The following is a 54,039-nucleotide window of genomic DNA, read 5'->3' on the forward strand; positions in this document are numbered from 1 at the left end:
AGAGGAGGACGCACAGATGTATGGGAATATGTATGAACGGGAACGAGCACGAGCCCGAGGAGAGGCTTCAGGGGACTATACCTATCAGGCGAGCGTCTTAAGAGAACGACTCAAAAGCAAGGAGTTAACCCCGAGTGAACGAATTCGTTTAAGACATGCGGAACGAGACCTGATCAAGCAGGCACAAAAAGTCGAGTTAAAATCTGCGGTCAATCAAGAAGCCAATCGTATAGAAGCTCACTTGACGCACAAAATGAGAAACATTCAGAAGAAATATGCCGAAGTACAAGAAGAATTACATATCCTACAGAGACAATTAAAGGATGCCTTTGACTCTGTGACAGGCGATGCCCGTGCAAGAGTGGTTAGTGACCACACATGCGCGGGATATCGAGCAGAGCCAAGAGGAGCTATATGTAGCATGGTAAGCGATGATGGGCTTAAAAAAACAGATAAATAGAGAATCCTTTCCCTTCATTCATTAATATCATCAGAAAAAATTCGATTTTTTACATATTACAACTAGAATGAAAACATTCAAAAAAAGAGCAGTTCCTAACAAAATTAGGAGCTGCTTTTTTTCATGAGTTGGGGATGTGACTACTTTTCTCTAGCGACATAATTTTTAAACCGGCCGATAAGATATTATTTTGTAGATGATAATTCAGCTCGACATTCGGATAGCGCTTAGCAATGCGAGTGAGGGTGGTAAGCCCGAGCCCCTTATGTTCAGCTTTCGAGGAATAGCCGCGCTTAAAGATATGCCCTAACGATAAGCCGAGATTCGTCGGATTTTTTACGGTGAAAAAGGTCGTTTGCTTATGATCTTCCGAGATGATCAATTCGATGAAGTACGAACTGCCTTGAAAATTTGTTCTTGCTTCATATGCATTGTTCAAAATGATTGAAATGGCACGGATGAAGTCAAGTAAGTCAGTCTCGATGTTTGCTAAGTCGTTGGTGATACTGACTTTGCAGGGAATGTCAGTTGTGATGCAATTCGAAATAAATTGGTGCAGCAGCGCTTTGATTGGCAAATTTGCAACGAATTCAATTTGTGAATAATATTGGTTTTTGTAGACCGGCATGGTTTGACCTTCGAGATTTTCAAGAAAAGTCAAGGATTCTTCTATCTTTTGTTCGTGTAGCAAACCCTTCATTGAAATTAGCAAGGCGTTTAAATCATGTTGAAATTCTCTTGAAAATTCATACATATTTTGCTCAGCGGAAAGTGTTTTTCGAAGCAGTTCATTGTCGGTTTCCAGTTTTTTATATTGAGCGACAAGGTACATGCCGAACAAGATGATCACGATGGCAAAAGCAATGAAAAAGATGATGTAAGCGACGGGGATGAGATTTTTACTGTCAATGATTTTATGATGAACCGCTAAAGTAAGAAAGAAAAGCAGAACGAGAAATGGATCAATGATAGAAACGAATCTGCCGGACGGAAGGTAAATGCGATTCCATAGGTTGTATTTTTTTGAAAGATATTGAAGTAGCCAAGCAATGCCGATTACAAAGGCAGCTTGTGTTGTAAATAAAAGAACGATGAGCTGGGCATGTCCTTCGTGTGACGCTGCAATTTGTTCTGGAAGGTCGAAAGATAGATACCAAATGAATGTGGAAATCCCATACTGAACCCAAAGGTATAAAGAGGAAAGGTATTTCCTGTTTAAATGGATGCTACTTGCGGCCCACTGAATGATAAAGAAAATAATGATCAGCAAGAATAAAACTTCTGTTTTCGCTATCAATAAAATGGTTTCAATCACGATAAGTAAAGCAGACAGAATGACGATCTGCTTCTTAGAAAAAAATATTTCCCGATGAACAGCATGATCAAAAAGTAATGCATTGATAGAAAAAGTGTCGTGAGATTATAGGCCAATTTAACGGTTCCCCCCTTCTTTAAAATGCTGCAGCACTTTTCGAATGCTCGGCGTATTCAGTTCAAGTGTATTCTCTCCCTCAAACTGGATAAGTCCTCTGGCAGAATCAATTCCTTTTACTTTCCTCAAATGGATCACATGCGATTTCAGCTCGGTATAAAAATGAGCCGCATCGAGTTTCGCTTTAATATCTTTAATTTTACCGTCAATAAATGATTCTCCAAAAATGGTCACGAGCAGTAAAGCATTCCGCATGCCGGGAACGGTTGATAAATATAAGATGTCGTCAAGCGGAACTGAGATGGTTTCGGTTTGGTTTTTAAAAATGATTTTTTTACTATTTTTTTTGTTTCGTTTGAATGTCTCTTTGGATGCTCGTAAGGCTGGCTAACAATTCTGATGCCAATATGTCTTTGTTCGGGGTTTTAAGTAGATAGGCAGCCGGATAGATATTTGCATTGATCATGTTGCGGCCAAAATTGGCAAACGAGGTTAGATAAATGATATAGCATTTGCTGTTCCGCTTCCTAATTTCCATCCCAATGTCGATCCCCGTGATGGAACTCTTCAAATCAATATCTAAAAAGAATAGGGTATCATCTTTTATTTCAAGTTCTTCAATGGAAAAAATTCTCGTAACGGCTTGAATATTCCATTTCGGAAATAAAAATGGATCGTGGATTGTGTGCAGCAAATCCATGAAATATGACCGAAATTGCAAGTCATCTTCAATAACAAAAATGTCCATCTCAATTAACCTCCTTTTTCTTCCTATAGGGTACGGGATAAAAATTGTCTTGTCTATATAGGAAATGTAAAATAAGTTTCGAAACAAAAGGAAAGCGCTTTCAAAAATAAATAAAGCTGTATTATATGTGCTAGAATGCATATAAGCTAAAGGAAAGACAGTGAGGAACGGGAAAAAAAGTGGTCGACAAAAGGAGGCGAAGCGATGGAGGGACATAGAGAAAAAATTAACACGATGAGTTGGGGCATTATTATTGAAGAACTGAGATTGAACCAATATCAGAAAGGTCTCGTGAAAACTGTTTCCTATGAGGAAGGGGAGCGAATTCCAGAAAATATGCAGCAGCATATCGGAATTGTTAAATCAGGCAGTGTATTTTCATTTTTTTCAGATCATAATTCAAATGTTGTGAACTTTTGTTTATCAAACAATCTAATTGGTCTCAGCAACCTTTTTCCAGATGATCGTTTAGAGGTTAAACCACTTATGCATCTAGCTCTCAGCAAAGTGGAAATTACCTTGATCAATCAAGAGTATATGCTCAATTACTTTTCAATCCGACCAGCATTCATGGAATACTTGATCAAGTGCATTAATAGTTTTTATAAATCGAATATTGAGAATTATATATGTTTGCAAGATGACGTTCATGAACGTGTTTACCAAGTCATTGAAAAACTGCTGCCGACCCATTACTACGATGGGACAGAGAAAGCGAAGAAAAGTATCAATATATTAAATTTTTTACTTGACCTTTGTCAAGTACGCTATCAAGAACGTCCTGCACTGGTCGGCTATTTTGTCAGATTCGGTATTTTACACATGGAAGGCGACAGCGTGATTTTTGATTTTCAGGCTATTAAATATTCCAAATTGAGAATAACGTAATTTGGAAGTGAAGGAGCATGATGAATTTCGTTTTTAAAGGAGGTGGTGCGGTGACTTAGCTTAGCACAATTAAATTCGGTTATTTTAAGCAAATTAATAAATATTGGGGGACGGTCATGAAGAGAAAAATGATGAAGAAAATATTTCTATCTACGCTCGCTGCTTCTGTTGTTATGACTAGTTTTGGTTCATTCAAAGCTAAACCAGTTTCGGCTGAAAATGGTGCAACTGTAAAAGCTCAACGACCAATTTCGGCAAGCGAACGTAATTTAGCCAAGTATTTAGAGAAAATGGGAATCAAAGTAACCAATTATAACCAAGGATTAACTGATGCGGAAGCAAAGCAAATGGTCGATTATTTGCAAAAGAATCCCCTTAAGCGGTCAAAACAAATGCGTCCGCGTCAAAGAGAAACTCGAGCAGGTGGTTTGGATACGTCCATTACACGTCTAACCGTGAAAATGAAAAGTTCGAGTAAAGGAAGCTTTATTTCAAAGTTCACACCGTACAATAGTGAAAACAAGCCATATGTCGGAGAAATGGTTTCTGTGGTAAAACTTCCAATGGAAGGGTCTATTCCTTTTGGCATAGATATCGGAGGAGAAAGAGCCATTCAAGATTATCGCAAGGGAAACTATGGCGTGCGTTTAATAATGCGTCTCCCGAAAGGTATGGATGCAAAGGAAGCATACAAAATTATAGATTGGGAGAAATCCATCTTAAAAACCAATTTATATGTCAGGGTTATCGGAGTTCCTCTTCCGCTTGAAATGAGTTTCCCGCTAAAATTTGATCGCTCAAGTATTCAGTTTTCTCCCAAAACGCCAAATGAGCTGAGTATCGTTGTGCGAGGAATGGATAAAAATACGACAAGTAAAGCAGAATGGGAATCTTATCCGCAATTCGCTAATGAGTCCTTGATGCGCTTAGCTGCAACAACAAATATTGGATCGCTTAGCGGGAGTGCTGAAGGGAATATTTACATGAATTTCAGCAAGTATGCTGGTAATGAAGATGATAGTTCGCCAGATAAAGTGCTCACAAAAGGCAAGCTTACACCAGCTGAAAACAAAAAATTTGAGATGCAGATGTTTGTTGTTGATCGATCAGGATTAACGGCGGGGAAGGCTGGTAAAGGAAATATCTCAAATGCGGAAGTCATTCCTGGAAAAGAGTACGCTTATCAAACAACGAATAATCAAATTCCGACTTGGCGTGAATATATTTCGCTCTGGGACAACCAGCAAGAATTTAATACGGTTCCGGCAAATGATCAGGAAGTGATCGGCGAACTTTATGATTTACCCGGTAAGAATATTTTTGAGAGAGAATTAAACTTGAATCTATTGCGAAATGGTGATTTTAACAAATTCGATCCGAAACGGTTTGACCGAATTGTCGATTACTATACGAAAGAAGAAGTTACTACAGAAAAAAAATAAAAAATATTGCAGAAATCAAAATCAATCATACGCCAAAAAGGCATCCCTTATAACAAAACAATAGATATTGAATATTCAGGTTCTGTAAAAACGTATGATGGAGTTGAAACACCACTAAGTAAAGCCGTACTGAAGACAACCATTGAAACAGAAGTTCCAAAAATTAAATTTGATCCTGTCCCGCCTAAACGTATTCAAACGGGAACAGAGTTGAATCTTGCAGGAACATTTGACGGCTTAACATCGAAAAGCTTTATTTTGGAATACAAGATTGATGACGGAAATTGGGTGGCTTACAAAAAATACAGTACTTCACCTGGTAATGAAGTGAAATGGTCAGCTCCAATTTCTAATCTTGCATCCGGAGATCATACCATTCAAGTGAGAGCGACTGACGATTATGGTAAAGAATCCAATTTGCTGAATCAAAAAATAAGTGTATCTGATTTACCGATTACAAAAGGAAACATTAAACCGAATGTGTATAATATCGGAGACACAAATGTGACTGGAACTTATCAAGGAGATGTTGCACGGCTTCGCTTATACATCAATGGTGTTTCAGCAGCATGGGGCGGTAGCGTTGAAAAAGGCAAGTTTGTCTTTTATGTAGGAAATCAAAAAATTTCGCAAAAAGATAAAATAACATTCAATGCTTACGATAAAGAAAATAACTTGCTTGAAGAAAATGTGCCAGTTCAAGTGAGCGAAAAGCAAGTATCCGGAACTATAACGCCGGATGTTTACAATCCCGGAAATAAAAACACGACCGGGAAATATACAGGAGAAGTGACAAAGGCTAGCCTGTATGTTAATGGAAAATATATTTCAACTGGCGGAACTTTTGCGAACGGTAATTTTAGTTACTATGTCGGCAATAAAATAAAAGCTCAAGATAGTGCTTATTTAATTGCAAAAGACAAGAGCGGAAAAGAATTGGATAGAAAGAACGTTGAAATCAAATCGGTAAATGCAGTCGGAACCATTAGACCTGATTACTATATTGAAGGCAAATCAACAATTGTTGGTAGTTACACAGGAGACGTATCAAAAGCCCGCCTGATCGTCAATGGAAAAACAATTTCATGGGGCGGTTCTTTTGCAAAAGGACGATTCTCTTATTATGTGAAATCGAACCTGATCAAGCAAGGAGCAAGTGTAACGATGGAAGCTTACGATAAAAACGACAAAAAATTAGACAGCAACAATGTACTGGTCAGTGCGACAGAAAAGGGTTCCTTTACTTCTGCTACCCATATCGTTGGTAGTTCAACAGTCAAAGGAACTTTTACAGGTGATATCAAAATTGCAAAAGTTTACATTAACGGTGTCGCTAAAGCTTGGGGTGGAGATTTTGGCGGCGGAGCATTTAGCTATTACGTCGGTAAAAATAAAATAAAAACAACCGATATCGTAACCATTGAAGGATACACCAAAGATATGAAACTACTTGATACAAAACAAGTAGAATTGAAAAAATAAACAACACCCAAGCACTTTATATCAAATAAAGTGCTTGGGAAATTTTAAAAAATTGATGGAGTGAAATGATGCGAAAAATAGGATTAATCTTACTTAGTGCAGCGCTTTTAGTCATTCTTGGAGCTTGCTCAAGCGGAAATTCCGCTAAAGAAAAGAAGCGTCCAGTTACAAGAACTGCAACAGAAAAAATGAATAAGCCAATTGTTGTGAACGGGATGGAACTTACAGTTTCACAAGAAAAAACGAGATCGGTCAAAGCAGGAAAGCAAATTAAAGATTTATATGGTTTTAAAATCCGCGGAGAAAATATTAGTAACGCCAAGGTTGGACTTGGCTCAATTGATTTCGTCTTGTTGACAAGTGACGGCAAAGAAGTAAGTATTGATGACAGCTTGGAAACCTTTGGAAATGAAATCGAAAAAAAATAAAATTATTCAAGGAAAAGCCTACTTTGCAGTAGATAAACGAGCTAAAGCAGAAAAAATTGCTTATAAACCAGAAAACAAAGTACTGATGACTTGGAAAGTCAAGTAAGGATGAGAAGAATGAAAATAAATACAATCGGGTTAGGGTATATCGGGTTGCCTACTTCGCTCATGTTTGCTAAACACGGAGTGAACGTAGTCGGCGTGGATATTTCCGAAACGTTGGTGGATGAACTTAATCAAGGCCAAGTTTCAATAAAAGAACCGGGTGTGGCAGATTATTTAACAAAAGCGTTGGAGGAAAAAAGGTTCCGTGCGAGCCTTAAGCCAGAGTCTGGGGATGCGTTTATTATCGCAGTGCCGACTCCAAATTCAGCTGATCAATTTGAAAGTTGTGATATTCGCTACCTTGTACAAGCGCTCCAAGCAGTATTACCAGTTGTGCGAGCTGGAAACACCATTATTATCGAATCTACCATTGCTCCGCGAACAATGGAAGATGTCATTCAGCCTTTCTTTGAAACAGCGGGATTTACAATCGGAAGAGACCTTTTTTTTGGCGCATTGTCCAGAAAGAGTATTGCCAGGAAAAATACTAGAAGAACTTGTTCAAAATAATCGTATCATTGGCGGAATTACAGAAACTTGTGCAGCAAAAGGCAAAGCACTGTATTCACTTTTTGTTGAAGGGACGATCATCGAGACAAAAGCAAGTATCGCCGAACTCGCTAAGCTGATGGAAAATACCTATCGCGATGTCAATATCGCACTGTCAAATGAACTTGTTCAAGTGGGGGAAAAGCTTAATATCAATGCACTCGAAGTGATTAAAATTGCCAATCAGCATCCTCGCGTGAACTTGCACCAACCTGGTCCGGGCGTTGGCGGACACTGCCTTGCGGTCGACCCGTATTTCATTGTGGCAGAAGCTCCGCGAGAAACGAAGCTCATCCAAGCGGCGAGACACGTCAACCGCGAAATGCCGGACTTTATCGTGCAACAGCTACTGGATATGCTGGATCTACATCAAGGCAAGGTTATAACCCTACTTGGATTAAGCTATAAAGGCAATACAGAAGATGTACGAGAAAGCCCAGCTGTTAATGTCCTTAATCGGCTCCGAAAAATAACACAGCTTGACATTCGTATTTTTGATCCGCATTTGCCGGAAATCAGTACATCCAACCTTGAACAAGCCTTAACAGATAGCGATTTAGCAGTTATTCTCACAGACCATAGCGATTTCAAGTCTTTTTCGTCTGAAGTTGTTCAGTTGATGAAAAATCGTGTCTTATTTGATACGCGAAATATTTTAACAGATACATCTGACTTTGATGAAATTTATACACTCGGCAGCCTTTCTAAAAAAAGGCAAACAATAACCGAAACGGTAAAAATCAGGAGAGAAAAGCATGACAGAGCAAATTGATTTGCAAAAAATATTTACCACTGCAAAACGTAATTTTGGCTGGTCTTGTCTCATCATCGCTGTTTCTGTTTTCTTCATGTTTGTCTATCTTACTTTTGTGGCGCATCCGAGTTACCAGAAAAGCACCCAAATTATCGTCAATCAGTATGAAAGCAAGACGCGAAACGGCATCGAAGCACAAAGTGTTCAAGCAGATTTACAGCTAGTGAACACTTACAGCACAATCGTGATGAGTCCGCGTATTTTAGGCGAAGTGAACAAGAAACTCGGAATGCAGTACAGCACTCAAGCCTTAGCCAATATGATTCAAGTGAAAAATACAACGAACTCACAAATTATAGAGATTAGCGTGGAAAGTTCAAAGCCGAAACAAGCCGCGCAAATTGCGAATCTTGTTGCCGCTACGTTTGTCAAGGAAACACCGAAGATTATGAAAATTGATAATGTCAAAGTTCTTTCAAATGCTGAATACACTGGTGATGAATCGCCAGTAAAACCGCGAAAAGCTCTAATGCTCGTGTTAGCCTTTTTCCTTGGCTTATTTCTAGCTTTTGGATTTATTGTAATTAAACTCTTTGCAGATCGTACTTTCACATCGGCAGAAGAAATTGAAGAATTATTAGAAGTCCATGTATTAGGCGAAGTGAGTGAGATTTCTGCGCAAGCAGATAATTTTATCCAAACAAGAAAGGAGTCGGGTGAATGATACGAAGTTCCAAATATAAGCGAAAAGATCGTTTTTCACCAATTGATGAACAGTTTAAACTCATTCGGACGGGAATCGATTATGCTGCAATTGATGAGAAGAAGCAAGTTATCTTGATCACCTCGCCAGAAAGCGGTTCAGGAAAATCTACAGTAGCCTCGCGACTTGCGATGGCTTATGCACAAAAAGGCGAAAAGACGCTGTTAATTGATGCGGATATGCGAAGACCAGTTTTGCATAAGAATTTTGCCAAGTTAGCTCAACCTGGATTGTCAAATGTGATGCTAAGCGAAAGCATTCTTGAAGACAGTTTACAAAAAATAGCTGTCACAAAAGACAGCCTTATGCTTTTAACAAGCGGAGCGATTCCGCCTAGCCCGAATGACCTGCTTTCCACAAAGCGTATGAGTGAAATTCTGACAGAACTTCGAGCGGCGTTTGACCGAATAATAATTGATACACCGCCCGTTACAATTGTCTCTGATGCACTTGTTTTGGCAGAACTTGCAGATGGAGCGGTTCTCGTCTGCCGCTATCATAAAACACGAAAAGACAAAGCGAAGCAGGCAGTTAATCAATTACGGCTCGCCAAAGCTTCCCTTATCGGCGTAGTTTTTAACGGAGTAAAAAATGCGGAGAGCTATTATTACTAGGGGAGGAAGCATGAAATGGAACCTACTAAAATGGATCTGAGCGAAATTATCGAGCAAGAAAGATATACCAAGCGAAAACAAAAACTCGGACTTTGTCTAAGTCTGTTTGGCCTTATTTTACTAGCCCCGCTGTTACTGCTTATTGCACTCAGCATCAAGCTTGAAAATCCACGAGCACAAGTGCTTTTTAAGCAAAAACGTGTAGGGAAAGCTGGCAAAGAATTTTGGATGTACAAATTCCGTACGATGCAGGAAGATGCAGAAAAACAGCTGCAGCATTATCTTTTAGAAAATGAAATCGAAGGTGCGATGTTCAAAATGAAAAACGATCCACGTATCACTCAAGTCGGTCGGTTTCTACGGAAAACAAGCTTGATGAACTTCCGCAGCTTTGGAATGTTGTAAGAGGCGAGATGGCTCTTGTCGGTCCGAGACCACCGCTTCCGCGTGAAGTTGCTGAATACACTTCTTACGAAAAATTGCGACTTGCAGTAACCCCTGGATGCACAGGACTTTGGCAGGTAAGCGGCCGAAACGAACTCAGCTTTCAAGAAATGGTGGAACTCGATTTGAAATACATTCGCAACAGCTCTTTCAAATTAGATGTTCAAATTCTATGCCGAACCGTTTTTGTAATACTTATTCCAAAGGGGGCATATTAACCATGCCGAATCAGCGCATACATTTGCTTGGCGCGAATTTGGATGCTCTTTCGATGCAGGAAACCTTAGCAAAGATCGAGGAACTTATTCGTTTAGGGAAGCCCAGCCAGCATATTTCAATTAATGCCGGAAAAATCAATTTGATGGTACGTAATCCAAGGCTCGCGGAAATTATTAATGCAGCGCCGCTCGTCAGTGCGGATGGACAATCGGTTGTTTTAGCCGCTCGCTATTTGGGGAGACATCTTCCAGAACGCGTCGCGGGTATTGATTTATTTCAAGAACTGGTCAAGCTCTCTGCCGAGAAGGGCTGGAAACCGTATTATTTCGGCGCCGAAGAAGAAGTTGTGGAGCGTGTCGTAAAGCTCGATCAAGAGCGTTATCCCGAGCTCGAAATTGCCGGATATCGCAATGGATATTTTGAAGAGGCGGAAAGTGAACAAATTGCTAAGGAAATTCGCGAAAGCGGAGCGGATATCTTGTTTGTTGCTTTTTCCAGCCCCAAAAAAGAATTTTGGATTCACGAATACCAAGAAACGCTCCAAGTTCCCTTCATGATGGGGGTAGGCGGCAGTTTTGATGTACTTTCCGGCAAGACAAAGCGTGCACCGGCGTGGATGCAAAAAGCTGGTTTAGAGTGGTTTTACCGTTTTCAGCAAGAACCGCGAAGATTATTTTCCCGCTACATCATCGGCAATCTTGAATTTTTGTTCCGCGTATGGCGTGAAAAAAGAAAGGAAGACAAGCAGTAATGGATAAGCACGTTTTAGACAGCCGCATGTTTATTGGATTCATCGTTATTTTTCCACTTATTGATTTTCTCAATGGTTTTTTCCTCTCAGCGAGTATCCCCATCCCCGTCGGCGTGCTTTACCGCTTGTTGTTTTTCCTTTTTCTCATTGCGGCCATTTTTTTCGGGAAACTGCCCAAAACCAAGTTTACACTTCTTGCCGCGATGTTCATCCTTGGAAATTTGATCCTCTTCATGCTTCAAAGCCTGCTGCTTGAAAACCCGCTTAGTTGGATTACGAAAGACCTTTCCGTATTTATCAAATATTTCTTATGGGTACTGATTCCGTATTACATATACGAGCGAAGAGCATTCTTCACAACCATATCCTATGAAAAAATCTTCCTTACACTTAGTTTTTTCTTTACTATCTGCCTGCTTATTCCTTATCTGCTAGGTGTCGGCAATCAGACCTATGATAATTCAGGTGCGGGCTACAAAGGCTTCTTTTTCGCTAACAATGATACGAGCTTTGCGTTCATGATTTCAATCACATTCACCGCGCAGTCGCTCCTATCGTCGCTCCGCCAAAAATGGAATTTCAAACCGCTTCTTTTACTAATGCTCTTTTTCGGCAATATCATCTGCCTGCTTCTCGTCGGCACCAAAACCGGTATCCTCTACGGCGCCGCAGTCAGCTTTATCTGCTGTTTCAGCTCTTCTTCAAAGTCCGCTACCGCTCGATCAACCATAAAATCACGATCTGGTTTCTCAGCAGCTTTTTGATCGGCTGGGTGGTGTTTAAAGGAATCGGCTATGCCGCACAAATGGTCGTTGGCACTTACGAACGAATCACGTATTTCTACTATCTTTACGAAGGAAACCTTGTACGACTTCTTTCCAGTTCGCGCAGCGACTATCTTTCAGGCGGAATGACCTCCTTTTTAAACGATCCAAAAGCCGGTTTCACCTTTTTTTTTCGGCCAAGGTTTTCAGTATCGGCTTGAAAATTTCGGCCGAGTGGGGCTGATCGAAATGGATTTTTTTGATGCTTTTTTTTGGACTTGGCCTCACTGGACTTCTGCTCTTATTATTTCTCTTAAGCTATTTCGTGCAGCTTTCTCTGCGTCATTCCGTCCGTTCGATTTACAGCTGGATGCTCCTTGTCGCGCTTTGCTACAGCTTTTTCGCCGGGCACATCTTATTTTCCGCATTGTCATCCACATTTTTCGGCTTAATCTGCGGCGGAATTATCCTTAAAAATGAAAGAAGGAAGCTCATTTGAAAGCACTACTCATTCGCTTCGGCCAGTTTTCGATCGGCTCGCTTGGTGCGGCGCTGCTTAACCTGATACTCATCCCGATCACGACTTATTTTCTAACCCCCGCTGAATACGGCAAGACCGGCATGTTTCTACTGGCACAAACAATGTTGATTTATTGTATTTACCTAGGATTCGATCAAGCTTTTACCCGTGAATTCCATGATTATCCGAATAAAAAATCCCTATTCAAGCAAGCGATGCTCATTCCATTTTCCTTTGCCCTTATCCTCATTCTTATCCTAGCGGGATTTGCCCCGATGTTTTCGAGCTTGCTTTTCGCGGATCAAAACTATGTTGGCATCATTTATTTACTTGCCTTGTCGATTGTTCTTTTGATTTTTGAACGGTTCATTCTGCTTTTTATTCGCATGGAAAATCGTGCTTTCAGCTTTTCCTTTTCCAATATTCTGGTCAAATTGACTATCCTCATTGGAGCACTTGCAGCGCTACTCTTTAGTTCAAAGACATTTAGTTCCGTTGTCTACGGTATGTTGATAGGGCAAATGGCAGGCGATTTTCTTTTAATCATTATTCATCGGCGCTTGTTTCAGGGAGAAAGCGCCAATCTCAACAAGATGCTCATTAAGAAATTAGCGCGTTTCGGATTCCCAGTTGCGGTTGGAACAGTATTTTACAGCATGCTAATTGTGATGGACAAGTTGTTTTTGCGCTACATGGCTGATTTTTCTGAACTAGGTATCTATACCGCAGCCTTTAAAGTGGCAAGTGCGCTGATGGTGCTTCAAATCAGCTTTGCGAATTTTTGGATTCCAACTGCTTATGAATGGAACAAACAAGCCAAACCGCTGATTTATTATGAAAAAGTAAGTCAGATGATCATGTTCGTGATTGCGCTCTTTTTCTTACTGATGCTATTTATGAAAGAACAAATTATCTGGATACTCTCGCCGGCCTACATGGAAGCACAATATATCTTCCCGTTGCTATGTTTTTATCCGCTTATGATGACGGTAAGCGAAACAACGAACCTTGGAATCGTATTTTCAAGAAAAAGTGTATTGAATATTTATGTGTCCATTATTGCGATGCTAGCGGCACTTGCGTTAAACCTTACTTTGATTCCGCTTTACGGGGCAAAAGGAGCGGCGGTAGCAACCGGTTCAGGCTACGTAATTTTTTTTCTTTGCAAGAACATATTTCTCAATGCGGGTTTGGGAAGGATTTTCGGTAAAACGTCATGTTTTCATCACGATGCTGCTTTTCATTTTGAGCCTATCAAGTGCTTTTTTACGGCAAGAATTGTGGGAAAAAGTGTGGATACTTGCCGCTATAGTTTTGCTTTTCTTGATGTACCGAACGGAATTAAAACAAATGTATGTTTTCATGCGGCGTAGAAAAGAGGAAAGAATATGAACATTTTAATGGTAGGACCAGATCCGGAGGCCAAGGGTGGAATGGCAACCGTGATTTCCAATTTCAAAAAATACTATGCCCATCCCAACCAGAAGCTGTATTTTTTTACGACTTGGTCGGAAACACAGAAAAAGCGCACGCAGTGGCGTGCGCTTACAAAGATTCGCAAGGAGGTTAAGCGAAATAAAATTGATGTGGTACATTTTCATGTAGCCCAAAAAGGCAGTTTTATTCGTAAAGCGCTTCTCAAACGATTACTCCCAAAAAGATGCAAGACGATTTTTCACATGCATGCTTCGCAGTTCGAGGTCTTTTATCAAACAAGCGGAAAATGGATGAAAGCATGGATTCGAAGTGAACTAAATGATGTGGATCAACTTGTTGTTTTAAGTGAAGGCTGGGCAGCATTTTATCGCTCGCTTACGGATACGGATATAGCGGTGTCGCGTAACGCTGTTCAAGTGCCGGAAGAATCGCTTTACCACGCGGAAGCTAAAACAATTGTAACTTTTGGGAGAATCGGGCAGCGTAAGGGGAGCTATGATCTTTTGGCGGTTGCGAAGCGAATTCGGGTCAAGGTTCCGGAAGTACGCTTTGTTTTGTACGGGGACGGCGAGACTGGGAAGGTGGCGGAGCAAATTGAGGCGGAACAAATCGACAATGTTTTATTAGGGGGATGGATTTCCAAGGTGGAACAAGCGGAAGTCATGCAACATGCGGCACTTCACTTTCTCCCTTCCTATCATGAAGGTCTTCCAATGGCTATTCTTGAAACAATGGCGGCAGGAGTTCCTAATCTTGCGACGAATGTTGGGGGGATTTCAGAGGCGGTGCAGCATGGCGAAAACGGGATGATCGTTGAACCAGGTAATATTGAAGCGATGGTGCTAGAGTTGGAGCGATTTTTGCTTGATGAGAAAATGCGAAAACGCTACAGTAAAAATGCTCGTTTGATGATTGAAAATGAATTTTCTTTTGAGCGGTATTTTAAGAGCTGGGCGGATTTTTATCCAGAGCTTTGAGTGCTAAAAAAGCTTTTTGTGTGAGAACTGAGATTGATATGCGAAACGGTGGGCATATGAATAGCCTTTCATCAGTAACGATGAAAGGCTATTTATATATTGTACAGGAATTTAAAAAGGCTGTTTCTTTGTAGAGGCGATTTAATGTTTATCCATTTGTATATGGACGGCTTTCGGTTCTTTCATAGATGCTTTTCTAGAGTTGAGTTGTGCCAAGAGGTATTAGGCATCAGAAAGAACGAGCGCACTTAATCTTCTTTTACCCATTCAGTCGACAAAGTCATTGCCGCTCGTGTTGCATGTGCTTGATCTAAGCTGTTCAGCATGACAAAATCATGAATCATACCTTGAAAACGAACTTGTGTAACTGGGACTCCAGCATCTCGCAAACGGCGTGCATAGGCCTCACCTTCATCTCGTAAAACATCGGCTTCTCCGGTTAAAATCATTGCGGGTGGCAAATCTTTCAAGTCGTCTTTCGTTGCTTGAAGTGGGGAGATCGTTTTGATCTGAGCATTTTGATCTTTTGGCAGATAGTTTCCCCAAAACCATTTCATAGCTTCTTTTGTTAAATAGTAATCCGTTTCAAATTCATCATAGGATTCTGTATCAAAGGCATGATTGGTTACTGGATAATATAAGAGTTGTTTCGCGATTTTAGGCCCTTTTCTATCTTTGGCGAGCATGGTTAAAATAGTCGCCATATTCCCTCCAACACTATCGCCGGCAATGACAATTCTTTCAGTATTCCAAGCTTCCTTGCTGCTATTTTCAGCAATTTTCAGCAAGACTGCATAACATTGTTCGATTGCTGTCGGATATTTTGCTTCTGGCGAACGGTCGTATTCAGGCACAAAGACAACTGAATTAGTTCGAACAGCTAGTTCGCGGACAAGTTTGTCATGTGTGTCTGCACTTCCTAACACCCAACCTGCTCCGTGAACGTAGAGTATAATCGGCAATACTCCAGTACTGTTTTCTGGTTTAACAATACGTACATTAATTTGACCATGTTCGCCCAAATCCATGGAACGATTTTCAATATTTGCCGCTTGTTTTACCACGGGCTGTTTTTGCAAGTCTTCTAACGCTTCTCTTGCTTGATCAACAGGTAGTTGATACAAAAACGGCGGTTTTTCGGTTGCTTTACATACATCTAGTGCTTCTTTTTCTAAGGAAATTCGGTTTGTCACTTTACATCCATCCCATCTCTTAAAATTTAAGCAAGATATTCGTCTTGCTAAGTAAACCTATCGGAATAGATTTACTTAGTTAAGAATACCCAAATATTTATTTTTGAAATCTAAATTTGACACCGAAATAGCAATTTATAAATAACGTTTTTTTGTTTTTTTTGTGGGGAATATAAAAGTGACTTAAGGAAAGAAGGCGGGGTAGAGCTATTTTCGTGTAGTCAGCGGAAAAGCTAGCGTCTAGAAGTCTAAAAAAGAACAGAAATCAAGAAATTGGACCATTTGCGAAATGGCTTCTCTTGGATTCTGTTCTTTTTGCTTGGGACTTTATAGTTTAGCTAAATACTTTTCAGTTTGGATAATGGTTAGGAAAATAAGCAGAATTACGATTAATAAATAAATGCTACTGCGAAAAATAAATGAGAGCGGGATGAACAGCATGACTAAGTACAGCAAAATCGAAAAAGCACCAAGCGCGATCCACAGCAAGCCGAGATACTGATGCGCAGCTTTGAAATGGCGCTCGCTTTTTAAGCTCGCTTTCGTTCGGTAAGTGAACGTTTTAGATGTGTCTTGCGGCGTAAAAAAAACGGAAATAAATGCCGCATCCGATTAATAGAAACGGAATAAGGATATCAATCATCTACAGCCACTCCACAATTTTTTTGATGCCAGGTTCCCAAAAGTTGAAGTTATGTTCACCAGCTGCTTCATAATAATTCACAGGAACGCCTTCATCAAGTAGAAATTGATGGAAATCGACGTTTTCTTTGTAAAGGTAATCTTCCGTACCGCAACTTTGATAAAGTTCAGGTAAGCGACGATTTTCACGTTTGTTTTTGCGAATCAATTCATAAAGGTCGCTCTCGCTGCCGCGAAGTGTTTTTTTTGCCGCCGGTGATCGCTTCTGTACTGAAATTAGCAAACGGTTTTCGGATGATGTAGTCAATATCCATTACGCCGGACATGCTCGCTACTTTCGCAAAACGTTCGGGATTTGTCAGCGCAATTTTGAACGCGCCGTAACCGCCCATGGAATGACCGGCAATAAAGGTGTCCTCCCGTTTTTTAGAAAGAGGGAAAAGGGTCGGAAGAACTTCTGGCAGCTCATAAGCCACATAGTCGAAATAGCGGTGCCCGTAAGCCATGTTTGCGTAAAAACTATGATCGGCTGACGGCATCACGACAGCAATGCCTTTTTCCGCCGCATAACGCTCAATGTTCGTGTTTCGGACGTATGTCGAATGATCATTTGAAAGACCATGCAATAGATATAATGTGGGATACTTTGTGAGTGTTTCTTCGCTGAACCAACTCGGCTGTTCGGGCAAAATTAATGAAACGTCAGTCGCCATCGCAAGGGCGTTTGAACGAAACTTGAAGTGCAGTAAAGCCATGGATCGTAATCCTCCTTTTAGTAAATGAAAACAATTCTCAATGAGACTTTGAATAAATCGGAATTATTTAGTACAATAAATATAACAGAAAATCAGAGGGAGGACACTATGAAAAAGGCTTATTTCGGACTCATTTTTATTTTGATATTGCTACTTTCGGCTTGCGGAGCAAAACATGAAACGACAGCGGGGACGAAAACAAAATCGCAAGAAACAGAGCAGAAAGCAGTACTTACGATTAAAGATATGGCAGGACGCACCGTCCACTTTGATAAAAAACCAGAGCGGATTATTGCGCTCACTAATTCGGATATGAATTTGATCTATGCGCTTGGTGGAACGGTTGTCGGCAGGCAAACACAAGATGCCAGCGGAGTGAAACCTGAGGCTGCGAAAAAAGCGGCAGAAGTCGGCAACACGCATGATCTTAACTTGGAAAAAATTGCAGCGCTTGCACCGGATGTGATTATTGCAAGCTCGGAACAGAATATGAAAGATGTTCCAGCACTCGAATCGCTTGGAGCGAAAGTGGTTTTGACGGGGGCTAATTCGATTGATGAAATTAAAGCACAAACGGAAATTCTTGGAAAACTGATTGGGAAAGAAAAACAAGCTGATAAACTCAATCAGACGTTAGCAGAAAAAATGAAAGTTATTGAAAAAGAAGCGCCTGTTAATAAAGTGCGAGCTCTGCTCGTCCTCGGAGCTCCGGGCAGCAACTATGCGGCACTTCCAACCTCGCTTTCTGGAGATGTGCTCGAAAAAGCTGGCGGAATCAATGTAGCCAAAGATTTTAAAGGGGTTGAAAACTTCCCACAATATGCTGCACTCAACGTCGAGAAAATTGTTGCTGCTGATCCAGAAATAATCTTTTTGATGATTCACGGCGGTGATGAAAAAGAAACGGAAACAGCGCTTAAAACGGAAATGAAACAAAACCAAGCGTGGAGTTCAACTTCTGCGGTAAAAAATGATCATATTGTCGTACTGCCTGCTGATTTATTTGGAACAAACCCCGGCGTTCGAATTGATGAAGCGCTTGATGTGATGACAGCTAAGCTTAATCAGGTGAGAAAATGACAGGCGGGAAGGATCCGAGACAAAAACGGCGGTTTTGGTCTTTTATCATTGTCTTTATTTTACTTATTCTTGTCTTTTTCTATAGTTTAACAACCGGCTCTGTCAAGCTCAGTTATAGCGAAGTGTGGGCAAGTCTTACGCAAAATGGTAGCGCACTTTCTGATCAGCTGATCTATAATCTCAGATTACCGCGTATTTTGATTGCATTTCTGGTCGGAGCGGCTCTTGCAATTGCTGGTTGCCTACTTCAAGGCGTCATGCGTAATCCGCTTGCAGATCCTGGCGTCATTGGCGTTTCGGCAGGTGGGGGACTCGTTGCGATCATCCTGACGATTGTTTTTCCAGCACTTTCAAGTCTCGTACCGCTTGGCGCTTTTCTTGGTGCTTTTGGAACAGCGCTGTTGATCTATTTGGTGGCGTGGGACAAAGGAGTTTCGCCGCTTCGAGTGATTCTGTCGGGGGTTGCTATCAATGCCTTTATTTCTGCGATGACATCTGGTGTGATGGTGCTTTATTCCAACCGTGTTCAAAGTGTGATTTCTTGGATGACGGGGACACTTTCTGGAAAAAGCTGGTATCATCTGGAATTGATTTGGCCCTACATGCTGATCGGATTTATTTTAAGCATTTTTGCGATTCGTTCTTCCAACGTTTTGATGCTCGGTGATGATGCCGCGAAATTATTAGGTTATGCAGTCGAACGACACCGTTTTTTTATCATCATGCTCGCTGCTTTTTTAAGTGGAGTAGCCGTAAGCGTTGCGGGATTGATCGGCTTTGTCGGGCTTGTCGTACCACACATTTTCAGGTTGATTATCGGAAACGATTATCGCTACCTTTTGCCGCTTTCGGCTCTTGGCGGGGCACTACTCGTTGCGTTCGCTGATACGGCGGCACGCAGCTGGTTTGGGTCGATTGAACTTCCAGTTGGTATACTGCTTGCGATGCTCGGGGCACCGTTCTTCTTGATTCTATTGCAGCGCGGGAGGGTGACGTCATGAAAATCGAAATTCAAAACCTTTCTTTTATACGGAAAAAAGACTTTGCAATTGACGACTTGTCGCTTCAAATCGAAGCTGGCAAGATTACAACATTAATCGGCCCAAACGGTTCTGGTAAATCGACGCTACTTCGGCTGATGATGCGCTTGCTTGCTCCAAACGAAGGTACAATTTTGCTTGAAGGAACGGAACTCAGTGCGCTCAGTTCAAAAAAGCTCGCACAAGAAATGACGATGCTTTCGCAAGCGCCAGATGGTCTTTTGGATGTGGTTGTTCATGATTTAATTGCTTACGGGCGTTTACCGCATAAAGCGTGGCTCGAACGCCTTACATCAGAAGATGAAGACGTGATCGATTGGGCGCTTTCCGTATGCAATTTAAAATCGCTTGCTTATAGGCCGCTTCATACACTTTCTGGCGGAGAGCGTCAGCGGGCTTGGCTTGGGATGGCGCTTGCGCAAAAAAACCCCCGTGCTGCTTTTGGATGAACCAACGACTTATCTTGATATTTCGCATCAGCTTGAGTTGCTAGACTTGTTGAAAGATTTAAATCAGAACTATGGTTTAACGATTGTGCTCGTGTTGCATGATCTCAATCAAGCTGCGCTGTATAGTGACCGCATCATCGCTTGCGAAGCGGGACATATTGTTAAAACCGGTTCGCCGAAAGAAGTTTTGACAGAACAGTTTCTTAAAGAAATCTTTAAAATTCATGCTGCTGTGACGGACTTTGAGGGCACAGTCTCAATTCGACCGATTTCATCTGCTCGTTTTCCTGAAAAAGAAGATTAGAATTTAATGAAAAAGCTTCCTATAGCGAGTAATCTTGATTATAATGTAGAAAGATATTTTTACTTGCTGCAATCATTTATGATAAGATAGAGGATGAGTTTTTGAATTGCTGCATTTGGGAAGAGACACAAGTTTGTTAGCTTGCGACCCCAATCAGTTAGGAGCGTAAAGAATGAATCAACCAAATAAAATGGCAGGGCGGATTGACTACGGTATCGTACTCACGCTTATGCTGCTTTGTATCATCAGTTTAGTTTCCATTTACAGCGCGCAGCTGACGAATCAGCAGTACGATGCGAACTTCGTTATCAAACAAGCGGTTTGGTATGTTGTTTGTACATTTGCAATTGTCGTGATGATGCAGCTTGACTACGAACGATTAACGAAATGGGCCTATTACTTCTATGCTTTAGGTATTTTTATGTTGCTGTTTGTACTCCTCTTCGGAAAAGAAGTCAAAGGTGCAAAAAGCTGGATTATCATTCCGTTTCTTGGAAGCATCCAGCCATCTGAAATTGTAAAAGTCATCATGATTATTGTGCTGGCGAAAGTGATTATGGATCATAATAAGAAATTTAAAATGCATAGCGTTAAAAGCGATTTTTGGCTGCTTGCAAAATTTGCGCTGGTACTCGTTTTGCCGCTTGCACTTATCATGTTGCAGCCTGACCTTGGAACTGCACTAGTATTTATCGCGATTGTTTCCGGAATGATTCTTGTATCAGGAATCTCATGGAAAATCATTGTTCCGATTTACGGCTCGATCGCGGCAGTTGGAACAGCAGCTATCTGGATGGTTATCAATCATCAAAGCTGGCTGGTTGCACTTGGCTTTAAGCCGTATCAATTTGAGCGGATTACAACGTGGATCAATCCCGAAACCGACCCGCAAGGCGGCGGCTATCAAGTTCTTCGAGCCATGACTGCCATTGGTTCCGGTCAAATTTCAGGAAACGGAGCCGGCTACAATGCAATTTCGATTCCAGAAAACCACAATGACTTTATTTTCACAGTTATCGGCGGCGATTACGGGTTCATTGGTGCGAGCATTCTTCTGGCGCTGTACTTCCTGTTAATCTACCAAATCATCCGCGTAGCACTTGATATCAATGTTCCGTTCTACTCGTACATTTGTACGGGAGTTGTCATGATGATCATGTTCCACGTGCTTGAAAATGTCGGGATGAACATTGGGCTGTTACCGATTACGGGGATTCCACTTCCATTTGTGAGTTACGGCGGCAGTGCCTTGCTTGGAAATATGATGGCCATTGGCTTGATACTTTCGATTCGGTTTAATTATCAGAAATCCATGTTCACGAATCGCGAACAAAAAACGGCTTAAAATAAGATGAAAGCCAAGCCTTTTCGTTAAAGGCTTGGCTTTTTTTGTGAAAATTTCGCAGCATCACGGATATGAAAAAATTGCGATAGGTAGATGAAGAGACATCAGATGAGCATCCTTCAGCCGAATTACAGCTTGACGAAATTTGTTTGTATGCGCTTTCTACGTTGGTATTGCTTTCGTGAAAGAGTCGTGATAAGATAAATTTAAGGGTGATTCAGTTGCCGCTTTTTTATTTGTACTTTTACTAAAAGTATTCTATGATAGAGTTAGATTTGAGTATGAAGGGAGCAACTGATGTGATTGATTTTTATTGGTATCCAAAATGTTCAACGTGTCGGAAAGCAAAAGCTTGGCTTGAAGAAAATGACGTGAAGGTCAACCAAATTGACTTAATTGAAACACCGCCTACGGCTGAAGAGTTAAAAGCATTTTGGAAAAAAAAGCGGTCTTCCGCTACGACGTTTCTTTAATACAAGCGGAATTAAATATCGCGAGCTTGGACTGAAAGACAAACTTGACGATATGACAGAAGACGAAGCATTTAAGCTGCTTGCTTCTGACGGGAAGCTTATTAAACGCCCGCTTACAACGGACGGAAAACAGGTAACACTCGGCTTTAAAGAGCAAGATTTTGAAGCTGCTTGGAAATAAAAATTGCGTAAACAAGAAGAAACAAAAGGAGGAATTTTAAATGGTAAGCATTCCAGAAACACTTAAGTATTCAAGCGATGATGAATGGGTAAAAAAGGACGGAGATACATATCTGATCGGGATTACGGATTTTGCACAAGATCAATTAGGGGATATTGTCTTTGTTGAAGTTCCAGAAGTAGGAGATAAAATCGACAAAGATGAATCATACGGCAGTGTAGAATCTGTTAAAACAGTTTCGGACTTGCTTGCTCCGATCAGTTTTGAAGTGGTTGCAGTCAATGAAGCACTTGATGATGCTCCGGAAACGATCAATAGTGATCCTTATGAAGCTGGCTGGATTTTGAAAGTAAAAGCTGTCGAAGAATCAGAAGTAGAGGATCTTTTAACACACGAAGACTATCAAAAACGTGTAGACGAAGCTTAAACCGTATAATTTGAAGTCGGTTCCCATTGGAGCCGGCTTTTTTAGGAGGAAAGACGAAGATGCTTACATTTCAAAAGGATGATCTCGATGCACTGCTCGAACAAAAAGGCGATCAGCTGCTCTTTTTTTATACGCCAATGTGTGGCGGCTGTGCGAAAGCTCGAGAAATGATAGAACTCGTGCTAGATGCTCATCCGAAAGTTTCGATTGCAGAAATGGATTTAAACTACATTCCAGAATATGCCCGTATATTTGAAATTGAATCTGTGCCAGCACTCGCTGCTGTTAAAGACGGCGAAATAGTAGCGAAGGAGTACGAAATTAATAATGTGATTGATGCGCTCGAGTTTATTACTAAATTTGCCTAAAGGAAACTCTTTTTCCTTTCCGATATAGAACTGCCTTTTACTAAAAAGATTGCTGTAGACCCACTGTATGAGTATATGTTAAGATAATTGAGGCAAAAAATAAGTGGGGGAAATAGAAAGATGAATCATAGTAATTTAACAATTTTATCGGTGATCAGTAACTTCGTTATCGTAGTTTTGAAACTGATCGTCGGTTTTTTGACGGGTTCTGTTGCAGTTATTTCGGAAGCTGTGCATTCCTCGATGGATTTGTTCGCTTCAATCATCACGTTTTTTTCGCTACGAATTTCGGGGCGTCCAGCTGATGAGGATCATCCTTATGGTCACGGTAAGGCGGAAAATATTGCAGGGACAATTGAAACGCTGTTGATTTTTGTGGCGGGGATTTGGATCATTTTTGAATCGGTCGACAAGTTCTTTAATCCACATGAAATTAAGCTACCAATGCTTGGAATTGGTGTGATGGTGTTTGGAGCACTCGTTAACATCATTATTTCGCGTGTAATTAAGCGGGCTGCTGAGAAAGCGAATTCGGTTGCGATGAAGTCGAATGCGCTACACCTTTATACAGATGTATTTACTTCGCTCGGGATTGCATTCAGCTTGCTGCTCGTACATTTAACCGGTTGGCAGTTCCTCGATCCAATTATTGCAATTTTGACGGCTATTTATATTATGTTTGAAGCATATAAACTATTGAAAGAGTCATTTCCACCGCTTATGGATCGTCGACTTTCTTGGAAAGAAGAAGAAGAAATCAAGCGGATTATTACAGCGCATAGTCAGGAATTTATTGAGTTTCATGATTTTCGTTCACGCCGCGCGGGGGCCGAAGAATACATTGATTTCCATCTTGTTGTACCATCTGATATGACGATTGAAACCGCCCACTCGCTGTGTGATAAAATTGAAGCGGAAATTTGCGGGTTTTATTCGCGCGCACAAGTGTTGATTCATTTGGAGCCGGAAGAAGAGCGAATCTATACATAAATAGAAGTTTAAACTTTTCTAAAGAAATCTTAATCGGATTTCTTTTTTTTTGCCCGTCGGTGGTACAATGAGACTAATAAATTAGAGGAGAGATCTTGAAATGACAGCCATATTAATCGCTGATGATGATAAAGAAATTGTCGATTTAGTAAAACTCTATCTTCAAAACGAAGGCTACGACATCTATCAAGCTTATGATGGAGCTGCCGTTTGGGAACTGGTGAATCAAAAGGAATTTTCACTTGTGATTTTAGATATTATGATGCCGAAAATGGACGGGCTTGAAGTCTGCCGAATGATGCGAAGTGAAGGAATCTTAACGCCGATTTTGATGCTCTCTGCGAAGGCTGAGGATAATGACAAAATCATGGGACTTCTAACGGGAGCAGATGATTATATGATTAAGCCATTTAATCCGCTTGAGCTTTCCGTGCGTGTCAAAGCCATTTTGCGGCGGATTAAGCAAATGCAACAAGTAGTAAAACCGGAGAATGATAACTTGGTGATCGGACCGATCGAGATTAATCGCGACCAGCATATTGTCACGGTTGGAGGAAAGGAACTTCACCTTACCACTTCTGAATTCGATATTTTGTATTTGCTTGCGAGCGAGCCTGGACGAGTTTTTAGTTCGGAATATATATTTGAAAAGATTTGGCAGGAGCAGGCTTTTGGGGCAAGTAAGACGGTGATGGTGCATATCAGCAACTTGCGCGACAAACTTCGTGAAGCGCTTGGCGGCGAAAATGTGATTAAAACCATTTGGGGAGTAGGATATAAAATTGAAATTTAAACGCTGGACTCAAAATGTGACACATGTGATGCGACCGTGGCAAATTGGTTTTTTTGTCGTGCTATCTTGGTTTCTTGCTACGATTGTCCTTCAGACGATTTATCTCTGGCTGCTGTTTATTCGTGATGACTCTGTTGTACTGCGCGGTTTAAGCGATTCATTTATTGATTTGTTTGGACGCGGGAAATATAACAGTGTTGTAGAATCACCTGTAATGCTCTTCATTAAATATGTGCTAATCTTGCTGATTACTTGGCTCGTTTTTTACTGTTTCTACCGCTATATGAGAGGACGTACATTAAAAAAACAGTTACGAACGATCAACTATGCGCTTGGAACTGACCGGGCAGTGGATACCGCAAGCCTTGTTCCAGAAATTCGCGAACTTGAAACAAATATTGAAAAAATGCGGACACGTCAAAAGAATTTGATGGAACAGGAGCAGGAAGCACAGCAAGCAAAAAATGATTTGATCACAAACGTGTCACATGACTTGCGTACTCCGCTCACATCCATACTCGGTTATTTAAGTTATATTCATGATGACCGTTACCGCGATGAAGTGGAACTGAAATATTATACAGAACTGGTTTATGAGAAAGCGAAACATCTGCATAAACTGATCGATGATTTATTTTCTTATACGCGGCTTGAAAGCCCTGATTATTTGCTTGCACAAGACCGACTTGACATGATAGAGCTACTGAGACAGCTGGTTGCCGAGTTCGATGGGCTGGCACGCGAAAAAGGAATTGAAATTGTGGAAGCTTACAAAGCGGACAATCTGCTTGTAAGCGGAGACGGCAATCAAATTATGCGTCTTTTTGAGAATTTATTTTCGAACGCACTACGTTACGGAGAAGGAGAAAAGAGTATCGAGCTTTCTGCTCGAAAAGAAGAGGACTGGGCGGTTATTGATGTAACCAACTATGGAAAAGAAATCTCAGCACTTGATCTACCTCATTTGTTTGAGCGTTTTTATAAGGTGGATAAAAACCGGACAACAACGGGAACCGGACTTGGGCTTGCGATTGCAAAATCGATTGTGGAACGGCATGGCGGTCTTGTAATGGCTTCAAGCAAAAATCACCGAACTACTTTTACGGTCAAGCTACCGCTTATAAATCTTTAACATATCTTTCTTTTTTCTTTCCGCGTCATTTAGTTTAAAAAGGTAAACTAAAGAATGTTGAGGGGGAGAAGAAATGACGAAAAAAAGCTTATTAATTCTTGTAGTTGCCATTCTAACGGTTGTAGCTGTCTTTTATTTTATCCAAACAAAAGATAGCGCAATTGAAAATGAAAAAGTCATCAGAAATGCAGAAAATGCCGCAGTTTTAGTAGCTGTTCGTGCTGAAAAACCTTCTAGTCTTGAGCTTGTGAGCCACAAATAAACGCCTCGGCGAATAATTTTTTTGTTGACAAATTGAAGTTCTAACTGTAAGATGAAAAAACAGAGTACAAGCGTTTTAACAAAGTGCTTCTAAAACTGAATAATTCTTATCCAGAGCGGTGGAGGGAAATGCCCTATGAAACCCGGCAACCTAAGTTATCGATACTTAAGGTGCTAAATCATGCAGAACATATAAGTTCTGAAAGATGAGAAGAAAGCTGAAGAATGAACAATTCGTGCCTTTCTGCTCATGCAGAAAGGCTTTTTTAATTTTTTTAGGAAAAGGTGAGGCGAAGATGATAACGCTCGAAAGTGTGGTAAAAGATTACACCGCGCGCAAAACAAAGGTGCGGGCAGTAGACGATGTGAGTCTCGAAATCGCAGATGGTGAAATATTCGGTGTCGTGGGCTACTCCGGCGCTGGGAAAAGCAGTTTAATTCGATTGTTCAACGGACTGGAGCTACCGACATCAGGAAAAGTAACCGTCGACAATCAAGCGATCAGCGAGATTAGAGGACGCGAGTTACGTAAAGCGAGACAAAAAATCGGCATGATTTTCCAGCATTTCAACTTGCTGTGGTCGAGAACGGTTTACGATAACATTGCTTTTCCACTGGAAATTGCAGGAGTGAAGCGAGCGGAGCGCAAAAAAAGAGTACTTGAGCTGATAAATTTGGTCGGCTTGAGCGGAAAAGAAAACGCATATCCATCTGAGCTTAGCGGCGGACAAAAACAACGTGTTGGCATTGCGAGGGCGCTTGCTAATGATCCAGATGTGCTGCTTTGCGATGAAGCAACAAGCGCGCTTGATCCACAAACAACCGACGAAGTACTTGAACTGCTGCTTGATATCAATCAGCGTCTCAATTTGACCATCATCGTCATCACCCATGAAATGCACGTCATTCGCAAAATTTGCAATCGTGTAGCAGTAATGGAAGCGGGGAAAGTTGTAGAACTTGGCGACGTACTCGAAGTGTTCCAGCATCCAAAACAAGCTGTAACCAAACGATTCATCGAACAAGTTACAGAATCCGATGAAACAGAAGAATTAATTCGGCTCTTGCTTGAAAACTATTCTGATGGAAAGCTCGTTAAACTACTGTTTGTAAGCGGCAATGCGACACAGCCTGTCATTTCTCAAGTAGCAAAAGAGCATGATGTCTTGCTGAATGTCCTACATGGTAGTTTGACGCAAACACAAAACGGAGCTTACGGAACGCTTTACGTACAAATCCAAGGCGAAGATGTTGAAATTGAGAAAACGATTGAATCACTTCGTAAAACTGATGTAGAAGTAGAGGTGATCGAAGGATGAGTGAGTTTTTCAGCAGTATCGACTGGACGGCGATGTGGGGCTATACAAAAGATACCCTGTATATGACACTCGTTTCGCTAGTAGCCGTGTTCATTCTCGGCACCCTGCTCGGGCTCTTGCTATTTCTTACCAACAAGAAAACGGGCATTTTTACAAAACTACTATATTGGATAACAGCAGTCCTTGTGAACGTTTTTCGCTCGATTCCGTTTATCATTTTGATCGTCCTACTGCTTCCAATGACAAGCGCAATCGTTGGAACAATTATCGGGCCAAAAGCCGCACTGCCAGCATTGATTATTTCAGCCGCTCCGTTTTATGCGCGTATGGTTGAAATTGCATTCCGCGAAGTGGATAAAGGAGTGCTTGAAGCGGCCAAAGCAATGGGAGCGAACATTTACACTGTGATTTTCAAAGTGTTAATCCCAGAAGCGCTTCCGGCGCTGATTTCAGGCATTACCGTAACTGCGATTTCGCTCGTCGGGTTTACCGCTATGGCGGGGATTATCGGAGCTGGCGGACTTGGGAATGCCGCCTATCTTGAAGGCTTCCAGCGTAACCAGCCGGAAGTGACTATCGCAGCTACCATTATCATCTTAGTGATTGTGTTTATATTCCAATTTATCGGCGATATACTTACCAAAATCGTCGACAAACGATAAAAAAGGAGAGTGTTTTGATGAAAAAGATTATTAGTGCAGTATTTGTATTCAGTTTGGTGTTAGTGCTTGCAGCGTGCGGAGGAAGCGGTTCAGACAAGAAAAGTTCAGAAGATAAGAATCAATTAGTTGTAGGAGCTTCCAATACACCACATGCCGAGATCTTGGAAAAAGCAAAACCCATTCTTAAAAAAGAAGGCATTGATTTAAAAATCGTCACGTATCAAGATTACGTTTTGCCAAATAAAGCGCTTGATGAAGGCGAACTTGATGCCAACTACTTCCAGCATAAACCATACTTAGAACTTGAAGAAAAAAGAAAAAAGGCTATAAATTTGCAGATGTCGGCGCGATTCACATTGAACCAATGGGGATTTACTCGAAGAAAGTCAAAAACTTAAAAGACTTGAAAGACGGCGCACAAATTTTACTATCGAACAGTAAATCTGACTGGCCGCGTGTTATCGGCATTTTCGTTGATCAAGGACTGCTTACATTAAAAGATGGTGTAAAAGCAGAAGATGCCACATTCGATGACATTAAAGACAATCCGAAAAAAACTAAAATTCAAATATGATTTAGATCCCGCTTACTTAATGACTGCTTATAATCATGAAGAAGGCGATGCAGTAGCAATCAATTCTAACTTCGTAGTAGATCAAGGACTTAATCCAACAAAAGATGCAATTGCGATTGAAAGTCAAGATTCGCCATATGCGAACATTGTGGTTACCAAAGACTCGAATAAAAACAATAAAAATGTGAAGAAACTAGTCGAAGTACTTCACTCGAAAGAAATTCAAGATTGGATTATTGATAAATGGAAAGGCGCAGTAATCCCTGTCAATAAATAAAGCAAAAACCCTTGCCGGGTCAACCCGACAAGGGTTTTTTGCGCGTTCATTTAATAATCCGAACCAAATCTTCAAAAGCATTCAGCTCGCCATTTTCAGCTGTATTTGTAATGAGTGCCGTTAAGTCTGAAACATGATAGAAAGAGTAGAAATCTTCCTTGCCGATTTTAGAACCATCGAGCAGCAAATATTTCTCAAACGAATTGTTTAACGCAATTTCTTGCGTGCGACCTTCTTCAATCGTTGCGGTCATAACTCGGTTTTCCGACAGCGCATTCGCTCCGATAAAAGCTTTTCCAAAGCGAATATCCTGTAAAACAGTGTTCGCCATTTCACCATAAAAGGCTCCTGTTTTACGTCGTAATTCACCGCCGATCAAATACAGCATAATATTTTCACGCGGTTCAAGAATCGAAAAAACAGGAAGGCTGTTCGTTACGACACGCAAAGGAAAGTCGGGTAAAGAAGCCGCCAGAAGTTCAATCGTCGTACCAGGACCTAGAAAAATCGTATCATCTTGTTCGATTAAAGGTAAAGTCAGTTCAGCTAATTGCTTTTTTTCATCCTGATGAATAATTTTTTTCTGTTCGTGCGAAAGTTCCTCGTGCCGGTAAATATTAATGCTTTGCGCGCCGCCGTGAACACGTTTCAACTTTCCTTGCTTTTCGAGCTCCGTCAAATCGCGACGAACCGTCATATCCGAGACCTGAAGCCGGTCCATAATCTCTTGAACCTTAACCGTACCGCTTTTGTCGACTAGTGAAACAATCGTATTCAGTCTTTCCTCTTTTAACATGCCATTCATCCTTTAATTTTGATTTCATTCTCTATACTACCAAAAAACCCCTCGTTACACTAGCCCGAACACAATACGCCGACCGCTTAATGGATGAATTCAAGTTCAAGCGGAGTGGCTGTTTCGTTTAAAACCTCGTTCAATTCTTTAATCTTTGCCGTCCCAGTTTCCCTTAGCCAAACTCGTGCCGCTTCCTCCCCGTCACGTACAAAAGGAGCAACACCGTCTGCCCAAGTTGCTCTACCACAAAGTACGCCATTAAAAGTAGAGCCCGAATCCTTGGCAAACTTGAGCGTTTCAAGGAACAATTCAGCACTGACACCAGCACTTAAAAAGACAAACGGAAGGGACGTTGCTTCTGCCTGCTCCTTAAAGAAAAGAGCCGCTTCTTCCTTCGTATAAACCGCTTCCTCATTCGAAAAACCAACCACGCGTTTCATGTTCACCGGAACTTCCACTTTCAGCACATCGACATTATAGCGCGACTCCGAAAACTCCTTCATCATTTCAATCACCTTATGCGGCTTTACTTTGGCATATTCGCTCGAATTCGTATCAAGACCCGCTGCATCATAAGAAACTAGCTCAAGGAAAAACGGCAGATCCTCAGCCAGACATTCCGAACCGACACGTTCCATGAAAATCCGTTTTTGCTCATTTATAGCATCAGCTTCATCTACATCATAATAAAGTAAAAACTTACATGCTTCGGCTCCAGCTTCCTTCAAGCGCTTCACCGACCAGTCGTCCAAAATATCTGGTAGTCTGCCTGGAACCGTAGCATCATAGCCCGTTTTTTCATAAGCGAGCAAAAGCCCGGCCGTTTCGTCACGTTTTTGAGCTGCCGGAATACCGTATTCCGGGTCGAGCAGAATGGCCGAAGCATGTGGCGTAAGTTCCTCAGAAACCAGCTCCTTAAAGCGAATAATCTCTTGATCCGTTGCCGCTTCGCCTTTAGCAGCAGCAATCATTTTTTTAAGAGCACCACGTTGGTCAATCGCAAGCGCTCCGATACACCCTTTAGAATTTGTTAGTGTACGCATATAATCCAGTTTCGTCATTTTCGTTGTTCCTCCTTTAATTTTGAATAACCGTGACTTGTTCAAACAGTTCCTGATAACGATTCAAATCAACTGATCCCGTTTCCGGCTCGCAGGCATTTAGCATCCCAAGCGTCATTGCTTTTTTCAGCACGTCTTCAGGTGAATCCTTATGATAAAGACCACTTAAAAGTCCAGCAACCGTCGCATCTCCTGACCCGACCGGATTAACAGCAGTAATCTGTGGAATCCTAACCTGATGAAAATCTGATCCAATTTTGGCAAAAGCCCCATCTTTTCCTAGCGAAATAACAATCCAAGGAATCCCCTCGAAAAGCCCATCCGAAAGAACCTCTTTCAATTCATCCGTGTCAGCCGAAACCGATCGGCCGATCAGTTCCCCGAGCTCCGCTAAATTTGGCTTGATCAAAAACGGCTTAGCAGGTGACCAAAGTACAGCTTCAAGCGGCTTCCCCGAAACATCCAGCATAACCTTGACACCCTTTTCTTGCGCACACTTGACCATTTCCGCATAGAACCCAGCCGGCAACCCGTCCGCAAGACTCCCTGAAATTCCGACTAGTCCTGCTTGTCCGAGCAGCAGCTCGAAATGCGCCAAAAATAGTTCCGCCTCGCGTTCAGCAACGATCGGCCCGCTTTCAAGAATCTCCGTCTGCATGCCGCCATGCAAAATTGCGATACAATTCCTCGTTTCACCGCTGATTGGGAAAAAATCATAGCCGATACCTGCTTGCGTAAGTGAAGCCTTTATTTCTTCACCGAGAAACCCTCCAAGAAGCCCGCTTGCAAACACATCCTCATCCAATTGCTTCAAGACCCGCGTCACATTAAGCCCCTTACCGCCGGCTGTTTTTTTCACTTGGCGGACGCGGTTTGGCGCATCCAGATGGAAATCTTCAAGCGAATAAGCAATATCGATCGAAGGATTCATCGTTATCGTTAAAATCATCTTTTTTGCCTCCTAGTCGTGATACTCGCCGCGATCCCATTTGGCTAAAATCTCATCAAAAAACCCGGGTTCAGCTTGATTGGTACTTGCTTTTTCAATGTGATCCAGCTTTTTAATCCAACCTTTATTTTCTTCGCTTTCTTGATACTCCGCTTTCAAAAAAGCATCGATGATATCGCAGATCAAGAATTCTCCGGTAATTCGGCCGCCAAAACCGATTACATTGGCATTTAATTGTTCCTTTGAATAAATCGCCGAAGTCATATCGCGAACAAGTGCCGCTCGTATTCCCGGTACTTTATTGACCGAATTTGTTATGCCGACTCCCGTCCCGCAAATGACAACACCCTGGTCAGCTTTTCCACTAGCAACCAGCTCGCCTACTTTTTTTCCGAAAATTGGGTAATGCGTCCTTGTAAAATCATACGTTCCAACATCAATTACTTCATATCCCTGTTCCTTCAAAAATTTTGAAACCGCCATTTTCGTATCCGTCACAATATGGTCTGAACCTAACGCAATTTTCATGTTTTCTCTTCCTTTCTGAATTAAGCCATTTTATTAAGCATATCGACCCGGACTTGGTGTCTGCCCCCGTCGTAATGCGCTGCAAGAAATTCGTGTACAATATTTTTCGCGAGTTCCTTGCCGACGATCAAGCTGCCAAGTGTGATCATCTTTGAATTATTATGTTCGCGCGTCATATAAGCGGAACGTTCATCGGAAACCTCAGCCGCAATCATACCTTTTACTTTCGTTGCGGCGATAAAACTTCCAGCCCCGTACCCGTCGATCGCGATGCCAAGACTACCATCCTCATTTAATACTTCATTCGCTACCGCTAAACTGGAGCTGATGAAATCCGCCGCACCATCTGGTGTTTGATCCACGACATCATAGCCGCTCGCGATTAAGTATTTTTTTCAAAAAACTCCTTAAGCTCCATTCCATCTCTATCCGACCCGATAATTACACGCATCTTTATTTCCTCCTTTTATAAATCTAGTTAATATCAGCCCAAAATGCTGAATCTGTTTGATTACAACTTTAATATAAAACAAAAACAAACTAAAATCAACAGTAAATGTTTATATTTTTTTGTTTTAGGGTTGAAATTATAAAAAAATGGTTTATAATAAAACATGTAAACAAAAAACAAACTATTTCAAACGAAAGAGGGTGGCAAATTGAACTCAACAGAAAACCGCTTTGAAAAAGATACAGTGTACGTGTCAAAGAAGCATACACAAGCCGAAGTATTTGAAGAAGTTTACTTGGATTTGCTTGCGAAGGAACTTGTTACAGAAGATTTTTTAGTCCATTTATTGGAGCGGGAACAACAGTATCCAACAGGGATTGATCTAGCCGTTGTTAATCCAAACTTTCCAAATATTGCGATTCCACATACCGAAAGTGAGTTTGTAAAAACAACACGGATTATCCCGATTAAACTTGAAACAGAAATCGAATTTAAAAATATGATTTTTCCAGATGAAACCTTATCCGTTCATTTTCTATTCATGATTTTAAATGGAAACGGAATGGAGCAGACGGGGCTTCTTGCTGACATTATGGATTTCATTAATTCAACAGCTGAACAAGATCTGCTCGCGTTTTTTAACATGGAAAATACAGCCGAAATTTATCAGTTTTTAGAAAAACATTTTTAGGAGGAAAAGAAAATGATTAAAATTTTAGCAGCTTGCGGAGCAGGCGTTAACTCAAGTCACCAAATTAAAAGTGCACTCGAAGAAGAACTTGCAAAACGCGGGTATCAAATTCAATGTGATGCGGTGATGATTAAGGATATTAATGAAGACATGTTGTCGCATTATGACATCTTTGCTCAAATTGCCAATACTGATCTTGGTTTCGAAATCCATATTCCAGTTGTCGACGCAGGCGCAATTCTATACCGTATCCCAGCAATGGCTGAACCTGTTTACGAACAAATAGAAAGCGCTATCAAAACATTAGCTAAATCATAACAACGACATAGAAAATCTAAAAAGGGAGTGGAAGTGAACAATGAGTACGATTATTGAACTAGCAAACGCCATCTTTCAGCCGTTAATCAATCTTGGCGCGGCACCGCTCATGACGATTATCTTAACCGTCATTGCACTGCTTTTCGGTGTGAAATTTACAAAAGCCTTTGAAGGCGGCTTAAAACTTGGGATTGCTTTAACTGGGATCGGTGCAATCATTAACATATTAACGACTTCATTTTCAGGCGCTCTAACAGACTTTGTTAAATCAACCGGCATTGAGTTGAACATTACTGATGTTGGCTGGGCGCCACTTGCGACCATTACATGGGGCTCGCCGTATACGCTGTTTTTCTTAATGATTATGGTAATTGTAAATATAATCATGCTGATTTTGAAAAAAACAAATACACTCGATGTTGATATTTTTGATATTTGGCATTTATCAATCGTCGGTTTGTTTGCGATTTTCTGCGGAGCAAACCTGTTGATTGCGACAACGCTTGTCGTTTTCATCGGCATCTTGAAAATTCTTAATTCTGATTTGATGAAGCCGACCTTTAATGATTTGCTAAATGCGCCAGACTCGAATCCAATGACGACGACGCATATGAACTATATGATGAATCCGATCATCATGGTTTTCGATAAAATTTTTGATAAAGTATTTCCTTGGCTTGACCGGTTTGATTTTGATGCAGCCAAGCTGAACAATAAAATTGGCTTTTGGGGCAGTAAATTCGCCATCGGAATCTATCTTGGGATTTTCGTCGGGCTTTTAGCCGGCCAATCGCCTACACAAATTGCTGCGCTAGCTTTTACCGCCGCAGTCTGTCTAGAACTATTTTCACTTATCGGCTCTTGGTTTATTGCGGCCGTTGAACCGCTCTCTCAGGGGATTACAAACTTTGCTAATAAACGATTAAAAGGGCGCAAGTTAAACATAGGGCTTGACTGGCCGTTTATTGCTGGACGTGCTGAAATTTGGGCGGCTGCAAATATCTTAGCACCAATTATGCTACTCGAATCTTTAATTTTACCGGGCAATAAACTGCTCCCGCTAGGTGGGATTATTGCGATGGGAGTAACGCCAGCGCTGCTTGTTGTCACGCGTGGGAAAATTATCCGCATGATCGTGATTGGTGCACTTGAACTGCCATTGTTTTTATGGGCAGGGACACTGATTGCGCCATTCATTACCGAAACAGCCAAAAAAGTCGGCGCATTTCCGGCCGGAATCAGCCATGACACATTGATTTCACATACGACGATGGAAGGACCAATCGAGAAATTCCTCGGTTATCTCGTTGGTAATGCTTCACAGGGACAAATTGAGTTTATCCTTTATGCTATTTTGGCGCTTGTTGGCTACTTGTTGATTTTCATTTGGTACGCACGTCAAATGAAGAAACGAAACGCTGCCTATTTAGCAGAAAAAGAATAATGGGGTAAAAAAACAACCTCAGCCGGCTTCTTGCGGCTGAGGTTTTGCTTTTAAACTGATCAAGCTTTACGAAGGATGAGTTTCCAAATATTTCTTTAGCCCATCCGACACAGCTTTATCGAGTTCCTTTTTATTCACAATATCCTTATTCCTTGGAATTTCCGGCACAGCTTCATATGGAAGCATTGAAGCTTTAACGGTGATATCGAAGCGGTCATCCGAACTGGTATCCGAGTAAACCGTACGAATGTCAAACTCCTTAAACCCATCTTCGCTATCCGGTTTGATCGTAAGTTTAATCTCTAGTTTCTTTGCTTCATTCTCTACGAGTTCCTTGAAATAGCTTTGCGTTGTATCTTTCAGTTCCTTCCATATTTCACGTGCGTCGTTCCGCGAAATTTCCTTTCCTTCTGAAAGAAGATTCACAGCGGCATCATCCTTATCCCAAATAGCAACAATTTCCGAAACTAATTGCTTCAAGTCACTCTTTGGAATGGTAAGCGATATATCCCCGCCTTTGTTCAACTCAAACCGATTATCCGAAATTTGATTTAAAAAGTCATAAATTGAAGATACAGTCTGCTTTTCTAGCCGGTGCATATCTTCTGCCTGTTTTTTGACCATCTCACTATTAATCGTCATATTAGAAAGATTTTGAATCGCTTCATAAACATCCAAATATTTGGCTTTCAGATCTTGGTTATTTTCGAGTACGGCTGTTAGTACTTTTTGGGAAGTTTTGCTTAACCCTTGTTTACTTTGCTCGTTAAGTTGGTAAAGATTATTAACAGGAATATAAATACGTCCTGTTTTATTATCTTGCAAGATATCAACGGTAAGTGGAAGATCGTCCATATTTAAATTAATCTTCGCGATCGAAGTCTTTTCAGCTTTGTCAGCAGAAACTTTGACGGCAAGATAATTTGTTTGTAGTTCAGAATCATCAATGGATAAAAGTTTTTGATAGCGACTTGAAAGCTCGCGAATGTCAGTTTTTATGTTTAAAGTGTATTGTTCCTTTAAGCTGAATTGTCGAAGCGCTGCTGTAAAATTAGACTTTGGTGAGCTGCATCCGGACAATGTCATGAAAAGCAATAAAAGAATCAAAGCGAAGCTTATTGCTTTTTTCATACAAATCTCCTCCGTGGCGGAATTATTAAGTGAAAGACTTCTAATTGTTACGAATTAGTTAGTTTGTTTCAATTGTGTTACGTTACTATAACGATATCATAATGGCGGCAGGAATACAATGCTTTTTTCGAAACTCGGGGCGGCAGAGAAGGCTTAAAGAAGGGAAGGACGAAAAATGGAGATGGATCACAAAATGATGGATCATGAGCACCAGCACGGAGGTGGTGCGACTGGTGGAATGATGATGGATCACGGGGATTTAAAGAAGCGATTTTTTGGGTCGCTGATTCTGACAATCCCCATTTTATTGCTGTCTTCGATGACGGAAATGCTGTTTGGAATAGAAATTCGGTTTACTGGTTCGGATATTCTCTTATTTGTATTAGCGACTATTTTATTCTTTTATGGCGGCTGGCCGTTTTTGAAAGGAATGATAGGCGAGCTTAAGGGGAAAAGTCCGGCGATGATGACGCTGATTTCACTTGCAGTTATAACTTCCTATTTATATAGTACGGTCGTTTTATTTACGACAAACGGGATGAATTATTTTTTTGAATTGGCAACTTTAATTGATATTATGTTGCTCGGGCACTGGATTGAAATGAATGCGATCATGAAAGCTGGGAATGCTCTTTCGAAGATGGCTGAACTGCTGCCAAAAGAAGCTCATTTGATTGAAGAAAACGGGACGGTTCGCGATGTGGCTTTGCAGGGAGTGGGACTTCGGCAGCGTCTGCTTGTTAAGGAAGGGGAAAAGATTCCTGCGGATGGGAAAATTGTGAAAGGTGCAACACATATTAATGAAGCCATGCTGACCGGGGAATCGAAAGCGGTTGAAAAACAAAGCGGCGATGAAGTGATTGCGGGATCGATTAATGGAAACAGTGTCATTGAGATTGAGGTTAGTAGAACGGGAGAAGATAGTTATTTATCGCAAATTATTAAGCTTGTAAGCGACGCCGAAAAGCAGAAATCACGAACGGAAAATTTATCGGATTCGGCGGCGAAATTGCTGTTCTATATTGCACTCGCGGCGGGAATTATTACTTTTATTGTCTGGTTTATTCTTTCAAGCAATTGGGCGGAAGCGGTAAACCGGGCGGTGACGGTTCTTATCATTGCATGTCCGCACGCACTTGGGCTCGCAATTCCGCTCGTTGTGGCAAAGTCGACTTCTCTTTCTGCGAAAAATGGATTGCTTGTTCGTAAACGTAATGCGCTCGAAGAAGCTAGGCTTGTAAATACGATTGCGTTTGATAAAACGGGGACGCTCACGGAAGGAGAATTTCGTGTTACGAACCTCGAAGCGGAAAATGAACTGGATTTTTTGCGTGTGTTCGCAAGTCTCGAAGCGCAAATGAGTCATCCGATCGCGACAAGTATTGTGGCTCTGGCAGAGAAACGCGGGATAGCACTTCAAGCGGCAGAAAATGTAACGGCTCTTCCCGGTGTGGGACTTAAGGGTGATGTAGACGGGAAGTTGTACAAGGTCGTAAATACGCGCTACTTAGAGGGACATCTTAGCGAGGTCGAACAAATTCGTGCAAGGGAGCTAAGCGCGGCAGGGAAAACGGTGTCGTTTCTTCTTTCTGGAGAAAAGGTTTTAGGGTTTGTTGCTGTGGCTGATGAAATTCGTAAAAGTGCTAAGGAAACGGTTAGTGGGCTGCATGCAATGGCTAAAAAAGCGATGATGTTGACGGGCGACACGAAAGGGGTTGCGGAGAAGATTGGGACGCTACTTGGGATTGATTATGTGGAGGCGGAACTTTTACCGGAAGATAAGGCTCGGGTTGTGAAAGAATTTGAAGAGCGAAAGGAAAAAATCATGATGGTCGGAGACGGAGTAAACGATTCGCCGGCACTTGCTGCTTCAAGTGTCGGAGTTGCAATTGGAGCGGGAACGGATGTCGCACTTGAAACAGCGGATGTGATTTTATCGAAAAACAATCCAAAAGATGTGCTATATTTGATTCGGTTGTCGAGGGCAACGTACAAAAAAATGATGCAAAATTTGTGGTGGGGAGCGGGCTATAATGTAGTGGCAATTCCGCTTGCGGCTGGTGTGCTTGCACCTATTGGAGTGATTCTTTCACCGGCGATTGGTGCGGTGCTGATGTCGCTTAGTACGGTGATCGTGGCACTGAATGCGATGACACTTCGGGTGAAGGAATAATTAAGAACGAATGCGGACGGCTGTGAAGTAATTTTCCCTTGCAGCCGTTTTGCTGCATTTGACTTTTGATTTGTAAATCGGATTTTGGTATGATGGAACAAATTTGAATTTTAAAAAGAGTGAATGTTTAGAGCTTTTGTGATTTGAAGCTATTTCAAAGTAAAAAGGAGAACAGCAAGTGAAATACATCACTGTTTATTCATTATTTATCGTTTCTTGTCTCATTCATTTCGTAATTATTCTTGGGAAAACCAGTCATTTTTTGCCTGTTTCTTTTTCCAGTATGCCGGAACTGTCTGCTGGACTTTTTTTTAACGGTTTCTGTTTTCGCTCAGATTGGGCTTACTTGGGCTTGTTTTTTTCAGAAGTATCAACTGGTAAGTGCTATTTTTGCCGTACTTAATCTGTATAACTTAATGTACAGCATGATTTTTTTAGTTGTTGGATTTTATATTGGATAGTTGGAGAAGGCAGTCGAAATCAGGCTGCTTTTTTTGCTTAGTTCTGAAACAAGGGAAATATTTGTTCAAGTGTTTGCCATTTTGTGTGTCAATTCTCATATATGCTTTTTAGAATGATAATCAGTTGGGTGGTGGAAATTTTGGGTTTTTAATAGTAGAATAGGGAAGAAAGAATGTGGATAGACGTTTTTATTGTTGATATCAGATTAGAATTATACTAAACTGGAACTATGCGAATCTGCATGAACTATTGATAGGGAGGGTATTTTTAATGGCAACACTAAAGATCCAAGATTTACATGTTGAGATAGAAGGAAAAGAAATCTTGAAGGGCGTTAACCTGGAAATTTCTACGGGAGAAATTCATGCAATCATGGGACCGAATGGTACAGGGAAATCAACGCTTTCTGCAGCGATCATGGGGCATCCGAAATACGAAGTAACGCAAGGTTCAATCACGCTTGATGGTGAAGATGTGCTTGAAATGGAAGTAGATGAACGTGCACGCGCAGGACTTTTTCTTGCAATGCAATACCCAAGTGAAATCAGCGGTGTAACAAATGCTGAGTTTATTCGTGCAGCGATCAACAGCCGCCGTGAAGAAGGAAAAGAAATTCCACTTATGCAGTTTATCCGTAAACTGGACGATAAGATGGAACTTTTAGATATGGATGAAGAAATGGCAGAACGCTATTTGAATGAAGGTTTCTCTGGCGGGGAGAAAAAACGTAATGAAATTTTGCAGCTTCTGATGATTGAACCTGCGATTGCAATTTTAGATGAAATTGATTCAGGGCTCGATATTGATGCGCTTAAGGTTGTATCAAAAGGCGTAAATGCAATGCGCGGTGAGGGCTTCGGCTGCTTAATTATTACGCATTATCAACGTCTTTTAAACTACATTGAACCTGATTTTGTTCATGTGATGATGCAAGGGAAAGTTGTAAAAGAAGGCGGACCGGAACTTGCGAAACGCCTCGAAGCAGAAGGCTATGACTGGATCAAACAAGAGCTTGGTATCGAGCTTGATGAAGAAGAAGAAACGTTAGAACAACAATAAGGAAAGTGAGGTTAAAATCATGACGGAAAATACGATTTTGAAAGATGATTTTATCCGCAGCTTTTCTGAACATGCTGGCGAACCGAAGGAATTTACGGATTTTCGCTTAGCGGCTTGGAAACTTGCAAGTGAACTCGACTTGCCATTTGTGGATAAAACGAAGATTGATCGCTGGAACTTCACGAAATTTGATACGTATCAAGCATTTACGAATGAAAATGCGGAGGAAGTTTTGCCTGAGAAAGTACAAAATCTTGTAGCGCTGGATGATGCTTCTGCCAATTTTTATGTGCAAATTGATACGCATCCGGCAAAGCTTCAGCTGAATGCGGAACTAAAAAGCCAAGGGGTTATCTTCACGGATATTTTCACGGCGCTAAAAGAGCATCCAGAACTTGTGCTGCAACACTTGATGACGGAAGCGGTAAAACCGGATGAGCATAAATTGGCTGCTTTTCATGCGGCGCTTATGAACGGCGGAATTTTTCTTTATGTGCCGAAAAACGTGGAAATTAAAGAACCGATTCAAGCGGTCTTTGTTCAAAAAGATGCTTCGCTTCCACTTGTTAACCATGTGCTACTTGTAGCGGATGAAAACAGCTCGGTGACTTATGTGGAAAACTATGTGACACTTGATGACACTTCCAAAGGTATCGTGAACATTGTCGAGGAAGTTGTGACGCGTCGCGGCGCAAAAGTGACATTTGGTGCGGTAGACAATTTATCAGGACACGTGACGGCGTATGTGAACCGCCGCGGTCATATTGGCGCAGACAGCCGGATTGAATGGGCGCTCGGTTTGATGAATGACGGAGATACGATTAATGAAAATGTGACAAACTTGATGGGTGACGGTTCGTCAGGCGATGTGAAAACGGTGACGGTTGGGCGAGGAAAGCAAACACAAAATGTTACTACTCGCGTTACGCATTACGGTAAGGCTTCGACGGGGACGATTTTATCCCATGGTGTTATGAAAGATAAAGCAACGACGATTTTTAATGGAATCGGGCACATTAAACATGGTGCTTCGAAGTCGGATGCGCAGCAGGAATCACGTGTGTTGATGCTTAGTCAAGGCGCGCGCGGCGATGCGAATCCCATTCTTTTAATTGATGAAAATGATGTTGTGGCAGGACACGCTGCTTCGGTTGGACGGGTTGATCCGGTTCAGTTGTTTTACTTGATGAGTCGTGGTATTTCACGTGCGGAAGCGGAACGACTTGTGATTCACGGGTTCCTTGATCCGGTTGTGAAACAGCTTCCGATTGAAGGCGTTAAAGTCATGCTTAAAGAGGTTATCGAAGGGAAAGTGCGTTAAAATGAAAAATTTCGCTCAAATTCGTTCGGATTTTAAAATTTTAGATCAGGAAGTTAATGGCAAACCGCTTATTTATCTTGACAACGCGGCAACTTCTCAGAAACCGCGCCAAGTGATTGAAGCACTCACGCATTATTACGAAATGGATAATGCTAATGTTCATCGCGGTGTTCACACGCTTGCGGGGCGGGCAACGGATGCATTCGAAGCTGCTCGTGCGAAGGTGGCAAAGTTCATTTCGGCAGGTCATACGTCGGAAATCATTTTTACGCGCGGAACGACGACGGCGCTTAATCTTGTCGCGGATAGTTACGGGGAAGCGAATGTTGCAGCGGGGGATGAAATTGTGATTTCTTATTTGGAACATCACAGCAATTTGATTCCGTGGCAGCAGCTTGCAAAGCGCAAAGGCGCAACGCTTAAATATATCGAACTTGAAGCAGACGGTTCGATCAGTTTAGCAAAGGCAGCGGACGCGATCTCGGATAAAACGAAAATTGTGGCGCTGGCACATGTCTCAAATGTGATTGGGTCGATTACGCCGATCCGTGAAATTGCAGATCTTGCGCATGAAAATGGAGCGGTTTTAGTTGTGGATGGTGCTCAAGCGGTGCCGCATATGGCGGTTAATGTGACCGAACTGGATGCAGATTTTTATGCGTTTTCAGGGCATAAAATGCTTGCGCCAACTGGTACGGGCGTTTTATATGGGAAAAAGGAACTTCTTTCTAAAATGGAACCCACGGAATTTGGCGGTGAAATGATTAATTTTGTGGAGCTGTTCGACTCCACGTGGAAAGAGCTGCCTTGGAAATTTGAAGCAGGTACGCCGACGATCGGCGGTGAAATTGCACTTGGTGCTGCGGTGGACTATTTGACGGGCATCGGGTTGGATGAGATTCATGCTTATGAACAGGAGCTTACGGCTTATGCGCTTTCTGAAATGCAAAAAATTGAGGGGCTTACGATTTATGGGCCGCTTGATGCAAAACTGCGCTGCGGGCTTGTAACGTTCAATTTGGATGGTGTTCACCCGCATGACCTTGCGACGGTTCTTGATGAAGAGGGTGTTGCCATTCGAGCGGGGCATCACTGTGCACAGCCGCTGATGAAGTGGCTTGGCGTCGCATCAACTGCGCGGGCAAGCTTCTACTTGTACAATACAAAGGAAGAAATTGATACGTTTATCGGGGGACTTAAATTGACGAAGGAGTATTTTGGTTTATGAAGTCAAGAAAGTTAGACCAATTATATCGGCAAGTCATTATGGATCATTATAAAAATCCAAGGAACAAGGGCGAACTTTCGGATTCGGATGTGACGGTTGATCTTAACAACCCAACGTGCGGAGACGAAATTCATTTGCACTTGAAAATTGACGGCGGAGTGATTACTCAGGCCAAGTTTACCGGAAGCGGCTGTTCGATTTCGATGGCAAGCGCCTCGATGATGACAGAAAGTGTAATCGGACACACGGAGAAGGAAGCACTCGAGATGTCGCATCAGTTTTCTGAAATGGTGCAAGGACATGACCATGAGCCAATCGACGAAAATGGGGACGTAGAAGCTCTTGCGGGAGTAGCGAAATTCCCAGCGCGGATTAAGTGCGCGACGCTTTCGTGGAAGGCAATGGAAAAAGCGATTTACGAAACGGAGAATCGTTAAAGGAGGAAAAGGCATGACTGATATTCCAGAAATTGGCGAATACCAATATGGATTCCATGATAAAGATACATCAGTTTTCCGTACGGAACGCGGACTAACTGAAAAGGTAGTACGAGAAATTTCAAGTATTAAAGAAGAGCCGGAATGGATGCTTAATTTTCGTTTGAAGTCGCTTGAGCAGTTTTACAAGATGCCGATGCCGACATGGGGCGGCGACTTATCGGAATTGCAGTTTGAGGATATCACGTATTATGTGAAACCTTCTGAGCAGACGGTACGTTCATGGGATGAGGTTCCTGAGGAAATCAAGCGGACGTTTGATAAGCTTGGAATTCCAGAAGCGGAACAAAAATATTTAGCAGGTGCTTCGGCGCAATATGAATCTGAAGTGGTTTACCATAACATGAAGCAAGACCTTGAAGATATGGGGATTGTGTTTAAGGATACGGATACGGCGCTTAAGGAAAACGAGGATATTTTCAAAGAATATTTCTCGAAGGTAATTCCACCGTCGGACAACAAATTTGCTGCGCTAAACTCGGCGGTTTGGTCAGGCGGATCTTTCATCTATGTTCCAAAAGGCGTAAAAGTCGACACACCTCTGCAAGCCTATTTCCGGATTAACTCAGAGAATATGGGGCAGTTTGAGCGGACGTTAATCATTGTTGATGAAGGCGCTAGTGTGAACTATGTGGAAGGTTGTACGGCACCGGTTTACACGACGAACTCGCTTCACTCGGCTGTGGTTGAAATTGTCGTGAAGCCGAATGCCTATTGCCGCTACACGACGATTCAAAACTGGGCGAACAATGTGTATAATTTGGTAACGAAGCGGACGTTTGTTGAAGAAAATGGAACGATGGAATGGATTGATGGCAATATCGGATCGAAACTGACAATGAAATATCCTTCTTGTTACTTGCGCGGTGAAGGTGCTCGCGGAATGACGCTTTCAATCGCGATTGCAGGTAAGGGTCAACGTCAAGATGCCGGTGCGAAAATGATGCATATGGCGCCGAATACATCGAGCACGATTGTATCGAAATCCATCTCGAAACAAGGAGGAAACGTGACGTATCGCGGAATCGTACATTTTGGACGAAATGCGGACGGGGCACGCTCGAACATCGAGTGTGATACGCTGATTATGGATAATTCTTCTACGTCGGACACGATTCCTTACAATGAAATCTTGAATGATAACATTTCACTCGAACACGAAGCGAAAGTTTCGAAGGTTTCCGAGGAACAGCTTTTCTATTTGATGAGCCGCGGGGTGAGTGAAGAAGAAGCGACAGAAATGATCGTAATGGGCTTCATCGAGCCGTTTACGAAGGAACTTCCAATGGAATATGCGGTTGAAATGAACCGTTTAATCAAGTTCGAAATGGAAGGTTCGATTGGTTAATACAAAAAAAGAAACCTCAAAATGCTGATTTAGCGTTCTGAGGTTTCTTTTTTTTTGCTCGATATCTGCAATGATCTCAGTTAACCAAGACACATAATCCCGCTCGCGTTTTAGTCCGTGATCTAAAATTAAAAAATGACCGTAATTCGCTTCAATTTCTTTTTCACTAGGAAAGACTAGCCGTTTGCGGTTTTCAAGATGTGCCAATTTTTCTTCGTGCAATTTCAACTGGCTACTAACGGTCTCCAAAAGAATAGGATCGGCAATATCTTGGATGAAATAAAGCTTTAAAACAAATTCGTCACGGTTCACTGGGAGCGATTCGCAAGATGTATTTAGCCAGTTTTTTAAATCCAACTGTCCGGTTTCTGTGATGCAGTAGATTTTTTTTTCAAGCTTGGTTCCAACGGTTTCGATATGGTGAGTAATAAGCCCAGCGGTTTCCATTTTTGCAAGCTCTGGGTAAATCTGACTGTGTTGGGCTTGCCAAAATTCACCGATTTCGTCGCCAAAAACTTGATTCAAATCGTAGCCAGACATGGGTGATTGATTTAATAACCCAAGTAAAATGTAGCGTAATGTACTTTTTTTTGCCATAAACTTTCTCCTTGACTTTTAGTTTGTTTCATTATAACATAAACCTGTAAAACAAAACATGTAAATTTTTACATGTTTGCAACATACTCTTTTTAATAGCAAGTGAGAAACGAAATAACAAGAATGAACGAAAGAGGAGGAGTCAGACATGACTAAAGAACTAGAGACAAAAGAATTAGAGGAGCTTTATGCTCTCGCGCAAGAGGAACTAAAAGGAACGGGGGAACGCTTGACAGTTTGGGCCGGCGGAGATGCGGTCAACCAACAAGATGCCGTTGCAGAGGCATTTCGGACACGTTTTCCAGAAGTTCCAATTGATATCAAAGTAGAACTTTCGAAGATTCATGATGTGAAAATTTATGAAGAGTTGCTAAACGGTGATTTGACACCAGATGTGACGATGCTGCAAACATCGAATGATTTTGAGGATTGGAAAAAACTCGGCGTATTGGAAGCTTTTAAGCCAGTTGGATTCGAACAAATTCGTGATGAGTTCAAGGATAAAGACGGCGAATTCTCGGCTTTCCGAATGTTTGCTTTCTTGCCGCAATATGCGAAAAGCGGTCTTGATGAAGTTCCAGAATCGTTAATGGATATGCTTAAGTCTAACTATCAAGACAAGTTGATTTTGACTTATCCGCACGATGATGATGCAGTACTTTATGTTTATGATGAAATGCTAAAGCGGCACGGGGAGTCTTTCCTTGAAGAATTGGCAAAATTAAATCCGGTCTTTATTCGCGGAACAGCAGGACCGCCGCTTCTCGTTGGAAAACATGGGTATCTTGGAAACTTAACTGGATATGAAACAGCACCAAGTCAGCCATCCCAGTCTTTCATACCAAAAAGCGACTTCTTTATTTCTTGGGGTCAACGGATAGCGATGTTCAAACTGACGAAGCATAAAGCGGCTGCAAGATTATTCTTGGCCTTTGTACAAAGCTTGGAATTCCAAGAAAGCTTGGGGCATTATACGGTGCGCAAAGATATTGAGCTTAGCGAAACATGGATTGGTGATCATGCAACAACCAACCCATTTGGCTTTTACGAATTTATGCGCGACAGAAAGCATATTGGCGAGCTACGCAAGTTGATGCAAAGCTACTTCGGCCCAGTGTACGGCGATTCCCCGGTAGTCGACCATAGAATGATCAAGTTGACCTACGGTGGTGAGTGAGTATCATGACGGCTAGTAAATATGACTTTATCGGAAAGCAATATTTATTTGATTTTGGAGCTGAGGCACGCTATCAACTCGACTTCAAGAGCGAGACGGAACTTGTTGTAACTGTAGTTGCGGATAGTTTCTATCCAAGTGGAACGGTGAACCACTTTGAAATTCAGGTGGCGCTACTTAGAGACAATCTCGTGATGCTGACATGGGTTGAGCCGGCAACGGGAAACACGGTGACGCATGTGGATGATTTTGTAAACAATGTTGCGTACACAAATATCACTGATCTCGCATCAAAACAGTTTTGGCGACTTAGCGGAACGATAACGAGACTAGATAGAATGAGTAAATAGATTAGCATAGGAATAAAGGAAGGCAAGGATTTTAAAATCCTTGCCTTCCTTTAATTTCTTTTTTTATAGAGCTAAATGAGCGTTCAGCAAAGCGGAATCAAGTATCAAATCGTTTAGCTCCTTATCACTTTCGGGTTGACGAATCTTGATTGAACTGTGGAGCTAAAAGATGGGACTGAAATGCAGTCTCAGGCTTTTATTCTTTATTAGCTGTTTTGTTTCGCGAATAGCGTACCAAGTTTTTGCAAGTATTCGGGTGCATCCATTTTTGGCATTATAACTTCTACCCAGTGGAGGCGTGTATTGTCGGCATTTATTTGCTTTAATACCACATCTAATTCAGTTTCGGTTTTAACTCGGTGTGAGACGACAAGGTCTTCTGAGCCACCAAAGGCTTGAGGAAGTTCCGAATAGCGCCACATTGGGATATCATTATAGGCTTGCTCAGCACCGTGAATCTTTCGTTCTACGGTATACCCGTCATTATTGATAACAAAAATAATTGGCTTGATGCGTTCTCGGAAAGCAAGGCCGAGTTCTTGAATTGTAAGCTGCAAGGAACCATCGCCGATAAACAAGATATGACGTCCGCTAGGATTTGCAATTTGGCTTCCTAGAGCGGCCGGAAACGTGTACCCAATTGAGCCCCACAAAGGTTGTCCAATGAAACTTGAACTGGCTTGAAGTGGAAGGGAAGCCGCCCCAAAAAAAGCAGTCCCTTGTTCGGCCAAAATCGTATCGCCCTTCATGAAAAAGGAGGCCATGGCTTCCCAGAAACGCGTTTGTGTCAGTAAGGTTTCATCAGGCGTAAAAGGCTGAACTGGTTTTTTAGCGGGATAAGGTCCGGTAAAGGGAACAAGGTCCAACTCTTCCAAAGCGTTAAGAAGCGGTTCAAAGTGGTGGGGTGAAGATGATGGTTCCCCGAAAATACGAACGGAATCTGTGTTCAGCGCGATGACTTTTTCCTCGGGAAAATCGTGACTAAATGCACCTGTTGCGGAATCTGTCAGTTTAACGCCTAAAAGCAGCAAAAAGTCAGCGTGATCAACGTACGCTTGAACTTCCGGTTCAGATAAAGCTCCGCCATAAGTGCCGATAAAAGAAGGAACTGTTTCGTCACTCGAGATTTTACCAAGATTTAAGGTGGTTACAGGGAGTTTGTTTTTTTTCAATGAAAGCCTGTACTTTTTTTTCTAATCCAAAGCTCTTGATTTCATGCCCCGTCATCACAACTGGACGTTCCGCATGCAAAAAGGCTTTTTGGATCGTTTCAAGCAACTGTTCATCAGGTGATGTTAAATTTGTTTGTCCAGATAGTGGTGTACTTGGCTTTTCAATCTGAGCTTTAGCAACATCAATCGGTAAATTAATATAGACAGGTCTTCGCGTCTCAAGTAATACGGATAATACGCGGTCGATTTCTCCTGCAGCATTCTCAGCAGTTAAATGAGCTATGGCAGCAGTAAGAGAGTGATGTGCTTGTTCAAAATGGGTGAAAATTCCATCTCCTAATGTATGATGAACAAGTTTTTCGGAATTTTGAACTTCTGATGTTGGGGAACCCACAATTTCTACAACAGGCACATTTTCAGCAAAACTACCAGCTAGTCCGTTTATTGCACTTAATTCGCCTACGCCGAAAGTTGTTACAAAAGCTGCTGCATGACGAGTTCTGGCATATCCGTCCGCCATATAAGCAGCGTTCAGTTCATTCGCATTCCCAATCCATTTCAACTGATCATGGGCGATAATGGTATCTAAGAAGTCTAGATTATAATCTCCTGGCACACCAAAAATTTCTGTGATACCTAATTCATTCAATCGGTCCAATAGATAATCTCCGACTGTGTACATTCAATCTCCTCCTTCAATGATGAAGTTCTGTCTCTAGTTTGTGTATGTCTAAAAATAGTCTACCACTGCTCTCTATGTGTAAAACATTTAATAAAAATGATGGAAAAGTCATAATAATCAATGCTATTTAAGAAAAGTGCAGTTATTATTACGAAATGGATAATAAGAATCTAATGGGAGACAAATTAGTGAAAGCGCATTTACAAACCAGTTTTCTTTCGTTAAAATAAAGAAGGATTGAATTTATGTGATGATTTTCACGAAAAGAGGGGGAACTACATGAGCTTTCACGTTTTGATGTATCATGAACTGCGCGAGCGAGGGACATTTAAAGCGGACGAACCTTCGCCGATTTCGGTGAAGCAAAATTATGAAGCACGCTTGCCGCAAGTGCTGTTTTCGTTCGCAGATGATTTTACGGCGCAGATGGAAATGCTTGTCGCGGAAGGTTTTCATGCGATTACGCTGCAAGATGTGCGCGACTTCTATGAAAAAGGGAAAGAGCTACCGAAAAAAGCCGTTTTGATTACGTTCGATGATGCCTTTCAGTCGGTTGCGAAGTTTGCTTATCCGGTGTTAAAGCGGCTTGGGCTAAGGGCAACGCTGTTCGTTGTGCGCGGCTGGCTTTCGGATGTGGCGCAAGATTTTGAAACAGATCGTTCGGTTGTGATGAGCTCGGCTGAATTAATGGAGCTTCGCGATGTATTTACGCTTGCTAACCACACGACGAATCTGCATGTACGCACCGAAGCAGGATCAACTTGGATGCAAACGGTAAGCCTTGCGGAGCTGAAAGAGGATCTGGATACTTGCGCGGAAATTGTAGATGTTCCAGATGTGTTTGCGTACCCGTTTGGGATTTACGACGAACAAGATGCGAAGCGGCTTAAGAAATGTGGCATTCGATACGCATTTACGACGAAGCCTGGTCTGAATAAAAGGGAGACTGCGCCACTTGAACTGCATCGCCAAGTAGTTGCGCTCGGAATGACAAGCGAAGAACTCAAACAAATTTTAAGTTAAGGTGGAGAATTATGAAAAAAATAGGGATACTTTTAGGGGGACTGCTCTTCGGAATGATGCTTCTTGCTGGATGTTCCGGCGCAGAAAATGGAAGTTCAGAGAATAAGGGAGAAACGAATAAAGACGAAACCTCAAATGAAACATTACGATTTGGAACACTTCCGGCAGAATCTGCCATTCCAATCATTATTGCAAAGGAAAAAGGCTATTTTGCTGATGAGAAAGTAAAGGTTGAAATCACACCGTTTAATGCACCTAATGATCGCAATGTAGCGGCTCAAGCGGGTGAAATTGATGGGATGATTGGGGATGTAATGACTGCACTCTCGATGCGTGATGGGGGTATTGATTTTACGATTACTTCGGATATTAATGAAGATTTTAAATTGTTATCCGCTCCTAATTCCGGCATAACCGAGGTGAAACAGCTTGATGGTAAGGAGGTTTCGCTTGTTCCGAAGTTTTTGCTGGAATACCTCATGGATGAAATTGCAGCAAAAAATAAAATAGATTACAAAGTGGTTTCGATTCCTTCGATTTCTGCGCGGTATGAAGCATTGCTGAATGACAAAGTGGACTCGGTCATCTTCACAGAACCTCAGGCTAGTCTTTTACAAAAAAACGGGGCTCACCTGCTCGCGAGTTCAGCAGAATATGGACTAAAGGGTGGAACGATCAGCTTTAAGAGTGATGTTGTGGAAAAACGAGGCGCCGATATTACGGCATTTTATCGGGCTTACGATCAAGCGGTGGCCTATATGAATGAGACGGATGTGAGCGAATACCGCGATATCCTCACGAAATATAAGTTCCCGGAATCAATGAGCACGTATCTTTCAAGTAAAGAAGAAAAATATACAAAAGCTGCAAAAGTTAGCAAAACGCAGTTTAACAGCATTGAAAAGTGGACGAAAAAGAAAGATATGATTAAAAAAGATTATTCCTATCAAGAAATGACGAATTTTAAATTTCTCGGAAAATAAAAAATGGTATGGAGACTATATATAAGGTAGTATACGACTTTGTATATAATTTGTGAGACCAATAATAAAATACACTGTCAACAATTTGACACTTGACGGTTAAGTTAAGTGTCTTTTATGTTCTTCAGAAAAAGGTAGTTTACAAGGCGTTGTATGCAAAAGTGATCGAATGATTGTCGTTTTTTAGAGAGAATGAAAAGAGATACAAACCGAAGAGAAGGGAGATATGAAGGCTTCAAAAAATGGTGAAAGTGCTTCTATTTGATGGGCTACAGTTAAAATATAAAGAAACAGCGAAGAATGAAACACACTACTAAGGGAGTGTTTCATTCTTCGTATATTTATTATTCTTGTTTTCGCTTACCCTTTAGATAGTAGTATATGATTGGTTCAATGAGTAATAGGTAAACTAATAAGAAAGGGGCAACTTTATAAAAACTCCATCTCCACCAACATAATATGAAAATAATCGTAATAATAAGTGATCTAATGTAAAAATATTTATTTGCTATCATGAGTAAATATCCTTTCTTGCTTTATTGCCAACCGTAACCCGTTAGAATTAAATTAGAAAAATAATTGTAATCGAACCAAATTCCATTTTTACAAGTTGAAATAGCTACTCCTAAACTGGAACAAATTTGACCGATAACTTTATAAGGAATCCAAATGCCCCCCTAGGGTTAGACCATTTCCAGTGTTTCTAACAGTAGAGCCAGATAATTTTATTCGATCGTAATTCCAGTAAAATTTAATGGAATTAATGCCATTTTTTCGAAGAAGCGTTTGTTTAATTAGAATATTTTCATTATTTTGATCAGCTGCGTATACGTTTATACTTCTGTCCTTGGTAGCGGCTAATATTTGCTTATTCACTTCTGAAATTTGTTTTTGAACAAGAAGCACCCTTTCTTGTGATAGATCAAAATGGATAGATGGTTTTAAAGCAAACTGTTTGGACATAGAATTGAATTCAATATGCTTATTTGCTAGAAAAGTTTCCATTTCTGTGAGAGAATCTTGCAAACTTATGTCCGGTTTTTCTATTTTACTTTCTTGGGCTGGTGCCACATCAGCGTGAGCAGTAAGAGGAAGTTGCGCAGAAGCAACTAGTAGACTACTAGCTAATACAGAATAAAGAAATTTTTTTTGATTTTTTACTCTTTTGGTTTTCTTTCATGTTGTCATCTCCTATATGTTTAATTTATAGCGCACAAGGATTATATAACAATAATTACACTAACAGATAATCTAATTTTTTTTAATATCTCGTTTTATTTTTGCTAAAGATATGGTGGCTTTAGCAGATTTTGCTCCTATTAAATAAATTGCTTGATTAACGAGGGTATGGGGATATTGCTATGATAAACGTGAAAAGAGAGCCGTGCGCTAACATGATTCTCTAACAGACATTGTGTAATATGGGTGTTAGCTTATATGGAAAAAAGATCGCTCATTTTCAGTCTTATAAGCTTGTGAAAAGAGATATTGTCACAAAAGAAAGTGGAGTGAAAATTTTAAGGTATATAATAGATGTTGAGCTTGAGTATTGGAAAAGAAAAAATAAAGAGCATGCTGCGGCGAGCAGCATGCTCTTTTTGTGATTGAAAGGATTAACTCTTTGGATTCCGGTTCATAATTTTGTCTTCAACAGCTTTTAGGTCAGCGAAGATATCGGCTACTGAACGTTCTTTTTTTAGGCGTAGTGGTTGAACTTGATTCTTTTTTCTTTGCTTTTTCTTCAGTTTCAATATCCGTGACATTTTTGAACTTATATCTGTATTGTGGCTTTACATAATGGTCATCAATGTAGTTAGTTACATTGACAACTTCAACACCGTTTTTCCCTGAAACTGCAGCATCAATCCAGAGTTTTTTATCGTCATTAATGTATCCCTCGATATGAACAACTCCAGTAGGATTAGTGTATGTATTGGTTAAAGATATACTTTTTATATTATTGAAATTGTAATTAAGAAATTTCTCAATACGAGGTTTTTGTTCCTGGATCAATTCTTTTTCCTGATTTTTCATGTATACATACCCTCCAAGTATGACAAATAGTACAATTATCAGTATAATTAAGGTGATCTTAAGCACCAGTTTTCTTTTCATGTTTTAGCTCCCGTCGTTAAAGTAATACCTGTTTAATATAACACAGAGGTGATGAAAATGGTAGAATATACAGATGAACAGTATTTTAACTTAGCAGATGAAGTGTACAAGAATAAATATCTAAAAGTGGGGCAATTGGTTAGTACGGATGATGGTTCTAAGTGGAAAGTCATTAATTACATCAATAATTATGAAAGTGGTTTACAGGCCATTGCAGTGGTTCCCTTAAAGGACTATCAAAAAGGAAAAACGACTTACGAAAATGTCGTCTTTGTTTCTCGTGGCTCTGAAGGGCGAGAATTTATGAAGGACTGGATCCATACGGACGTTGGCAAGTTAGGGATTGGGATGAAACCAGAGGCAGATGCTCAGTTGCGAAATGTGGCAGGGGATAATCTGGCCAAACTAGCAGCAGTGGCCAATCACGTCAAGTTACCGGGGATGGCTTATTCGCCTTACCAGATTGGTATGTGAATAGTCATAATCAATTTTTTGATTATCAAACGTTTGTCAATCAGACGGTACAAGACTTTCATGTCAAGGACTATAGTTTTACTGGTCATAGCCTGGGCGGCGCGCTTGCTCTTTTTATGGCGGTGCAGCTGAAGAAAAAAGCCGTGACCTATGCTGCAGCGAATCCGTATCGATTACTTTCAAAAGCACAACAAGCCGCTGTGAAAAACGGCGATTTTGCAGGACTCATCACGGATTATCGCCATCGCCTAGATCCTGTAGGCAAAATTGTGCCAGGAGGCGAAGTGATTGGGAAGCAGTTTATTATGGATTCCAATCCACGTGTTAAGTTCGGAACGGCTCCCCTTGCGGGACACATGACAGATACGTTCGCCGGCATGTTTAACGCGGACGGGTCAGCACAGCTGAAAGTCAATCCGGAGGCAATCATCAAACGTGTGAGGAAGATCGACACGATTGTGGCCATCATGCAAGACATTCAAAAGCGAATGGAAGACTTGGAGGATGAGGTGAATCAGGAATCGAGAGCCTTACGAAATAGCTTGAATGCGGATACGGTAGAAGGCGCACGGTTTAGTGAATTGACCATCTGGGATGTCGATGAAATCCTGACCGAACGAGCGAAGAAATATCACAATGGTGTGTATACCTTTCATGATCCAGAAAAGTTTCAAGCGTTTTATCAGTCCAATGAAAGCAATATCAAGCAATTAAAGGCGTTTCAAACTGAATTAATGCATGCGGCCAAAAAAAATCCGAGAGCAAGATAATGAACTTGGGAACTGGATAGCAGCTCAGATGAACTAGACAGAGGAGGACGCACAGATGTATGGGAATATGTATGAACGGGAACGAGCACGAGCCCGAGGAGAGGCTTCAGGGGACTATACCTATCAGGCGAGCGTCTTAAGAGAACGACTCAAAAGCAAGGAGTAACCCCGAGTGAACGAATTCGTTTAAGACATGC

General features: G+C 41.4%; 57 protein-coding genes, 6 pseudogenes and 1 riboswitch. Of the genes and pseudogenes, 45 read left to right on the forward strand and 18 right to left on the reverse strand.

The features are described 5' to 3' along the window. Nucleotides 1–460: hypothetical protein (locus MFLO_RS07835; RefSeq protein WP_036097388.1), on the forward strand; the 460-nt coding region annotated here is incomplete at its 5' end. Nucleotides 461–581: 121 nt separating this feature from the next. Here MFLO_RS07835 and MFLO_RS07840 read toward each other — a convergent pair. The 3 genes from MFLO_RS07840 to MFLO_RS07850 all read right to left on the reverse strand — a co-directional run bounded on the left by MFLO_RS07840 (nt 582) and on the right by MFLO_RS07850 (nt 2,640). Further along, nucleotides 582–1,730 (reverse strand): GHKL domain-containing protein, encoded by a 1,149-nt coding sequence (locus MFLO_RS07840; RefSeq protein WP_149023001.1) that lies wholly within the window; start codon nt 1,728–1,730, stop codon nt 582–584. A gap of 162 nt (nt 1,731–1,892) precedes the next feature. Next, on the reverse strand, nt 1,893–2,222 hold the full coding sequence (locus tag MFLO_RS07845; protein WP_077913190.1) for a LytTR family transcriptional regulator DNA-binding domain-containing protein: 330 nt from the start codon (nt 2,220–2,222) through the stop codon (nt 1,893–1,895). A gap of 7 nt (nt 2,223–2,229) precedes the next feature. Further along, the gene (locus MFLO_RS07850; protein WP_051993554.1) at nt 2,230–2,640 is read right to left on the reverse strand and encodes a response regulator; all 411 of its coding nucleotides are present in this window, start codon (nt 2,638–2,640) and stop codon (nt 2,230–2,232) included. Between the two features lie 204 nt (nt 2,641–2,844). On the opposite strand from MFLO_RS07850, the gene MFLO_RS07855 reads away from it, so the two are divergent. From MFLO_RS07855 to MFLO_RS07910, 15 genes and pseudogenes are all read left to right on the forward strand, one after another. Further along, nucleotides 2,845–3,528: a cyclic nucleotide-binding domain-containing protein gene (locus MFLO_RS07855; RefSeq protein WP_036097391.1), complete on the forward strand. Its 684-nt coding sequence runs from the start codon at nt 2,845–2,847 to the stop codon at nt 3,526–3,528. 116 nt (nt 3,529–3,644) lie between these two features. Then, nucleotides 3,645–4,970 (forward strand): hypothetical protein, encoded by a 1,326-nt coding sequence (locus MFLO_RS07860; protein ID WP_036097392.1) that lies wholly within the window; start codon nt 3,645–3,647, stop codon nt 4,968–4,970. 6 nt (nt 4,971–4,976) lie between these two features. Next, nucleotides 4,977–6,452, forward strand: coding sequence for an immunoglobulin-like domain-containing protein (locus MFLO_RS07865; protein ID WP_036097393.1), 1,476 nt, complete (start codon nt 4,977–4,979; stop codon nt 6,450–6,452). A 68-nt stretch (nt 6,453–6,520) separates the two neighbouring features. Then, a complete protein-coding gene (locus tag MFLO_RS07870) occupies nt 6,521–6,880 on the forward strand; it encodes a hypothetical protein (RefSeq protein WP_051993555.1) in 360 nt (119 codons plus the stop codon). Further along, nucleotides 6,861–6,986, forward strand: coding sequence for a hypothetical protein (locus MFLO_RS16820; RefSeq protein WP_277619773.1), 126 nt, complete (start codon nt 6,861–6,863; stop codon nt 6,984–6,986). The genes MFLO_RS07870 and MFLO_RS16820 overlap by 20 nt, the downstream gene beginning before the upstream one ends. An 11-nt stretch (nt 6,987–6,997) precedes the next feature. After that, a pseudogene (locus MFLO_RS17210) lies at nt 6,998–8,306 on the forward strand (nucleotide sugar dehydrogenase). Further along, entirely contained in the window at nt 8,290–9,012 is a 723-nt protein-coding gene (locus MFLO_RS07880; protein ID WP_036097394.1) for a YveK family protein, read from the forward strand. Before MFLO_RS17210 ends, MFLO_RS07880 begins: the two are co-directional and overlap by 17 nt. Further along, nucleotides 9,009–9,665 carry a CpsD/CapB family tyrosine-protein kinase gene (locus tag MFLO_RS07885; RefSeq protein WP_036097395.1) on the forward strand — a complete coding sequence of 219 codons (657 nt, stop codon included), beginning with the start codon at nt 9,009–9,011 and terminating at the stop codon, nt 9,663–9,665. Before MFLO_RS07880 ends, MFLO_RS07885 begins: the two co-directional genes overlap by 4 nt. A 15-nt stretch (nt 9,666–9,680) precedes the next feature. Next, a pseudogene (locus tag MFLO_RS07890) lies at nt 9,681–10,327 on the forward strand (sugar transferase). 2 nt (nt 10,328–10,329) lie between these two features. After that, complete coding sequence (locus MFLO_RS07895) at nt 10,330–11,079, forward strand: WecB/TagA/CpsF family glycosyltransferase (protein WP_036097396.1); 750 nt, start codon at nt 10,330–10,332, stop codon at nt 11,077–11,079. Beyond that, a complete protein-coding gene (locus MFLO_RS15995) occupies nt 11,079–11,843 on the forward strand; it encodes an O-antigen ligase family protein (protein ID WP_206538320.1) in 765 nt (254 codons plus the stop codon). The genes MFLO_RS07895 and MFLO_RS15995 overlap by 1 nt, the downstream gene beginning before the upstream one ends. Beyond that, entirely contained in the window at nt 11,840–12,064 is a 225-nt protein-coding gene (locus MFLO_RS16000; RefSeq protein WP_206538321.1) for a hypothetical protein, read from the forward strand. The genes MFLO_RS15995 and MFLO_RS16000 overlap by 4 nt, the downstream gene beginning before the upstream one ends. Before the next feature lie 41 nt (nt 12,065–12,105). Further along, complete coding sequence (locus MFLO_RS16005; RefSeq protein ID WP_206538322.1) at nt 12,106–12,342, forward strand: hypothetical protein; 237 nt, start codon at nt 12,106–12,108, stop codon at nt 12,340–12,342. Continuing rightward, nucleotides 12,339–13,736, forward strand: coding sequence for a lipopolysaccharide biosynthesis protein (locus MFLO_RS07905; protein ID WP_241433587.1), 1,398 nt, complete (start codon nt 12,339–12,341; stop codon nt 13,734–13,736). Before MFLO_RS16005 ends, MFLO_RS07905 begins: the two co-directional genes overlap by 4 nt. Nucleotides 13,737–13,751: 15 nt before the next feature. Then, a complete protein-coding gene (locus tag MFLO_RS07910) occupies nt 13,752–14,777 on the forward strand; it encodes a glycosyltransferase family 4 protein (RefSeq protein WP_036097397.1) in 1,026 nt (341 codons plus the stop codon). A gap of 248 nt (nt 14,778–15,025) precedes the next feature. On the opposite strand, the gene MFLO_RS07915 is transcribed toward MFLO_RS07910, so the two are convergent. The 4 genes from MFLO_RS07915 to MFLO_RS07920 all read right to left on the reverse strand — a co-directional run bounded on the left by MFLO_RS07915 (nt 15,026) and on the right by MFLO_RS07920 (nt 17,367). Continuing rightward, the gene (locus MFLO_RS07915) at nt 15,026–15,970 is read right to left on the reverse strand and encodes an alpha/beta hydrolase (RefSeq protein WP_036097398.1); all 945 of its coding nucleotides are present in this window, start codon (nt 15,968–15,970) and stop codon (nt 15,026–15,028) included. Nucleotides 15,971–16,297: 327 nt separating this feature from the next. Next, a complete protein-coding gene (locus tag MFLO_RS17215; protein WP_149023003.1) occupies nt 16,298–16,567 on the reverse strand; it encodes an SdpI family protein in 270 nt (89 codons plus the stop codon). 46 nt (nt 16,568–16,613) lie between these two features. Further along, complete coding sequence (locus tag MFLO_RS16390) at nt 16,614–16,820, reverse strand: alpha/beta hydrolase (RefSeq protein WP_241433588.1); 207 nt, start codon at nt 16,818–16,820, stop codon at nt 16,614–16,616. Nucleotide 16,821: 1 nt separating this feature from the next. Next, nucleotides 16,822–17,367 (reverse strand): alpha/beta hydrolase, encoded by a 546-nt coding sequence (locus tag MFLO_RS07920; RefSeq protein ID WP_241433589.1) that lies wholly within the window; start codon nt 17,365–17,367, stop codon nt 16,822–16,824. Between the two features lie 108 nt (nt 17,368–17,475). On the opposite strand from MFLO_RS07920, the gene MFLO_RS07925 reads away from it, so the two are divergent. From MFLO_RS07925 to MFLO_RS07990, 14 genes and pseudogenes are all read left to right on the forward strand, one after another. Then, on the forward strand, nt 17,476–18,447 hold the full coding sequence (locus MFLO_RS07925; RefSeq protein ID WP_036097399.1) for an ABC transporter substrate-binding protein: 972 nt from the start codon (nt 17,476–17,478) through the stop codon (nt 18,445–18,447). After that, complete coding sequence (locus MFLO_RS07930; RefSeq protein WP_036097400.1) at nt 18,444–19,448, forward strand: FecCD family ABC transporter permease; 1,005 nt, start codon at nt 18,444–18,446, stop codon at nt 19,446–19,448. Before MFLO_RS07925 ends, MFLO_RS07930 begins: the two co-directional genes overlap by 4 nt. Beyond that, nucleotides 19,445–20,240, forward strand: a pseudogene (locus MFLO_RS07935) (ABC transporter ATP-binding protein). Before MFLO_RS07930 ends, MFLO_RS07935 begins: the two are co-directional and overlap by 4 nt. Before the next feature lie 172 nt (nt 20,241–20,412). Continuing rightward, nucleotides 20,413–21,585, forward strand: a complete 1,173-nt coding sequence (gene rodA / locus MFLO_RS07940) for a rod shape-determining protein RodA (RefSeq protein ID WP_036097401.1) — start codon at nt 20,413–20,415, stop codon at nt 21,583–21,585. Between the two features lie 299 nt (nt 21,586–21,884). Next, nucleotides 21,885–22,239, forward strand: a pseudogene (locus MFLO_RS07945) (arsenate reductase family protein). A 40-nt stretch (nt 22,240–22,279) separates the two neighbouring features. After that, nucleotides 22,280–22,666, forward strand: a complete 387-nt coding sequence (gene gcvH / locus MFLO_RS07950) for a glycine cleavage system protein GcvH (RefSeq protein WP_036097402.1) — start codon at nt 22,280–22,282, stop codon at nt 22,664–22,666. A 59-nt stretch (nt 22,667–22,725) separates the two neighbouring features. Beyond that, nucleotides 22,726–23,034 (forward strand): thioredoxin family protein, encoded by a 309-nt coding sequence (locus tag MFLO_RS07955; protein ID WP_036097403.1) that lies wholly within the window; start codon nt 22,726–22,728, stop codon nt 23,032–23,034. 120 nt (nt 23,035–23,154) lie between these two features. Further along, nucleotides 23,155–24,024 carry a cation diffusion facilitator family transporter gene (locus tag MFLO_RS07960; RefSeq protein ID WP_036097404.1) on the forward strand — a complete coding sequence of 290 codons (870 nt, stop codon included), beginning with the start codon at nt 23,155–23,157 and terminating at the stop codon, nt 24,022–24,024. Between the two features lie 100 nt (nt 24,025–24,124). After that, entirely contained in the window at nt 24,125–24,817 is a 693-nt protein-coding gene (locus MFLO_RS07965) for a response regulator transcription factor (RefSeq protein WP_036097405.1), read from the forward strand. After that, nucleotides 24,801–25,949: a sensor histidine kinase gene (locus tag MFLO_RS07970; protein ID WP_420912523.1), complete on the forward strand. Its 1,149-nt coding sequence runs from the start codon at nt 24,801–24,803 to the stop codon at nt 25,947–25,949. Before MFLO_RS07965 ends, MFLO_RS07970 begins: the two co-directional genes overlap by 17 nt. Before the next feature lie 73 nt (nt 25,950–26,022). Continuing rightward, nucleotides 26,023–26,211 carry a hypothetical protein gene (locus MFLO_RS07975; RefSeq protein ID WP_036097407.1) on the forward strand — a complete coding sequence of 63 codons (189 nt, stop codon included), beginning with the start codon at nt 26,023–26,025 and terminating at the stop codon, nt 26,209–26,211. Nucleotides 26,212–26,314: 103 nt separating this feature from the next. After that, nucleotides 26,315–26,423: riboswitch (SAM riboswitch) on the forward strand. Between the two features lie 83 nt (nt 26,424–26,506). Beyond that, nucleotides 26,507–27,529, forward strand: a complete 1,023-nt coding sequence (locus tag MFLO_RS07980; protein ID WP_036097408.1) for a methionine ABC transporter ATP-binding protein — start codon at nt 26,507–26,509, stop codon at nt 27,527–27,529. After that, nucleotides 27,526–28,191 (forward strand): methionine ABC transporter permease, encoded by a 666-nt coding sequence (locus MFLO_RS07985; RefSeq protein ID WP_036097409.1) that lies wholly within the window; start codon nt 27,526–27,528, stop codon nt 28,189–28,191. Before MFLO_RS07980 ends, MFLO_RS07985 begins: the two co-directional genes overlap by 4 nt. 17 nt (nt 28,192–28,208) lie before the next feature. Then, nucleotides 28,209–29,042 (forward strand): annotated as a pseudogene (locus MFLO_RS07990) (MetQ/NlpA family ABC transporter substrate-binding protein). A gap of 46 nt (nt 29,043–29,088) precedes the next feature. Here the strand turns inward: MFLO_RS07990 and MFLO_RS07995 are convergent. The 5 genes and pseudogenes from MFLO_RS07995 to lacA all read right to left on the reverse strand — a co-directional run bounded on the left by MFLO_RS07995 (nt 29,089) and on the right by lacA (nt 32,827). Further along, nucleotides 29,089–29,838: a DeoR/GlpR family DNA-binding transcription regulator gene (locus tag MFLO_RS07995; RefSeq protein ID WP_036097410.1), complete on the reverse strand. Its 750-nt coding sequence runs from the start codon at nt 29,836–29,838 to the stop codon at nt 29,089–29,091. Between the two features lie 86 nt (nt 29,839–29,924). Continuing rightward, nucleotides 29,925–30,899, reverse strand: a complete 975-nt coding sequence (lacD, locus tag MFLO_RS08000; RefSeq protein ID WP_036097411.1) for a tagatose-bisphosphate aldolase — start codon at nt 30,897–30,899, stop codon at nt 29,925–29,927. 16 nt (nt 30,900–30,915) lie between these two features. Further along, nucleotides 30,916–31,848: a tagatose-6-phosphate kinase gene (gene lacC, locus MFLO_RS08005; RefSeq protein WP_036097412.1), complete on the reverse strand. Its 933-nt coding sequence runs from the start codon at nt 31,846–31,848 to the stop codon at nt 30,916–30,918. Between the two features lie 12 nt (nt 31,849–31,860). Next, nucleotides 31,861–32,376, reverse strand: coding sequence for a galactose-6-phosphate isomerase subunit LacB (gene lacB, locus MFLO_RS08010; RefSeq protein WP_036097413.1), 516 nt, complete (start codon nt 32,374–32,376; stop codon nt 31,861–31,863). Nucleotides 32,377–32,396: 20 nt separating this feature from the next. Then, nucleotides 32,397–32,827 (reverse strand): annotated as a pseudogene (gene lacA / locus MFLO_RS08015) (galactose-6-phosphate isomerase subunit LacA). Between the two features lie 208 nt (nt 32,828–33,035). On the opposite strand from lacA, the gene MFLO_RS08020 reads away from it, so the two are divergent. From MFLO_RS08020 to MFLO_RS08030, 3 genes are read left to right on the forward strand one after another with little or no spacing between them, the layout of a single operon-like run. After that, the gene (locus MFLO_RS08020) at nt 33,036–33,518 is read left to right on the forward strand and encodes a PTS sugar transporter subunit IIA (protein WP_036097414.1); all 483 of its coding nucleotides are present in this window, start codon (nt 33,036–33,038) and stop codon (nt 33,516–33,518) included. Between the two features lie 12 nt (nt 33,519–33,530). Beyond that, complete coding sequence (locus MFLO_RS08025; protein ID WP_036097415.1) at nt 33,531–33,836, forward strand: PTS sugar transporter subunit IIB; 306 nt, start codon at nt 33,531–33,533, stop codon at nt 33,834–33,836. Between the two features lie 40 nt (nt 33,837–33,876). Next, the gene (locus tag MFLO_RS08030) at nt 33,877–35,280 is read left to right on the forward strand and encodes a PTS galactitol transporter subunit IIC (RefSeq protein ID WP_036097416.1); all 1,404 of its coding nucleotides are present in this window, start codon (nt 33,877–33,879) and stop codon (nt 35,278–35,280) included. Nucleotides 35,281–35,346: 66 nt separating this feature from the next. Here the strand turns inward: MFLO_RS08030 and MFLO_RS08035 are convergent, their stop codons facing one another. Then, nucleotides 35,347–36,411, reverse strand: a complete 1,065-nt coding sequence (locus MFLO_RS08035; RefSeq protein ID WP_036097417.1) for an Lmo2079 family surface lipoprotein — start codon at nt 36,409–36,411, stop codon at nt 35,347–35,349. Nucleotides 36,412–36,586: 175 nt separating this feature from the next. Here MFLO_RS08035 and MFLO_RS08040 point away from each other — a divergent pair, with 175 nt between their 5' ends. From MFLO_RS08040 to sufB, 6 genes are all read left to right on the forward strand, one after another. Next, a complete protein-coding gene (locus tag MFLO_RS08040) occupies nt 36,587–38,584 on the forward strand; it encodes a copper-translocating P-type ATPase (RefSeq protein ID WP_036097418.1) in 1,998 nt (665 codons plus the stop codon). Nucleotides 38,585–39,316: 732 nt separating this feature from the next. Then, nucleotides 39,317–40,105, forward strand: coding sequence for a Fe-S cluster assembly ATPase SufC (gene sufC, locus MFLO_RS08045; protein ID WP_036097419.1), 789 nt, complete (start codon nt 39,317–39,319; stop codon nt 40,103–40,105). A 19-nt stretch (nt 40,106–40,124) separates the two neighbouring features. Further along, nucleotides 40,125–41,426, forward strand: coding sequence for a Fe-S cluster assembly protein SufD (sufD, locus tag MFLO_RS08050; protein ID WP_036097420.1), 1,302 nt, complete (start codon nt 40,125–40,127; stop codon nt 41,424–41,426). Nucleotide 41,427: 1 nt separating this feature from the next. Beyond that, a complete protein-coding gene (locus MFLO_RS08055) occupies nt 41,428–42,654 on the forward strand; it encodes a cysteine desulfurase (RefSeq protein WP_036097421.1) in 1,227 nt (408 codons plus the stop codon). Continuing rightward, nucleotides 42,651–43,091: a Fe-S cluster assembly sulfur transfer protein SufU gene (gene sufU, locus MFLO_RS08060; protein WP_036097422.1), complete on the forward strand. Its 441-nt coding sequence runs from the start codon at nt 42,651–42,653 to the stop codon at nt 43,089–43,091. Before MFLO_RS08055 ends, sufU begins: the two co-directional genes overlap by 4 nt. A 13-nt stretch (nt 43,092–43,104) precedes the next feature. Continuing rightward, nucleotides 43,105–44,499, forward strand: a complete 1,395-nt coding sequence (gene sufB, locus MFLO_RS08065) for a Fe-S cluster assembly protein SufB (RefSeq protein ID WP_036097423.1) — start codon at nt 43,105–43,107, stop codon at nt 44,497–44,499. Here the strand turns inward: sufB and MFLO_RS08070 are convergent. Then, nucleotides 44,464–45,096, reverse strand: a complete 633-nt coding sequence (locus MFLO_RS08070) for a PadR family transcriptional regulator (protein WP_077913191.1) — start codon at nt 45,094–45,096, stop codon at nt 44,464–44,466. The genes sufB and MFLO_RS08070 overlap by 36 nt on opposite strands. 148 nt (nt 45,097–45,244) lie before the next feature. On the opposite strand from MFLO_RS08070, the gene MFLO_RS08075 reads away from it, so the two are divergent. Next, nucleotides 45,245–46,273, forward strand: a complete 1,029-nt coding sequence (locus tag MFLO_RS08075) for an ABC transporter substrate-binding protein (protein ID WP_036097424.1) — start codon at nt 45,245–45,247, stop codon at nt 46,271–46,273. Nucleotides 46,274–46,278: 5 nt separating this feature from the next. After that, a complete protein-coding gene (locus MFLO_RS08080) occupies nt 46,279–46,623 on the forward strand; it encodes a MoaF-related domain-containing protein (protein WP_036097425.1) in 345 nt (114 codons plus the stop codon). A gap of 206 nt (nt 46,624–46,829) precedes the next feature. Here MFLO_RS08080 and MFLO_RS16985 read toward each other — a convergent pair whose 3' ends face one another. Together MFLO_RS16985 and MFLO_RS16990 are read right to left on the reverse strand one after the other, a co-directional pair. Next, a complete protein-coding gene (locus MFLO_RS16985) occupies nt 46,830–47,795 on the reverse strand; it encodes a thiamine pyrophosphate-dependent enzyme (RefSeq protein WP_338151509.1) in 966 nt (321 codons plus the stop codon). Then, nucleotides 47,752–48,477, reverse strand: coding sequence for a thiamine pyrophosphate-binding protein (locus MFLO_RS16990; RefSeq protein ID WP_338151510.1), 726 nt, complete (start codon nt 48,475–48,477; stop codon nt 47,752–47,754). Before MFLO_RS16990 ends, MFLO_RS16985 begins: the two co-directional genes overlap by 44 nt. Nucleotides 48,478–48,756: 279 nt before the next feature. On the opposite strand from MFLO_RS16990, the gene MFLO_RS08090 reads away from it, so the two are divergent. Both MFLO_RS08090 and MFLO_RS08095 read left to right on the forward strand, forming a co-directional pair. After that, on the forward strand, nt 48,757–49,500 hold the full coding sequence (locus MFLO_RS08090; RefSeq protein ID WP_036097426.1) for a polysaccharide deacetylase family protein: 744 nt from the start codon (nt 48,757–48,759) through the stop codon (nt 49,498–49,500). Nucleotides 49,501–49,511: 11 nt separating this feature from the next. Beyond that, nucleotides 49,512–50,483: an ABC transporter substrate-binding protein gene (locus MFLO_RS08095; protein WP_036097427.1), complete on the forward strand. Its 972-nt coding sequence runs from the start codon at nt 49,512–49,514 to the stop codon at nt 50,481–50,483. 654 nt (nt 50,484–51,137) lie between these two features. Here MFLO_RS08095 and MFLO_RS14640 read toward each other — a convergent pair. Beyond that, on the reverse strand, nt 51,138–51,554 hold the full coding sequence (locus tag MFLO_RS14640) for a hypothetical protein (RefSeq protein WP_149023002.1): 417 nt from the start codon (nt 51,552–51,554) through the stop codon (nt 51,138–51,140). Nucleotides 51,555–52,145: 591 nt separating this feature from the next. After that, nucleotides 52,146–52,517, reverse strand: coding sequence for a DUF1433 domain-containing protein (locus tag MFLO_RS08110; protein ID WP_077913193.1), 372 nt, complete (start codon nt 52,515–52,517; stop codon nt 52,146–52,148). Between the two features lie 138 nt (nt 52,518–52,655). Here MFLO_RS08110 and MFLO_RS08115 point away from each other — a divergent pair, with 138 nt between their 5' ends. Both MFLO_RS08115 and MFLO_RS08120 read left to right on the forward strand, forming a co-directional pair. Then, nucleotides 52,656–53,072 (forward strand): hypothetical protein, encoded by a 417-nt coding sequence (locus tag MFLO_RS08115; protein WP_036097429.1) that lies wholly within the window; start codon nt 52,656–52,658, stop codon nt 53,070–53,072. Beyond that, on the forward strand, nt 53,069–53,842 hold the full coding sequence (locus MFLO_RS08120; protein ID WP_051993557.1) for a lipase family protein: 774 nt from the start codon (nt 53,069–53,071) through the stop codon (nt 53,840–53,842). Before MFLO_RS08115 ends, MFLO_RS08120 begins: the two co-directional genes overlap by 4 nt. The last annotated feature ends 197 nt before the right edge of the window (nt 53,843–54,039 follow it).

The sequence above is a fragment of the Listeria floridensis FSL S10-1187 genome, assembly GCF_000525875.1.
Taxonomy (GTDB): domain Bacteria; phylum Bacillota; class Bacilli; order Lactobacillales; family Listeriaceae; genus Listeria; species Listeria floridensis.

Bases quoted from the DNA above. Each gene is read 5' to 3' on its own strand.
- MFLO_RS07850 (WP_051993554.1), bottom strand. From the start codon at position 2,640: ATGGACATTTTTGTTATTGAAGATGACTTGCAATTTCGGTCATATTTC.
- MFLO_RS07855 (WP_036097391.1), top strand. From the start codon at position 2,845: ATGGAGGGACATAGAGAAAAAATTAACACGATGAGTTGGGGCATTATT.
- MFLO_RS07860 (WP_036097392.1), top strand. From the start codon at position 3,645: ATGAAGAGAAAAATGATGAAGAAAATATTTCTATCTACGCTCGCTGCT.
- MFLO_RS07870 (WP_051993555.1), top strand. From the start codon at position 6,521: ATGCGAAAAATAGGATTAATCTTACTTAGTGCAGCGCTTTTAGTCATT.
- MFLO_RS16820 (WP_277619773.1), top strand. From the start codon at position 6,861: ATGAAATCGAAAAAAAATAAAATTATTCAAGGAAAAGCCTACTTTGCA.
- MFLO_RS07880 (WP_036097394.1), top strand. From the start codon at position 8,290: ATGACAGAGCAAATTGATTTGCAAAAAATATTTACCACTGCAAAACGT.
- MFLO_RS07885 (WP_036097395.1), top strand. From the start codon at position 9,009: ATGATACGAAGTTCCAAATATAAGCGAAAAGATCGTTTTTCACCAATT.
- MFLO_RS07895 (WP_036097396.1), top strand. From the start codon at position 10,330: ATGCCGAATCAGCGCATACATTTGCTTGGCGCGAATTTGGATGCTCTT.
- MFLO_RS15995 (WP_206538320.1), top strand. From the start codon at position 11,079: ATGGATAAGCACGTTTTAGACAGCCGCATGTTTATTGGATTCATCGTT.
- MFLO_RS16005 (WP_206538322.1), top strand. From the start codon at position 12,106: ATGCTTTTTTTTGGACTTGGCCTCACTGGACTTCTGCTCTTATTATTT.
- MFLO_RS07910 (WP_036097397.1), top strand. From the start codon at position 13,752: ATGAACATTTTAATGGTAGGACCAGATCCGGAGGCCAAGGGTGGAATG.
- MFLO_RS07920 (WP_241433589.1), bottom strand. From the start codon at position 17,367: ATGGCTTTACTGCACTTCAAGTTTCGTTCAAACGCCCTTGCGATGGCG.
- MFLO_RS07925 (WP_036097399.1), top strand. From the start codon at position 17,476: ATGAAAAAGGCTTATTTCGGACTCATTTTTATTTTGATATTGCTACTT.
- MFLO_RS07930 (WP_036097400.1), top strand. From the start codon at position 18,444: ATGACAGGCGGGAAGGATCCGAGACAAAAACGGCGGTTTTGGTCTTTT.
- rodA (WP_036097401.1), top strand. From the start codon at position 20,413: ATGAATCAACCAAATAAAATGGCAGGGCGGATTGACTACGGTATCGTA.
- gcvH (WP_036097402.1), top strand. From the start codon at position 22,280: ATGGTAAGCATTCCAGAAACACTTAAGTATTCAAGCGATGATGAATGG.
- MFLO_RS07955 (WP_036097403.1), top strand. From the start codon at position 22,726: ATGCTTACATTTCAAAAGGATGATCTCGATGCACTGCTCGAACAAAAA.
- MFLO_RS07960 (WP_036097404.1), top strand. From the start codon at position 23,155: ATGAATCATAGTAATTTAACAATTTTATCGGTGATCAGTAACTTCGTT.
- MFLO_RS07965 (WP_036097405.1), top strand. From the start codon at position 24,125: ATGACAGCCATATTAATCGCTGATGATGATAAAGAAATTGTCGATTTA.
- MFLO_RS07975 (WP_036097407.1), top strand. From the start codon at position 26,023: ATGACGAAAAAAAGCTTATTAATTCTTGTAGTTGCCATTCTAACGGTT.
- MFLO_RS07980 (WP_036097408.1), top strand. From the start codon at position 26,507: ATGATAACGCTCGAAAGTGTGGTAAAAGATTACACCGCGCGCAAAACA.
- MFLO_RS07985 (WP_036097409.1), top strand. From the start codon at position 27,526: ATGAGTGAGTTTTTCAGCAGTATCGACTGGACGGCGATGTGGGGCTAT.
- MFLO_RS07995 (WP_036097410.1), bottom strand. From the start codon at position 29,838: ATGTTAAAAGAGGAAAGACTGAATACGATTGTTTCACTAGTCGACAAA.
- lacD (WP_036097411.1), bottom strand. From the start codon at position 30,899: ATGACGAAACTGGATTATATGCGTACACTAACAAATTCTAAAGGGTGT.
- lacC (WP_036097412.1), bottom strand. From the start codon at position 31,848: ATGATTTTAACGATAACGATGAATCCTTCGATCGATATTGCTTATTCG.
- lacB (WP_036097413.1), bottom strand. From the start codon at position 32,376: ATGAAAATTGCGTTAGGTTCAGACCATATTGTGACGGATACGAAAATG.
- MFLO_RS08025 (WP_036097415.1), top strand. From the start codon at position 33,531: ATGATTAAAATTTTAGCAGCTTGCGGAGCAGGCGTTAACTCAAGTCAC.
- MFLO_RS08030 (WP_036097416.1), top strand. From the start codon at position 33,877: ATGAGTACGATTATTGAACTAGCAAACGCCATCTTTCAGCCGTTAATC.
- MFLO_RS08035 (WP_036097417.1), bottom strand. From the start codon at position 36,411: ATGAAAAAAGCAATAAGCTTCGCTTTGATTCTTTTATTGCTTTTCATG.
- MFLO_RS08040 (WP_036097418.1), top strand. From the start codon at position 36,587: ATGGAGATGGATCACAAAATGATGGATCATGAGCACCAGCACGGAGGT.
- sufC (WP_036097419.1), top strand. From the start codon at position 39,317: ATGGCAACACTAAAGATCCAAGATTTACATGTTGAGATAGAAGGAAAA.
- sufD (WP_036097420.1), top strand. From the start codon at position 40,125: ATGACGGAAAATACGATTTTGAAAGATGATTTTATCCGCAGCTTTTCT.
- MFLO_RS08055 (WP_036097421.1), top strand. From the start codon at position 41,428: ATGAAAAATTTCGCTCAAATTCGTTCGGATTTTAAAATTTTAGATCAG.
- sufU (WP_036097422.1), top strand. From the start codon at position 42,651: ATGAAGTCAAGAAAGTTAGACCAATTATATCGGCAAGTCATTATGGAT.
- sufB (WP_036097423.1), top strand. From the start codon at position 43,105: ATGACTGATATTCCAGAAATTGGCGAATACCAATATGGATTCCATGAT.
- MFLO_RS08070 (WP_077913191.1), bottom strand. From the start codon at position 45,096: ATGGCAAAAAAAAGTACATTACGCTACATTTTACTTGGGTTATTAAAT.
- MFLO_RS08075 (WP_036097424.1), top strand. From the start codon at position 45,245: ATGACTAAAGAACTAGAGACAAAAGAATTAGAGGAGCTTTATGCTCTC.
- MFLO_RS08080 (WP_036097425.1), top strand. From the start codon at position 46,279: ATGACGGCTAGTAAATATGACTTTATCGGAAAGCAATATTTATTTGAT.
- MFLO_RS16990 (WP_338151510.1), bottom strand. From the start codon at position 48,477: ATGTACACAGTCGGAGATTATCTATTGGACCGATTGAATGAATTAGGT.
- MFLO_RS08090 (WP_036097426.1), top strand. From the start codon at position 48,757: ATGAGCTTTCACGTTTTGATGTATCATGAACTGCGCGAGCGAGGGACA.
- MFLO_RS08095 (WP_036097427.1), top strand. From the start codon at position 49,512: ATGAAAAAAATAGGGATACTTTTAGGGGGACTGCTCTTCGGAATGATG.
- MFLO_RS08110 (WP_077913193.1), bottom strand. From the start codon at position 52,517: ATGAAAAATCAGGAAAAAGAATTGATCCAGGAACAAAAACCTCGTATT.
- MFLO_RS08115 (WP_036097429.1), top strand. From the start codon at position 52,656: ATGGTAGAATATACAGATGAACAGTATTTTAACTTAGCAGATGAAGTG.